At 75.7% G+C, this 56342-nt stretch carries 44 protein-coding genes, 1 pseudogene and 1 riboswitch; of the genes and pseudogenes, 31 read left to right on the top strand and 14 right to left on the bottom strand.

Annotated elements, in window-relative coordinates:
• Together D459_RS31785 and D459_RS0116020 are read right to left on the bottom strand one after the other, a co-directional pair.
• Positions 1–444, bottom strand: a pseudogene (locus tag D459_RS31785) (hypothetical protein); the annotation flags it as partial.
• 161 nt (positions 445–605) lie between these two features.
• Positions 606–1511, bottom strand: coding sequence for an Lrp/AsnC family transcriptional regulator (locus D459_RS0116020; protein ID WP_017594027.1), 906 nt, complete (start codon positions 1509–1511; stop codon positions 606–608).
• A gap of 630 nt (positions 1512–2141) precedes the next feature.
• Here D459_RS0116020 and D459_RS0116015 point away from each other — a divergent pair.
• The 3 genes from D459_RS0116015 to D459_RS0116005 all read left to right on the top strand — a co-directional run bounded on the left by D459_RS0116015 (position 2142) and on the right by D459_RS0116005 (position 4875).
• The gene (locus D459_RS0116015) at positions 2142–3125 is read left to right on the top strand and encodes a DMT family transporter (RefSeq protein WP_017594026.1); all 984 of its coding nucleotides are present in this window, start codon (positions 2142–2144) and stop codon (positions 3123–3125) included.
• A gap of 7 nt (positions 3126–3132) precedes the next feature.
• Entirely contained in the window at positions 3133–4383 is a 1251-nt protein-coding gene (locus tag D459_RS0116010; protein ID WP_017594025.1) for a glycosyltransferase, read from the top strand.
• A 162-nt stretch (positions 4384–4545) separates the two neighbouring features.
• Entirely contained in the window at positions 4546–4875 is a 330-nt protein-coding gene (locus tag D459_RS0116005) for a hypothetical protein (protein ID WP_152522995.1), read from the top strand.
• Between the two features lie 26 nt (positions 4876–4901).
• Here D459_RS0116005 and D459_RS0116000 read toward each other — a convergent pair whose 3' ends face one another.
• On the bottom strand, positions 4902–5849 hold the full coding sequence (locus D459_RS0116000; RefSeq protein ID WP_017594023.1) for a LysR family transcriptional regulator: 948 nt from the start codon (positions 5847–5849) through the stop codon (positions 4902–4904).
• Positions 5850–5980: 131 nt separating this feature from the next.
• On the opposite strand from D459_RS0116000, the gene D459_RS0115995 reads away from it, so the two are divergent.
• Both D459_RS0115995 and D459_RS0115990 read left to right on the top strand, forming a co-directional pair.
• The gene (locus tag D459_RS0115995; RefSeq protein WP_026120442.1) at positions 5981–7255 is read left to right on the top strand and encodes a pyridoxal phosphate-dependent aminotransferase; all 1275 of its coding nucleotides are present in this window, start codon (positions 5981–5983) and stop codon (positions 7253–7255) included.
• A gap of 308 nt (positions 7256–7563) precedes the next feature.
• Complete coding sequence (locus D459_RS0115990) at positions 7564–7812, top strand: DUF6457 domain-containing protein (RefSeq protein ID WP_017594021.1); 249 nt, start codon at positions 7564–7566, stop codon at positions 7810–7812.
• Between the two features lie 34 nt (positions 7813–7846).
• Here D459_RS0115990 and thiD read toward each other — a convergent pair whose 3' ends face one another.
• From thiD to D459_RS0115975, 3 genes are all read right to left on the bottom strand, one after another.
• A complete protein-coding gene (gene thiD, locus D459_RS0115985; RefSeq protein ID WP_017594020.1) occupies positions 7847–8650 on the bottom strand; it encodes a bifunctional hydroxymethylpyrimidine kinase/phosphomethylpyrimidine kinase in 804 nt (267 codons plus the stop codon).
• Positions 8640–8738, bottom strand: a riboswitch (TPP riboswitch). Its footprint overlaps the gene before it by 11 nt.
• 56 nt (positions 8739–8794) lie before the next feature.
• Entirely contained in the window at positions 8795–9754 is a 960-nt protein-coding gene (locus D459_RS0115980; RefSeq protein WP_017594019.1) for a DUF368 domain-containing protein, read from the bottom strand.
• Between the two features lie 332 nt (positions 9755–10086).
• Positions 10087–11793, bottom strand: a complete 1707-nt coding sequence (locus D459_RS0115975; RefSeq protein ID WP_017594018.1) for an AMP-binding protein — start codon at positions 11791–11793, stop codon at positions 10087–10089.
• A gap of 427 nt (positions 11794–12220) precedes the next feature.
• Here D459_RS0115975 and rocD point away from each other — a divergent pair, with 427 nt between their 5' ends.
• Positions 12221–13498 (top strand): ornithine--oxo-acid transaminase, encoded by a 1278-nt coding sequence (gene rocD, locus D459_RS0115970; RefSeq protein WP_026120441.1) that lies wholly within the window; start codon positions 12221–12223, stop codon positions 13496–13498.
• Positions 13499–13647: 149 nt separating this feature from the next.
• Here the strand turns inward: rocD and D459_RS0115965 are convergent, their stop codons facing one another.
• Positions 13648–14751, bottom strand: coding sequence for an SGNH/GDSL hydrolase family protein (locus D459_RS0115965; protein WP_017594016.1), 1104 nt, complete (start codon positions 14749–14751; stop codon positions 13648–13650).
• 310 nt (positions 14752–15061) lie between these two features.
• Between D459_RS0115965 and D459_RS0115960 the strand changes: the two genes are divergently transcribed.
• A complete protein-coding gene (locus tag D459_RS0115960; RefSeq protein ID WP_017594015.1) occupies positions 15062–15580 on the top strand; it encodes a Uma2 family endonuclease in 519 nt (172 codons plus the stop codon).
• A gap of 186 nt (positions 15581–15766) precedes the next feature.
• Here the strand turns inward: D459_RS0115960 and D459_RS0115955 are convergent, their stop codons facing one another.
• Complete coding sequence (locus tag D459_RS0115955; protein WP_017594014.1) at positions 15767–16969, bottom strand: aminotransferase class I/II-fold pyridoxal phosphate-dependent enzyme; 1203 nt, start codon at positions 16967–16969, stop codon at positions 15767–15769.
• Between the two features lie 535 nt (positions 16970–17504).
• On the opposite strand from D459_RS0115955, the gene D459_RS0115950 reads away from it, so the two are divergent.
• From D459_RS0115950 to D459_RS0115935, 4 genes are all read left to right on the top strand, one after another.
• A complete protein-coding gene (locus D459_RS0115950) occupies positions 17505–18914 on the top strand; it encodes an adenosylmethionine--8-amino-7-oxononanoate transaminase (protein WP_017594013.1) in 1410 nt (469 codons plus the stop codon).
• Positions 18911–19588 carry a dethiobiotin synthase gene (gene bioD / locus D459_RS0115945; protein WP_017594012.1) on the top strand — a complete coding sequence of 226 codons (678 nt, stop codon included), beginning with the start codon at positions 18911–18913 and terminating at the stop codon, positions 19586–19588. The genes D459_RS0115950 and bioD overlap by 4 nt, the downstream gene beginning before the upstream one ends.
• Before the next feature lie 1812 nt (positions 19589–21400).
• A complete protein-coding gene (locus D459_RS0115940) occupies positions 21401–23374 on the top strand; it encodes an acetoacetate--CoA ligase (RefSeq protein WP_017594011.1) in 1974 nt (657 codons plus the stop codon).
• A gap of 202 nt (positions 23375–23576) precedes the next feature.
• Positions 23577–24740 (top strand): heparan-alpha-glucosaminide N-acetyltransferase domain-containing protein, encoded by a 1164-nt coding sequence (locus D459_RS0115935; RefSeq protein WP_017594010.1) that lies wholly within the window; start codon positions 23577–23579, stop codon positions 24738–24740.
• A 547-nt stretch (positions 24741–25287) separates the two neighbouring features.
• Here D459_RS0115935 and D459_RS0115930 read toward each other — a convergent pair.
• The gene (locus tag D459_RS0115930; protein WP_017594009.1) at positions 25288–26058 is read right to left on the bottom strand and encodes an enoyl-CoA hydratase-related protein; all 771 of its coding nucleotides are present in this window, start codon (positions 26056–26058) and stop codon (positions 25288–25290) included.
• A gap of 216 nt (positions 26059–26274) precedes the next feature.
• Between D459_RS0115930 and D459_RS0115925 the strand changes: the two genes are divergently transcribed.
• Entirely contained in the window at positions 26275–27027 is a 753-nt protein-coding gene (locus tag D459_RS0115925; protein ID WP_051065446.1) for an ABC transporter ATP-binding protein, read from the top strand.
• A 4-nt stretch (positions 27028–27031) separates the two neighbouring features.
• On the top strand, positions 27032–29521 hold the full coding sequence (locus D459_RS0115920; protein WP_017594007.1) for an ABC transporter permease: 2490 nt from the start codon (positions 27032–27034) through the stop codon (positions 29519–29521).
• Positions 29522–29807: 286 nt separating this feature from the next.
• On the opposite strand, the gene D459_RS0115915 is transcribed toward D459_RS0115920, so the two are convergent.
• Complete coding sequence (locus tag D459_RS0115915; protein ID WP_017594006.1) at positions 29808–30506, bottom strand: TetR/AcrR family transcriptional regulator; 699 nt, start codon at positions 30504–30506, stop codon at positions 29808–29810.
• A 236-nt stretch (positions 30507–30742) separates the two neighbouring features.
• On the opposite strand from D459_RS0115915, the gene D459_RS0115910 reads away from it, so the two are divergent.
• Positions 30743–32344, top strand: coding sequence for an MFS transporter (locus D459_RS0115910; RefSeq protein ID WP_020380202.1), 1602 nt, complete (start codon positions 30743–30745; stop codon positions 32342–32344).
• A 354-nt stretch (positions 32345–32698) separates the two neighbouring features.
• On the opposite strand, the gene D459_RS0115905 is transcribed toward D459_RS0115910, so the two are convergent.
• The 3 genes from D459_RS0115905 to D459_RS0115890 form a co-directional block, all read right to left on the bottom strand.
• Positions 32699–33169: a PTS sugar transporter subunit IIA gene (locus D459_RS0115905; protein WP_017594004.1), complete on the bottom strand. Its 471-nt coding sequence runs from the start codon at positions 33167–33169 to the stop codon at positions 32699–32701.
• Positions 33170–33380: 211 nt separating this feature from the next.
• The gene (locus tag D459_RS0115895; RefSeq protein WP_017594003.1) at positions 33381–34064 is read right to left on the bottom strand and encodes a hypothetical protein; all 684 of its coding nucleotides are present in this window, start codon (positions 34062–34064) and stop codon (positions 33381–33383) included.
• 100 nt (positions 34065–34164) lie between these two features.
• Positions 34165–35556, bottom strand: a complete 1392-nt coding sequence (locus tag D459_RS0115890) for an APC family permease (protein ID WP_017594002.1) — start codon at positions 35554–35556, stop codon at positions 34165–34167.
• A 373-nt stretch (positions 35557–35929) separates the two neighbouring features.
• Here D459_RS0115890 and deoC point away from each other — a divergent pair, with 373 nt between their 5' ends.
• The 6 genes from deoC to D459_RS0115860 all read left to right on the top strand — a co-directional run bounded on the left by deoC (position 35930) and on the right by D459_RS0115860 (position 42907).
• A complete protein-coding gene (deoC, locus tag D459_RS0115885; protein ID WP_017594001.1) occupies positions 35930–36871 on the top strand; it encodes a deoxyribose-phosphate aldolase in 942 nt (313 codons plus the stop codon).
• A gap of 102 nt (positions 36872–36973) precedes the next feature.
• Entirely contained in the window at positions 36974–38398 is a 1425-nt protein-coding gene (locus D459_RS0115880; RefSeq protein WP_026120439.1) for an aldehyde dehydrogenase family protein, read from the top strand.
• On the top strand, positions 38391–39368 hold the full coding sequence (locus tag D459_RS0115875) for an aldehyde dehydrogenase family protein (protein WP_017593999.1): 978 nt from the start codon (positions 38391–38393) through the stop codon (positions 39366–39368). The genes D459_RS0115880 and D459_RS0115875 overlap by 8 nt, the downstream gene beginning before the upstream one ends.
• A 74-nt stretch (positions 39369–39442) precedes the next feature.
• Entirely contained in the window at positions 39443–40015 is a 573-nt protein-coding gene (locus tag D459_RS0115870; RefSeq protein ID WP_017593998.1) for a GNAT family N-acetyltransferase, read from the top strand.
• Positions 40016–40176: 161 nt separating this feature from the next.
• Positions 40177–40974 (top strand): purine-nucleoside phosphorylase, encoded by a 798-nt coding sequence (locus D459_RS0115865; RefSeq protein ID WP_017593997.1) that lies wholly within the window; start codon positions 40177–40179, stop codon positions 40972–40974.
• Between the two features lie 250 nt (positions 40975–41224).
• Positions 41225–42907: a phospho-sugar mutase gene (locus D459_RS0115860; RefSeq protein ID WP_017593996.1), complete on the top strand. Its 1683-nt coding sequence runs from the start codon at positions 41225–41227 to the stop codon at positions 42905–42907.
• 121 nt (positions 42908–43028) lie between these two features.
• Here the strand turns inward: D459_RS0115860 and D459_RS0115855 are convergent, their stop codons facing one another.
• Positions 43029–43562, bottom strand: a complete 534-nt coding sequence (locus D459_RS0115855; RefSeq protein ID WP_017593995.1) for an Lrp/AsnC family transcriptional regulator — start codon at positions 43560–43562, stop codon at positions 43029–43031.
• A gap of 265 nt (positions 43563–43827) precedes the next feature.
• On the opposite strand from D459_RS0115855, the gene D459_RS0115850 reads away from it, so the two are divergent.
• The 11 genes from D459_RS0115850 (at position 43828) to D459_RS0115800 (ending at position 55837) form a co-directional block, all read left to right on the top strand.
• Positions 43828–44184, top strand: coding sequence for a hypothetical protein (locus D459_RS0115850; RefSeq protein ID WP_026120437.1), 357 nt, complete (start codon positions 43828–43830; stop codon positions 44182–44184).
• A gap of 337 nt (positions 44185–44521) precedes the next feature.
• A complete protein-coding gene (locus D459_RS0115845) occupies positions 44522–45553 on the top strand; it encodes a thiamine pyrophosphate-dependent dehydrogenase E1 component subunit alpha (RefSeq protein ID WP_017593993.1) in 1032 nt (343 codons plus the stop codon).
• 65 nt (positions 45554–45618) lie between these two features.
• Positions 45619–46602 (top strand): alpha-ketoacid dehydrogenase subunit beta, encoded by a 984-nt coding sequence (locus D459_RS0115840; protein ID WP_051065447.1) that lies wholly within the window; start codon positions 45619–45621, stop codon positions 46600–46602.
• Positions 46599–46931, top strand: coding sequence for a biotin/lipoyl-containing protein (locus D459_RS0115835; protein ID WP_017593991.1), 333 nt, complete (start codon positions 46599–46601; stop codon positions 46929–46931). Before D459_RS0115840 ends, D459_RS0115835 begins: the two co-directional genes overlap by 4 nt.
• A 247-nt stretch (positions 46932–47178) precedes the next feature.
• The gene (locus D459_RS0115830) at positions 47179–47949 is read left to right on the top strand and encodes an alpha/beta fold hydrolase (RefSeq protein ID WP_017593990.1); all 771 of its coding nucleotides are present in this window, start codon (positions 47179–47181) and stop codon (positions 47947–47949) included.
• 313 nt (positions 47950–48262) lie between these two features.
• Complete coding sequence (locus D459_RS0115825) at positions 48263–49324, top strand: BMP family lipoprotein (RefSeq protein ID WP_017593989.1); 1062 nt, start codon at positions 48263–48265, stop codon at positions 49322–49324.
• Positions 49325–49436: 112 nt separating this feature from the next.
• Positions 49437–51236, top strand: a complete 1800-nt coding sequence (locus D459_RS0115820) for an ATP-binding cassette domain-containing protein (protein ID WP_017593988.1) — start codon at positions 49437–49439, stop codon at positions 51234–51236.
• The gene (locus D459_RS0115815) at positions 51233–52768 is read left to right on the top strand and encodes an ABC transporter permease (RefSeq protein ID WP_020380201.1); all 1536 of its coding nucleotides are present in this window, start codon (positions 51233–51235) and stop codon (positions 52766–52768) included. Before D459_RS0115820 ends, D459_RS0115815 begins: the two co-directional genes overlap by 4 nt.
• On the top strand, positions 52765–54024 hold the full coding sequence (locus D459_RS0115810; RefSeq protein WP_017593986.1) for an ABC transporter permease: 1260 nt from the start codon (positions 52765–52767) through the stop codon (positions 54022–54024). The genes D459_RS0115815 and D459_RS0115810 overlap by 4 nt, the downstream gene beginning before the upstream one ends.
• Entirely contained in the window at positions 54021–54425 is a 405-nt protein-coding gene (locus D459_RS0115805; RefSeq protein WP_017593985.1) for a cytidine deaminase, read from the top strand. The genes D459_RS0115810 and D459_RS0115805 overlap by 4 nt, the downstream gene beginning before the upstream one ends.
• A 110-nt stretch (positions 54426–54535) precedes the next feature.
• Positions 54536–55837, top strand: a complete 1302-nt coding sequence (locus tag D459_RS0115800) for a thymidine phosphorylase (protein WP_017593984.1) — start codon at positions 54536–54538, stop codon at positions 55835–55837.
• Positions 55838–56342: the final 505 nt, after the last annotated feature.

The raw sequence follows: 56342 nt of genomic DNA, 5'->3' as shown, positions 1-56342 counted from the left end.
TTTCCGGGTTTCCGGGTTTCCGGGTTTCCGGGTTTCCGGGTTTCCGGGTTTCCGGGTTTCCGGTCTCACTAGCTTATTATATCCGGCGCCATGGGAGACGGCGACCAGGGGGGCCTTTATCAGGTGCAGGTCGTCGCCGTAGCTGGCGGTCAGGGCGAGGTCGAAATCCTCTTCGATCGCCTGCTCCCACGGGGCCGTGGCGGCGCCCAGGTCGTTCAGGTATTCGGTGACGCCCTCGCGGAAATTCGAGGTGCGGGCGCGGGTGAAGACCAATTGCACGCGGAGGTCGGAATCGAACACCGGAAGAATGTCGGTCAATCGCGTCATCGCGGTGACCGTGTGCGCCACGACCAGGACGCGGCGGCAGTCCGGCCGGGTCGACCAGTTCTCCGCGGCGCGGCCGATCGGGACGTTCAGCCGTTCCTGCACCGACAATTCCGCCACCGCTCCTTCCGACGTCCGTCACCGCAACGCTATCCGACCCGGGGAGGCGGCCGCGGGGCGGGTTCCGGGCGGCGGGGGAAGGGCGTGGCCGGAAGAGGACGGCCCGGCGGACGTGCGCGGACGCAGCGGGTCCGGGACCGGCCATCCAAGGGCCGGGCGGGTCAGGGCAGGGCGGGGCGGAGCCTCGGCACCTCCACCCGGGACAGGTGGACCCAGGTCTCGGTCAGCCGCACCCCGGGCAGGCCGCGCAGCCGCTCGAAGAGGTCGCGCAGCTCCTCCAGGGAGGCGGCCGCGGCCGTTCCCACCAGGTCGTTCCCGCCCAGGCAGCGGGCGAGGAAGCGGACCTCCCGCCACTCGGCCGCGCGATGCAGGGCGGTCTCCGCCGGGCCCAGGAGGCGCAGCGCGAAGCCGCCGTGCCGGCGCAGGCCGGCCGCGGACGGGGCGAGCTCCGCGGTCACCCGGAGCGCACCGCTGTCCAGCAGCCGCAGCACCCGGGTGCGCACCGCCCCGGCGGACAGCCCTGCGTGCCCGGCCAGCTCGGCGAAGGGCAGCCGGCCGTCCCGCTCCAGCAGGTCCAGCAGGAGCAGGTCGGTGCCGTCGGGGACGATGTCCGGCGGGTCGGCCGCGGCCATCCGGGGGTCCTTCAGCACCTCGGTGCAGACCGCGGCGGCGGTCCGCACCACGCCGGGGAGGGCGCGCACCCGGGCCACGGCGGCCGACAGGCCGGCCAGGTCGCGGGCGCGCACCTGGGCGGCGAGCGGGAACCGGCCGGCGGTGAGGTGCACCGCCGCGGTCCCGGGCAGCTCGGCGATCCGGCCGGCGACCGCCGAGGTCGCGCCGTTCACGTCGACCGCGACCACGGCGAGCGCGTCCGCGCCGCGCACCGCCGGGTGCACCACGCCCACCACCTTGAGGCGGCCGGCCTCCTGCATCCGGCGCACTCGCAGCCGCGCGGCGGCCCGGGACAGGCCCACCCGGGCGGCCAGGGCCTCGAACGGCAGCCGGCCGTCGGCCCGGAGCTCGCGCACGATCGCGCCGTCCGTCTCGTCCAGTTCCACCGCGCCCACCGGCGCTCACCTACCTCGCTGGGGGAATTTCCCCCTAATTCTGCACAAGCGCGCGGAGGCGCGCCGGGAGACGGTCGAGGATCGGGTTGACAAGTCGGCGGATCCCTATCTCGGTCGCGGGGACCGGTCTCTTCCCCGGGCGCGGAGCTCTGTCTTCCGCTACGCGCGGGAGCTCTGCTTTCCGCTACGCGCGGGAGCTCTGCACCCCCGCAGTACGGGGATTTACCCGACTTCCGGATGAGGACGTTCGACCTGGGTCCGGGGGCCGGTACTCCGACTTTTGACCAATGGTTTCCGCCATATGTCCGTCTGTTGGGGGACGCGAAGAAGAGGGCTGTTATCTATGGTTCGGGTAGGAGTGCCAGAGAGGGCGTGCGGAGACGGAGGGAAGGGGAGGCCGGAGGCGGTTGGAAGGGGTTCCGCCGGGTGAGGGTGGTGCGGAGGCGCCCCCGGAGGTGGGGCGAACACCACCCGGACCGGGGTGGTGCCTTCATCGATTCCGGGAACGGCGCTCCGTAACGTTTTCAACGACGACAGCGCGGCGATGACGAGCCGCCGTACGGAGGGGGACAGCGTGGACGTTCCGGAGCCGGTCGGCCGGACCCCCGGTTCCCTCGGGGCGGAGGTGCCATGCTGATCTGGTCGGTCCTGATCGCGCTGGCCGGGGCGTTCTGCATGGCCCTCGGCTCGGCGCTGCAGGAGCGCGACGCGGTCCGCGCGCCGGGCAAGAGCGTCGCCCGGTTCAGCCTGCTGGTCTACCTGGCCCAGCGGCCGAGGTGGCTGATCGGCACCCTCGCCGCGGCGGCCGGCGTCTCCCTGCACCTGATCGCGCTGAGCGGGGCCCCGCTGACCATCATCCAGCCGATCGGCGTCACCGGTCTGCTGTTCGCGATCGTGCTGTCGATGGCCTTCACCCGGCGCCGGGTGCGCCCGGGCCAGATCGGCGCGGGCGTGGCGGTCATGGTCGGCCTGGTCGGCGTCATCATGCTCTTCCCGCACACCGCGGACACCCCGCGGATGACGGTCGGCACCGCCCTGGTGCTGGCCGGGTGCGTGCTCGGCGTCGGGGCGGTCGCCCTCGCGGTCGCCCGCAAGGTGCGGCCGGGGATCCGGGGCGTGATCCTTGCGACCGTCGGCGGCAGTGCGCTCGGCACGACCTCGGCGATCGCCCGGGTCGTGGCGTCCGGGACCGCCGCCGACCCGATGGCCGTGTTCAGCTGGCTGACCCCGATCGCGATCGGGGTGGCGCTGTTCGGCGGGCTGATGATGCAGAACGCCTACCGCACCGGGCACTTCTCGGCCGCCTACGCGATCCTCCTGGTCGCCGACCCGGTGGTCGGGGCGGGGCTGGGCGCGCTGCTGCTCGGCGAAGGACTGCCGTCGTCGCCGCCGGAGCAGGCGGCCGCCGCGGTGTTCGCGGTGGTGGCCGCGGCCGGCATCGCGGTGCTGGCCAAGTCGAAGAACCAGAACCCGGAGGCCGCCCGCGGCGTCCGGTCCCGCGGAGAGGGTTCCGCCGCGGATCCCGAACCAGGACAGGAGAAGCGAGATGTCCTCACCGATGGAGAGAGCCCCTCGGACCTCCGGACCGGAGAGCCGACGGACCACAGGGCGTGACCGGCGGTTGCGCGTCCTCATCGGCACCGACACCTATCCTCCGGACGTCAACGGGGCCGGCTACTTCACCCACCGGCTCGCCACCGGCCTCGCCGAGCGCGGCCACGACGTGCACGTCGTCTGCGCCTCGGAGGAGGGCGCGCCCGGCATCGCCTACGACGGGGAGGTGACGCTGCACCGGCTGCGCTCCGCCCCGGTGCTGGTCCACCCGACGATGCGCACCGCCGTCCCGCTCGGCATCGCGGGCCACGTCGCGCGGATCATGGACCGGCTGGCCCCGCACGTGGTGCACGCGCAGAGCCACTTCACGGTGAGCAGGGCGACCGTCCGCCAGGGCCGGATCTCCGGGACCCCGGTGGTGCTGACCAACCACTTCATGCCGGACAACCTGTTCGCGCACGCGCACATCCCGGAGCGGCTGCAGGGCCTCGCGGGCCGGCTGGCCTGGCGGGACATGGTGCGGGTGGCCAACGAGGCCGACTACGTCACCACGCCCACCCGGCGCGCCGCCGACCTGCTCGCCCAGAAGGGCTACGACCGCCCGGTCGAGGCGGTCTCCTGCGGCATCGACCTGGAGCGCTTCCACCCCCGCCCGGCCGAGCGGGCCGGCGCCCGCGCCGGGTTCGGCCTGCCGGACCGGGAGACGATGGCGTTCGTCGGCCGGCTCGACGAGGAGAAGCGGATCGACGAGCTGATCCGGGCGCTGCCGCTGGTGCACCGGGAGCGGGACCTGCAGCTGGTGCTGGCCGGCACCGGGCAGCGCGAAGCGGAGCTGCGCGAGCTGGCCGCCGGGCTGGGGGTCGCCGACCGGGTGCACTTCCTGGGGTTCGTCCCGGACGAGGAGCTGCCGCGGGTGTACGTGGCCGCCGATCTGTTCGCCATCGGGAGCGTCGCCGAGCTGCAGAGCATCGCCACCCTGGAGGCCATGTCGACCGGGCTGCCGGTGGTCGCGGCGGACGCCCTGGCCCTGCCGCACCTGGTGGACCGCGGCCGCAACGGCTACCTGTACCGGCCGGGCGACGTCGCCGGGCTGGCGGACCGGCTGCTCGCGGTGCTGGGCTCGGGACGGGAGGCGATGGGCGCGGCCTCCCGGGAGATCGCGCTCACCCACGACCACCGCCGCTCCCTGGCGCGCTTCGAGGAGATCTACACCGGGGTCCGGCCGACCAGGGGCGGTCCGCAGGGGCCGGTGCCCGGCCGCGGCGGGGCGGCCCCGGGGCGCCCGGCCCGGCCGCGGCGCCACCCGGTCCCGGCCTGAGCCCGGCACGGAAGCGGCCCGCCGGAGGGCTCCTCTCCCAGGGGGAGCGGCCCCCGGCGGGCCGTTTCCGCGCCCGCCGACCGGATGGTGACTTTCCGTGGTTTTTGCGTCACGATCTGGTGGGCTATCGCCTTTGCTGGAAACACACGAAGTGTGTGGTTCGTGGGGTCCAGCCGAACGGACGGGGCGGCGTACGCCGACAGCGTCGCCGCCCGTCTGAACATTGCCGAGTGCGAGGCCGAGGAGTACCAGAACCGGCTCGCCGAACTCGACCGCGCCCACCGCGACCTGGAGGAGCGGGTGATGCGGTTGGAGAACGAGCTCACCGCGGCCCGCCAGGACCGCCTGGAGGCCTTCACCCGGTGGTGGAACTGCCGGGAGGACCGGGACCGGGCCCGGCACATCGCCCGGAGGCTCCGCCGCCGCCTGGACCGGGCGGCCCGCCGCGAGCTCCGCACCCGCAGGGCGGGGGAGGAGCCGAGCACCGGCTGACCTTCCCCGGAGTAAGGGGGTGCGGGTCAGGCGCCGGGGATCCGGTCCAGCACCTCGGCGAGGTCGCGCTGGACGTCGGCCGCGGCTCGGCGCAGGGCGCGGAGCGTGACGCCGATGGCGGGGCGGCGGAGGCTGGCGGCGCGGACCGAGGCGTAGACGCCGCGGGCCGGGGCCTCCCCGGGAAGCCGTCGGAAGGCCAGTCCCGCGGTCCCCGCGGTCAGCGCCAGGGCGGGCACCGCGGCGATGCCGATCCCCCGGGAGACCAGCCCCAGGATGGTGGCCAGCCCTTCGAACTCCCAGGCCGCCGCGGGGGCGCCGCCGACGTCGGCGAGGACCGCGTCGGTCCCGTAGCGGGACGGCTCGCCCTGCGGGGCCGCGATCCACGACTCGCCGACCAGCCGGTCCAGCTCGACCGGGAGGGCCGGGTCGGCGAGCCGGTGGTCCTCGGGGACCGCCAGCACCATCGGGTCGCGCAGCAGCAGCTCGTGGCGGATCTTGCCGGCGCCGGTGTCCGGGGGGCGGCCGGTCCAGATATCGACCAGGGCGATGTCGGCCTCCCCGGCGCTGACCTGGCGCACCCCCGAGCCCTCCATGGTCTGCCGGAGCACCAGCTGCATCGAGGCGTGCCGGCGCAGCCGCTCGGCCAGGCGCGGCGCGAACGCGACGGCGCCGGTGGGGAAGGCGGTCACGGTGACCCTGCCGGTGACGACCCCGCGCTGCTCGGCCAGGACGGACTCGGCCGCCTCCACCATGGCCAGGATCTGCTCGGCCTGCTCGGCGAGGAGCCGGCCGGTCTCGGTGAGCTCGGCGCTGCGCGCGCTGCGGTCCAGCAGCTGTGCGCCGACCTCGCGCTCCAGCGCGGCGAGCTGCTGGGAGACGGCCGAGGGGGTGTAGCCCAGGGAGGCCGCGGCGGCCGCGATGGTGCCCTGCTCGGCGAACTCCCGGAGCAGTTGGAGCCTTCTCAGATCGAGCATAAGGACAGCTTACGCTCACCATCGAAAAGAGTCGCTTGTGGTAACGCGTCGGGCGGGGCAGGCTGAGAGTGAAGGCACCGGAAAGGCGGTCTCAAGACCGGCCACCTGGATCAGCTGGAGTTGATTCCTCCATGACAGTCGCCGTTTCAGCGACCCTCGCCGTCAACGAAGCCCTCGCCGAGAAGCGCCGCCAGGGCGTGCAGGTGCTCCCGCTCGGCTTCGGTGAGGCGGGGCTTCCCGTCCACCAGATGATGCGGGACGCCCTCTCGGCCGGGGGAGGGGACAACGCCTACGGTCCGGTGGCCGGCAGCGCCGTGCTGCGCGAGGCCGCAGCGGGCTACTGGGGCCGGCGGGGGCTGCCCACCGACCCGGACGCGGTCGTGGCCGGCCCGGGCAGCAAGCCGCTGCTGTACGCGCTGCTGCTGGCCATCGGCGGCGACGCCGCGATCGCCGCGCCGAGCTGGGTCAGCTACGCCGCGCAGAGCCGGCTGGCCGGCAACCGGCCGCTGTTCGTGCCGACCGAGCGCGGCCAGGGCGGCGTGCCCCAGCCGGACCTGCTGGCCGAGGCGGTGAGCACCGCCCGCGGGCAGGGACGGGACGTGCGCGCGGTGATCACCACGCTGCCGGACAACCCCACCGGGACGGTCGCCTCCGAGGACACCGTCCGCCGGCTCGCCGAGGTCGCCCGCGCCCTGGACCTGGTCGTCATCTCCGACGAGATCTACCGCGACCTGGTGCACGACCCGGCGGTGGAGGTCCGCAGCCCCGCCGAGTTCGCCCCGGAGCGCACCGTGATCACCACCGGGCTGAGCAAGAGCCTGGCCCTGGGCGGCTGGCGGCTCGGCGTCACCCGGCTGCCGGACTCCCCGCTGGGCCGCCGGATCCGGGCCGGGCTGCTCGGCGTGGCCAGCGAGATCTGGTCCAGCCCGACCGGGCCGGTGCAGCGGGCCGGGGCGCTGGCGTTCGCCGAGCCCGCCGAGCTGACCGCGCACATCGAGCGCAGCCGCCGGCTGCACGGGGCGGTGGCCCGGGCGGTGGCCGAGCGGTTCACCGCGGCCGGGGCGTCGGTGGCCGCGCCGCAGGCGGCGTTCTACCTCTACCCCGACTTCGAGGCGCACCGCGAGCGCCTCGCCGCCGACCACGGCGTGGGCACCGGCCCCGAGCTGTGCGGGCTGCTGCTGGAGCGGTACGGCATGGGCGTGCTGCCCGCGGTGGAGTTCGGCGAGAGCGCCGAGGCGCTGCGGATGCGGGTGGCCACCAGCCTGCTCTACGGGGAGACCGAGGCCGAGCGGTACGCGGCGCTCGCCGTGGACGACCCCACCCGGCTGCCGTGGATCCAGGCGCACCTGGACCGGCTGGAGGAGGTGCTGGCCGACGTCGCCGCCCCGGTGGCGGCCGCGGCCTGAGCGGCTCCCGGGCCCTCCGGGGGGGAGGCCCGGGGGCGGACACGGAGGAGCGGGACCGGTCATCGCGGAAGGGCCGGTCCCGCTCCTTGCCGCCGGGGCCAGGCTAGCGCCCCCGCGGGCCCCGCCGCACCCGGACCCTCCCTTCCCCGCGGCCGCCCCCGCGCCGCCCCAGGGCGATGATCTTGACGTTGCGGGGGCATCGGAGCGCTCTGATGCCCCCGCAACGTCAAGATCATCGTGCTGCCGCGTTCCCCGGCGGAGTCCTAGGATCGTCGGCGAGAGCAGAGCACCGATGCCGGGGAGCGACGATGACGCTGGTGGAATGGGCGCGGCTGGTCAGCGCGGAGCTGGAGCTGGCCGAGGAGATGGACAAGGCCGACGTGGACCGGATCCTCGACCTCGCCAGGGACGCCGCGCACTCGGTGGCCCGCCCGGCGGCCCCGCTGACCGCCTACCTGATGGGCATCGCGGTCGGCCGCGGCGCCGACCCGGCCGAGGCGGCCGCGGCGCTCAGCCGCCTCGCCCTCGCCCAGGCGGACGGGGACGGGCGGGGCTGAGTCCGCGCGCCGGGGCCGGCGGGGACGGGCGCCGTCACCACCAGGCGTGGAAGTGGTGCACCGGCCCCTTGCCGCGGCCGACCTCCAGCTCGTCGGCGCGGCGCAGCGCCTCGGTCAGGTAGGACTTGGCGTCCCGCACCGCCTCGGCGACCCCGGCGCGCTGCGGGAGCAGGGCCGCGATCGCCGACGACAGGGTGCAGCCGGTGCCGTGCGTGTTCCTGGTCGGGATCCGCTCCGCGGTGAACGGGACGGCCGGGGCGTCCGGCTCCACCAGCAGGTCGGTGCTGTCGCCGCCGGAGAGGTGGCCGCCCTTGAGCAGCACCCGGGCCGGGCCGAGCTTGAGCAGGCGGCGGGCCTGCTCCTCCATCTCCGCCAGGTCGGCCGCCTCGTCCTCGCCGAGCAGGTCGGCGGCCTCCGGGAGGTTCGGGGTGACCAGGTCGGCCCGGGGCAGCAGCACGGTGCGCAGCGCCTCGATCGCCTCGGCGGCCAGCAGCCGGTCGCCGCTCTTGGCCACCATCACCGGGTCGAGCACCACGTTGCGCAGCCGGTAGGCGTCGAGCGCCGCCGCGACCGCCTCGATGACGCCGGTGTCGGCCAGCATGCCGATCTTCACCGCGTCGATGCGCACGTCGTCCAGGAGCGTGGTCAGCTGCCGGGAGACGAACTCCGGGGGGACCGGGTGCACCGCGGCGACGCCGGTGGTGGTCTGCGCGACCAGGGCGGTCACCACGGTGGTGCCGTAGCCGCCGAGGGCGGAGAAGGCCTTCAGGTCGGCCTGGATCCCCGCGCCCCCGCTGGGGTCGGTGCCGGCGATGGACAGGATGTTGAAGGAGCCCATGTGGCGTCCCTTCGCTAGTGCGAGCTAGATCAGGTTCGACGGGTGTGTTCTCAGCCGGTGGCGTGCACCGGCACCCCGCGCCGTCGCTTCCGCCCCGAAAGGGCCGGAGCGGCCGGCCGCCTCGGCGGCCGGGTCTTCAGCCTGTCACAGCCGGGCGGACTCCCGGACGGCGGGCCGGGCGTGCCGGCCGCCGCCGGAGCCGCTCTTCCGGCCGCCCTTCTTGACCAGGTGCTCGATGAGCAGGACCGCGACCACGATCGCGAATCCGACCGCGACCATGACCAGGGTGAACGGGACGTCCCCGGAGGGGGCGTAGAGGGTGCGCTCCTCGTCCTGCCAGGGCCACAGGGCGCGCAGCGAGCCGGCCATCACACCGGTCAGCGCCACCAGGGTCACCATCCGGTGGTGCTCCAGCAGCCACTGCAGCAGCTTCACGAAGAGCGCGCCGCCGAGGAGCGCGCCGAGGAAGAAGGTGCCGAGGTAGCCGAAGTCGCGGTTGTTCACCGCGTCCATGGTGGGCGCGTACAGGCCCAGGGTGAGCAGGATGAACGAGCCGGACATCCCCGGCATGATCAGCGCGGAGACCGCGACGGCCGCGGCGACGATCACGATCGGGGCCGAGGGCTCCACGTGCGCGGGCGGCAGGCCGGTCAGCACGAAGGCGATCGCGGCCGCCGCGATGGCTAGCAGGTAGTGCCAGGCCTTCCAGCGCTGCCCGCCCGCGGTGTAGGGCACCCAGAGCGAGGCCAGCACCAGGCCGAAGAAGAGGGCGTAGGAGCGCTGCTGCTCGGACTCGACCAGCGGGGCGATGATCTTCGCGGCGAGCAGCGCGGCGGCCACCATGCCGATGAGCACGGCGCCGATGGCGGCCCAGTCGGCCTGGCGGAACTCCGCGGCGGCCCGCCCCGCCCCCCGGCCGCGCGGCAGGTCGGAGGCGGCCAACCGGAGCCCGGTGAGCACGTGGCCGGCCGAGGTGATGAGGGTCTCGTACACCCCCACGATCAGCGCGACCGTGCCGCCGCTGACGCCGGGAACGACCTCCGCGGTGCCGATGAGGCCTCCGCGGACGACGTTGGACAGATGGGTCCCGATGGTTTTCGCCATATCTCGTGTTTCGTCTTCGAGGGATCGAGGAGGGATGCCGCGAACGTGCCGGAGGCGGGAACGGCCGGGACTCCGAGCGGCGGCGCGAGCCTCACAGTCTAGGGATTCCGCGGGCTCCGCCGGGCCTGCTCGCCCGTCCCGGGCGGCACCCCGGCAACGTGCGGGCGGCGCGGGCGGGTTCCCGGAACCGGCGAGGCTTCCCGCATTCCTTCTTCCCGCGCCCCTCCGCTTCCCCCGGCGGCGCGGCCCCTTCCCGCGACCGTCCCGGCACCGCGGCCCCGTCGGCGCGCACCGGCGGGCCGCGGCGCCGAGACCACCGGCCGGGGGCGGGGTCAGCGGCCGGCGGGCGCCCCCTCGCGGGCGGCGGGGGCGGCGCCGCGCGCCACCGCAGCCGCCCACCGGTAGTCCTGCTTGCCGACGGCGGTCCGCCGCACCCGGTCGACCACGCGGAAGGCGCGCGGCACCTTGAACCCGGCGAGCCGGGTGCGGCAGTGCTCGCGGAGCCGCTCCGGGGACGGGGAGCGGCCGGGGACCGGTGCGATCACGGCGGTGACCCGCTGCCCGAGCAGCTCGTCGGGGGAGGGCACCACGATGGTGTCGGCGACGTCGGGGTGCGCCTTGAGCACCGACTCGACCTCTTCGGGGTAGACCTTCTCGCCGCCGGTGTTGATCACCGCCGAGCCGCGGCCCAGCAGCACGATCGACCCGTCCTCGGCCACCGTGCCGTAGTCGCCGGACATCACCCAGCGGCGGCCGTCCGGGTCCCGGGGGAAGGTCCGCTCGGTCCTGTCCGGGTCGTTGAGGTAGCCGAGCGGGATCCGGCCGGTGCGGGCGATCCGGCCGATCCGGCCGGCCGCCTCGGAACCGGGCGGCAGCGGGCGCATCCGCTCGTCCAGCACGGACACGCTGGCGCCCATGGCGAACCGGCGCTCGCCGGGGCCCTCGGCGGCCGCGCCGCACACCCCGGTCTCCGAGCCGCCGTAGCTGTCCCGCAGCGCGATCCCGGGCCGCCAGGTGCGCCACAGGGCGCGGACCGCCGGGGTGAGCGGGGTCCCGCCGGAGGCGACCGTGCGCAGGCCGGCGCAGGCGTACCCGCCGGCGAGCAGGGCCTGGGCCAGCGGCCGGGCCATCGCGTCCCCCACCAGCTGCACCGAGTGCGCGCCCTCCCGGTCGGCCAGCGCGGCGACCCGGTCGGCGTCGAACACCCGGTCGGTGTTGAGCAGCACGGTCTTGCCGGAGAACAGCATGCCGAGCGCGTTCCACTGGCCGGCGGCGTGCATCAGCGGGCCGAGCACCAGCATCCGGTGGGCCGAGCAGGCCAGGGCGCGCTCCCCGGCGTCGGCGGCGCTCCGGATGCGCGGGTCGCCGGGGCCGCGCCGCTCCAGGGCCGCGCGGAAGATGTCCTCCTGGCGCCACATGACGCCCTTGGGGAAGCCGGTGGTGCCGCCGGTGTAGAGCAGGTAGAGCGCGTCGCCGCGGGACTCGGCGGCGGGCTCGGGCAGCTCCGCCGCCCCGGCCAGCGCCTCCTCGTAGCCGGTGCCGGGCAGCGGCCCGGGCTCCGGGCACGGGGCGCCGTCGTCGAGCAGCAGCACGTGGCGCAGGCGCGGCAGGCGGTCGCGGACCCCGGCGACGGCGGGGGTCAGCGAGCGCTCCGCGATCAGCGCCACCGCCCCGGAGTCGTCCAGCACGTAGCGGAGCTCCTCGGCGATGTAGCGGTAGTTCACGTTCACCGGGACGGCGCCCGCGCGCAGCACCCCGAAGAACGACTCCAGCCATTCGGCGCGGTTGTAGGAGAGCAGCGCCACGTGCTCGCCGGGGCGGACGCCGGCGGCGGCCAGGTGCCGGGCGAGCAGCCCGGCGCGGCGCTCCAGGCCGGCGTAGCTCAGCCGGCGGCCGCCGGCGGCCACCGCGGTGCGCTCCGGGACGGCGGCGGCGACCGCGGAGAGCAGGCCGGGCAGGCCGAGGCCCCGGGGGTCCGGGGCGGGCGATGCGGGGGCCGGCCCGGACGGGGCGGCGGCCCGGTGTCCTGTTTCGGTCAACGCTGGTCCCTCCCTGAGGCCGGTCTACCCGGCCGCGTCCATGGCGACCGATCCTGTACCTGTGCGGGCGGTCACAGCCGGCCGGGGTGGTGCTTTCCGAGGTCAGCGCGGGACCGCCGAAAACGCAGGTCAGTACGGCGGATCCGGGGGAACCGGCCGGGGCCGGGGGTTTCGGGTGTGACCTCCGGGCGGAGGGCCTGTGACCGAAGTCGCCGCGCCGCGGGCGCCCGGCGGCCCGGGCCCGCCCGCGGCGCGGGGCGGGAGGGGGCCGGGCGGCGCAGGGGAAACCCGTCCCCTCCGGACCCTTGTGTCCCGATACGGGCATCTGTTCTGCTTCTGGAGGCCGCTCCGGGTGCGCTTCCCCACACCCGCCCCGGGGTATCCACAGAGCGAAAAACGATCAATGTCGATCGGAAGGGACACCTGGATGAGCGACACCCGCGTTCTGGGGAACAGGCAGTCCGGAGGAGACCCCTCTCGACCCCCTGTCTCGACCGCCGAGCACATCGCCCTCGCCGAAGCCCGTTCGGCGCACAACTACGCCCCCCTGCCCGTCGTGATCGCCGAGGGCGAGGGCGCGTGGGTCACCGACGTCGAGGGCCGGCGCCACCTCGACATGCTCGCCGGGTACTCGGCGATGAACTTCGGGCACCACAACCCGGACCTGCTCGCCGCCGCCCACCACCAGCTGGACCGGGTGACGCTCACCAGCCGGGCGTTCTACAACGACCAGTTCGCGCCGTTCGTCACCGCCCTCGCCGACCTGGTCGGCAAGGAGCGGGTGCTGCCGATGAACACCGGGGCCGAGGCGGTGGAGACCGCGATCAAGGTCTCCCGCAGATGGGCCTACGACGTCAAGGGCGTCCCGGACGGCCAGGCCACCATCGTCGTGGCGGGCGGCAACTTCCACGGCCGCACCACCACCATCATCTCCTTCTCCTCCGACCCCGACGCCTACGGCGGCTTCGGCCCCTACACCCCCGGGTTCCGCTCGGTGCCCTACGGCGACGCCGACGCGGTCGCCGAGGCGGTGGACGGCACCACCGCCGCGGTGCTGGTGGAGCCGGTCCAGGGCGAGGCCGGCGTGGTCGTCCCTCCCGCCGACTACCTGCCCCGGCTGCGCGAGCTGTGCGACCGGGAGAACGTGCTGCTCATCGCGGACGAGGTGCAGGCCGGGCTGGGCCGCACCGGCACCGTGCGGGCCTGCGAGCACAGCGGCGTGGTGCCGGACGCCTACCTGTTCGGCAAGGCGCTGGGCGGCGGCGTCGTCCCGGTGTCGGCGATGGTCGCCGACGAGTCGGTGCTCGGGGTGATCCACCCGGGCCAGCACGGCAGCACCTTCGGCGGCAACCCGCTGGCCGGCGCCATGGGCCGCACCGTGGTGCGGATGCTCAAGGAGGGCCCCTACCTGGAGAACGCCCGCCGGCTCGGCGAGGTGCTGAGCACCCGGCTCAAGGAGTTCACCGGCAACGGGGTGGTCGCGGCGCGCAGCATCGGGCTGTGGGCCGGCATCGACGTCGACCCGGCGCTGGCCACCGGGCGCGAGATGTGCGAGCGGCTGCTCCGGCGCGGCGTCCTGGTGAAGGACACCCACGGCTCCACCATCCGGTTCTCCCCGCCGCTGGTGATCAGCGAGGAGGACCTGAACTGGGGGCTGGACCAGCTCGGCGCGGTCCTCGCCGACCTGCGCGCGGAACGGGGCTGACCGGGGGCCGGGCCGGCCTGCGGGGCCGGCCCGGCCGCCGCCCGCCCGGGAGCGCCCGGAGGGACGCCCCCGGGCGATGATCTTGACGTTGCGGGGGTATCAGAACGTCCTGATACCCCCGCAACGTCAAGATCATCGGGGGTGGGACGCTACTCGGCCAGGTCGCGGGCGAGCACCTCGGGCTCCGCGCCGTCCACCCGCTCCCGCGCCGCGTACAGGTCGCGGCCGGGCCCCTCGGAGACGGCCTCCCGCACCCGCTCGCCGAAGGCGGCCTGCCCCGCCGCGGTGGGGTGGAAGCTGCTCCGGTCCACCGAGATGCCCTCGGTGAGGCTGCGCAGCACCACCCCGTTGAGCCAGGACTCCTCCGCGCTGACCTCGTGCCCGTCGAGGGTGTCGTAGACGTCGACGAACTCCACGCTGCCCGTCCCGCCGTCCTCGGCGATGCCCTCGTCCGCCTCCTCCGCGGCGCGGCGCAGCCGGTCGTTGAACCGCTCCACCGTGCCGTTCAGCCAGAGCTGGTCCTCCACGGTCAGCGTGTAGTACATGCCCGGCGGCTCGTCGGGGAAGAGCCGCGGGTAGCCGAGCAGCAGCACCCGCGCGTCGGGGGCCCGGTCGCGCACCTCGGCGAGGATCTCCTCCACCGAGGACCCGACCGCCCCCATCCGCCGGTCGATGCTCTCCTCCTGGCCGGTGCAGACCCCGCTGGACAGCAGCGGCACCCGCACCAGGCAGGTCCGCAGCACCGGGGTGAAGCCCAGGTCGTTGCCGCCGATCCCGACGCTGACCAGCGAGGTGAACTCGGTGACCCGGTCCAGCTGGGAGCCGTCGCCGGCCTCCTCCAGCATCCGGTCGGCCCGCTCCTTGCTGCACGCCTCGAAGCCGAACCCGCCGGCGAAGTCGAACGCCTCGGCGGTGCGCGAAGGATAGGAGTTGGCCGAGCGCCAGCAGCCGTCGCCGCCGGTGGTGCCGTTGAGGTAGTCGCCGGCGCCGTCCCCGGAGGAGTAGGAGTCGCCGAGCGCGATGTAGTGGCCCCAGGTGGCGGCCTCCACCGGGTCGAGCCGGACGCGCCAGTCCTCCTCGGGGTCCGGCCCGGGGCCGCCGCTCCCCGGCGGGCAGCCGGTCAGGGCGCACCAGGCGCCGGTCAGGCCGTCCCGGGCCGGCGGCACGGCCACGGCGGCCAGCAGGAGCAGGGCCGCGGCGACGGCGGCCGCCGCGACGATGCGGCCGCGCCGCCCGACGACCGGTCCGCGCACCGCCGCACCCCTTCCGCACACGCCCCGCGCCGCTCCGGCGGCGCGGGGAGGCCTCGCCCAAGGGGCAGGTTACCCGCGCCCGGCGCCCGTTCCCGGGCGCGCCGCCGACCGGGTCCGGCCCGCTCCGCGCTGACCGGCGCATACGCCCCCGAAACCGGACGGAACGCGGCGGGGCCGGAACCGGCCGCCGCCCCAGGGCGCGCACCGGTACCGGAAACCGCCCGCGCGGCCGGGGCGCCGCCGCTAGCATGTCCCCGTCGGAACGGGCGTGGGGGCGCCGTACGCGGCATTGGCGTGGGGGGCGCCGCACATGAAGACCACCGAACTACTGGACGCGCACGAGATCCGCTATGAGGTCCTGACCGGCGCGATCGTCATCGCACCGCCGGCGGACCAGCTGCACCAGGAGATCCAGCTGGACATCCTCATGCAGGCCAGGAGGGTCGGCTTTCCGGCGACGATGGACGCGTCGGTCTCCTTCCCCGGCGGCGAGGACGAGTTCCGGCCCGACGTCGCGGTCTACGACGAGCACACCGTCCTTCCGCGGGCCGGCAACCGGCCGGGGGAGCGGGTCCTGCTGGCGGTCGAGGTCGTCTCGCCCTCCTCCCGGCTCCACGACGAGGTGGCCAAGAGAGAGCTCTACGCCCGGCTCGGGGTCCCCGCCTACCTGATCGTCCAGCAGACCGGCGACCTGTGGACGCTGCACCACACCCCGGCCGGCGCCGGCTACACCCGGCTGATCGAGGGGCCGATGGGCGACTTCGTCCCGGTCCCCTCGCTGCCCTGGGCGGTGCGCACCTGGACCCTGGACCGGTACATGAACGGCTGACCGCCCGGGCCGCCGTCCGCAGGCCCTCCGGGGCGCGGCCGGCCGGCGGTGGCCGAGGGCCCGGGACCGGTGCAAGGCGCCGGCTGCGCCGGCCCGGCGGGCGGGCGATCCGCTCCGCGGCCGGAGCGGTAGAGGAGCAGGGCGGCCGGTCCCGGTCTCCGCGGCGGCCGCGGAGACCGGTCGGCGTCAGGGCCGGGTCGCCGCCACCACGTCCAGGGTGCGGGCCAGGTCGGCGTCGCCGAGGTCGGCGCGGAGCGTCAACCGGAGCCGGGACCGCCCGTCGGGGACGGACGGCGGCCGGAAGCAGCCGACCCGGATCCCCGCCGCGCCGCATCGCCGGGCCCACTCCACGCAGGCCTCGGGGGAGGGCGCGGCCACCGAGACGACGGCGGCGTCCGGGACGGACGCCTCCAGGCCGCACCCGGCCAGGCCCGCGGCCAGCTCCCGGGCCAGTCGGCGCAGCCGGGCGGGGCGCTCCGGCTCGGCGCGCAGCACGCGCAGCGCGGCCAGGGCCGCCGCCGCGGCCGGCGGCGCCAGCCCGGTGTCGAAGATGAAGGTGCGCGCGGTCTCCACCAGGTGCCGGACCACCGCCGCGGGCCCCATCACCACACCGCCCTGGGCGCCCAGCGACTTCGACAGGGTGGCCGACACCGCCGTCCCGGGGTCGCCGCGCAGCCCGGCGGCGGTCAGGCAGCCGGCGCCGCCCTCGCCCAGCACGCCCAGCCCGTGCGCGTCGTCCAGCAGCAGCGCCGCCCCGGCGCCCCGGCAGGCGCGGGCGAGCGCGGGCACGTCGGTCAGGTCGCCGTCGACGGAGAAGACCGTGTCGGAGAGGACCACCGGGCGCAGCCCCTCGGCGGGCGGGGCGGCCAGGGCGGCGGCCGCCGCGCCGGGGTCGCCGTGGTCGAACAGCGCCACCCGGGCCCCGGCCCCCTTGGCCAGCCGGGCGGCGTCGATCAGCGAGGCGTGGTTCCCCCGGTCGCACACCAGGTGCGCGCCGGCGCCGGCCAGCGCGGTGACCATGGCCAGGTTCGCCGCGTAACCGGAGGAGAAGACCAGTGCGGCCTCGGCGCCGTAGAAGCCGGCCAGCTCCTCCTCCAGCTCGCGGTGGAGCAGGGTGTCCCCGGTGACCAGCCGGGAGCCGGTGGCGCCCGCGCCCCAGCGCCGGGCCGCCCCGGCGGCGGCCCGCACCACCTCGGGGTGCCGGGTCAGCCCCAGGTAGTCGTTGGAGGCCAGGTCGAGCAGGTCCTCCTCGGCGCGGCGCGGGCGCAGCACCCGGCGGAGCCCGGACGCCTCCCGCTCCCGGGCCGCCGCCGCGAGCCAGCCGAACGGGCCGCCGGCCGTGCCGCGCCCGGACGCGGGCGGGGCCGCTTCCTCCCCGGTCACCGTCATAAGCTGCCACCTCTCCTCGTGCCCGGCCCGATCGGCCGCCTCTCCCTCCTGCGCGGGGGAACACCGAAGGCGGCGGAGGGCGCCGGGCTCCCGCCCCCTGCCGCGCGGCCGCGTCAGCGTACTGTCCGCGCCCCTGCGGGGCCAGGGGCCCGCATCGCCGCTCCGCGGTCCGCCCCGGCGCCGCGGGGCGCCGGGGCGGGGACGCGCTCCGCGCACCCGCCCGCTCGGGCGGGCGTCCGGTTCCGGACGGGCGGTGCGGCCCCGGGGCCCCTCCTCACCGGCGCCCGGGCCCGCACCGCTCCCCCCGTTCGCCGAGGTCGGCGGTGCGCCCGGACGACCTTCACACGGGCGCGGACGGGACGGCATGCGGGGAACCGACAAAGAAGCCCGGGCGAAGTCTGTGTACCGGGGCATCCCACCGCGAGCGAGAGTTGGGAAGGATGTGCCGGTATGGCATGAGCGCCGAGCGGACGAACGGAGGCCGGCAGTGATGAGGACGCCCAGAGGGCCGAGAGGGGCGGAGGGGCGCAGGAGCATGCGGGTCCCCGCCCGCGCCGCCGTCAGGGCGCGCACCGCCGCCGCGCCCCCTGCCGCGCCCGGTGCGCGGACGCCCGGAGCGGCCCCGGACGCCGACTGGATCCGCCGCGCCGACCGCGACCACCTGTGGCACCCCTACGCCTCGATCCGGACCGGGCCCGCCGACGGCGCCGACGCGCCCTACGTCGTCACCGGGGCGTCCGGCACCCGGCTCCGGCTGACCGGGCCGGACGGCGCCGAGCACGACGTCGTGGACGCGATGTCCTCCTGGTGGTCGGCGGTGCACGGGTACCGCCACCCGGTGCTCGACGCGGCCCTGCGCGACCAGCTCGACCGGTTCGGCCACGTCATGTTCGGCGGGCTGACCCACGGGCCCGCGGCGCGGCTGGCCGCGCTGCTCGCCGAGATCGCCCCCGACCCGCTGCGCCACGTCTTCCTCGCCGACTCCGGCTCGGTCTCGGTGGAGGTGGCGCTCAAGATGTGCCTGCAGTACCAGCGCTCCCTGGGCCGCCCGGAGCGGCGCCGGGTGCTGACCTGGCGCGGCGGCTACCACGGCGACACCTTCCACGCGATGTCGGTGTGCGACCCGGACGGCGGCATGCACGCGCTCTGGGGCGACGTGCTGCCCCGGCAGGTGTTCGCCGACGCCCCGCCCGAGGGGTTCGGCGCCGACCCCGACCCCCGCTACCTCGCCCACCTGGAGGAGCTGGTCGCCCGGCACGCCGGGGAGCTGGCCGCGGTCATCGTGGAGCCGGTGGTGCAGGGCGCCGGGGGGATGCGCTTCCACAGCCCCGCCTACCTGCGGGCGCTGCGGGAGATCACCCGGGAGCACGGCGTGCTGCTGGTGTTCGACGAGATCGCCACCGGCTTCGGCCGCACCGGCGAGCTGTTCGCGGCCGGCCACGCCGGCGTCACCCCGGACGTGATGTGCCTGGGCAAGGCGCTCACCGGCGGCTACCTGACGCTCGCCGCGGCGCTGTGCACCCCGGAGGTGGCCGAGGGCATCGCCGGCGGGGAGGTCCCGGTGCTCGCGCACGGCCCCACCTTCATGGGCAACCCGCTGGCGTGCGCGGTCGCCGAGGCCTCGGTCCGGCTGCTGCTCGACACCGACTGGCGCGGGGCCGTCGCCGGCGTCGAGCGGGGCCTGTCCGACGGGCTCGCCCCGGCGCGCGACCTGCCCGGCGTCCGGGACGTGCGGGTGCTGGGCGCGATCGGGGTGATCGAACTGGACCGGCCGGTGGACGTGCCGGCCGCGACCCGGGCGGGGCTGGCCGCAGGCTGCTGGCTGCGGCCGTTCCGGAACAACGTCTACGCGATGCCGCCGTACGTGTGCGGCGGCGCGGACATCGAGCGGATCAGCGGCGGCATGATCGCCGCCGCGCGGGCGTCTGTGGAGGCGACGGGGTGACGGTGCTGGTGGTGGCGGGAACCGGGACGGGCGTCGGCAAGACGGCGTGCACCGCGGCCTACGCGGCGACCGCCGCGGCGGCGGGGGAGCGGGTGGCGGCCCTCAAGCCGGCCCAGACCGGGGTGCGCCCGGGCGAGCCCGGCGACGCGGACGAGGTGGCCCGCCTGGTCCCGGAGGCCACGGTGCGCGAACTCGCCCGGTACCCCGAACCGCTCGCCCCGGCCACCGCGGCGCGCCGCTCCTGCCTGCCCCCGGTCACCGCCCGGCAGGCCGCCGGGGCCGCCGCCGACCTGGCCGCCGAGCACGACCTGGTACTGGTCGAGGGCGCGGGCGGGCTGCTGGTCCGGCTCAACGACCGCGGTGAGACCATCGCCGACGTCGCCGCGGAGCTCTCCGCCCAGGTGCTGCTGGTGGTCCGCCCCGGCCTGGGCACCCTGAACGAGACCGCCCTGACCGCCGAGGCCCTGGTCGCCCGCGGCCTGGCCTGTGCGGGCCTGGTCATCGGCCGCTGGCCCGCCTTCCCCGGCCTCGCCGAGCGCTGCAACCTCGACGACCTTCCCGCCGAGGGCCGCGCCCCTCTCCTCGGAGCCCTCCCCGAGGGCATCACGTCCCTGCCCCCGGAGGCCTTCGCCACGGCGGCGGTCGAGGCCCTGGGCATCCCGGAACACCGCTGACCGCCTCCCGGCGCCCAAGGGGCCCCTGAGTGAGAAAGGACGGGGGAGAGCCCCGGGCGAGCAGTGAGTCCCGCGGACGCGGGGACGGACCGGCGGGGTGTGTAGTTGTACGCCTCGGTCATTGATGGGAGAAGCCCCTCCTCCGAGCGTTCCCTGGCGCCGTCCCCTTCTTCTGTCCAGCTGTTCCACCCGGGCGCGGCGCCTCGCGGGGCGGGGATTCAAGCGGGCGGCGAAGGCGGGAGGGGGCCGGCCGGTCGGTCGGGCGCGGCGCCTCACGGGGTGAGGGTTCAAGCGGGCGGCGACGGCGGCGGTAGGGGCGGGGCGAAGGCGGTCGCCCGGGCGCGGCGCCTCGCGGGGCGGGGGTTCAAGCGGGCGGCGAAGGCGGGAGGGGGACCGGCCGGTCGGTCCGGCGCGGCGCCCCGCGGAGCGAGGGTTCAAGCGGGCGGCGACGGCGGCGGTAGGGGCGGGGCGAAGGCGGCCGCCCGAGCGCGGTGCCTCACGGAGCGAGGGTTCAAACCGGCAGCGACGGCGGCAGTAGGGGGACCGGCTGGTCGGTCGGGTGCGGCGCCCCGCAGAGCGAAGGTCGAGACGGGCAGCGAGGGTGGGAGTCGGGCGGGGCGGCGCCGGTGAAGGGGGCGGGCCGCTCGCCCGGGCCCACCAGGGGGCCTTATCCCTGTATGCCTGGTTTGCGGCGGGGATCGGGCGGGAGCGGGGGCGCCCTGCGCACCTCGGCGGCACCCCGATTACATCTACCAGCGAGTAGTAAGCCCCCAGGCCCCCACCGCCCCCTCACCGATCACCCAGAGTGGCCGAGGCGGGCCCTCCCTGCAGAGCAAAAGCGACATCTCGCCCCCACCCCCGCTCTTCCCGGGTTCCGGCCCCCTGCATCCCGGTCTTCCGGGCGCCTCGAACCCCTCACCACCAGGTCGATCAAGGCGATTCGGGCCTCCCGGGGGCCAATCCGGGCCGGGATGCGCGCCCGGGAATCACCGGGGTGCTCTCGCGGTGCGCAGGGCACCCCTCTCCGCCATCACCCTGCGTATTCATCCAGGTCGGGGAGGTGTAGCGGTTTCAGAGGCGGCCGGCCACGCCGCCCGGGCGACGCGGGAACGGCCAGCCCGCCGCCCGGACCGCCCTGCTGCACCCGACCGACCAGCCGGTGCCCCCTGCCCGCTTTCGCCGCCCGCTTGAACCCCGCCCCGTGGGGCGCCGCGCCCGGGCGAGGCGCCTGACCCCGCCCTTACCTGCGCCGTCGCCGCCCGTCTTGACCTGCACTCCGCGAGGTGCCGCACCGGACCGACCGGCCGGTGCCCACCGCCGCCCTCGCCGCCCGCCTTAACCCCCGCCCCGTGGGGCGCCGCGCTCGGGCGACCACCCCCGCCCCGCCCCTACCTGCGCCGTCGCCGCCCGTCTTGACCTGCACTCCGCGAGACGCCGCACCGGACCGACCGGCCGGTCCCCACCGCCGCCCTCGCCGCCTGCTTGAACCCCCGCCCTGTGGGGCGCCGCGCCCGGCTGAGGCGCCCGACCCTGCCCCTACCGCTGCCGTCGCCGCTGGCCTGAACCCCGGCCCCGTGGGGCGCCACGCCGGACCGGCCGACCGGTCCCCCGGCCTCTGGTGTGCGGTGCTGCACGCGGATCCGGTGGGTGAGCCCCGCAGGTGAGGGGACGGCTCCTGGGAGTCCTTCCGTCGCGCCTCGATGCCCCCGGTGATGCAGGGCACAGTGCCGGTGTTGTTAGATGGCCTCGATCACGGCGGCCGGCGGGCGTCCGCGGGGCCGTCTGCAGTGCGGTACGGAGGAGGCGCGGACGATGACGCAGGCACGGCCCCCGGTGCTCTGGACTCCGAGTGAGGAGCGGAAGGAGCGCGCCGAGATCACCGCGTTCGCGCGGTGGGTGCGGGAGAACCGGGGCGTGGACGCGCCGGAGGGGGACTACGAGGCGCTGTGGCGCTGGTCCACCACCGACCTGGACGGGTTCTGGTCCGCGATCTGGGACTACTACGGGGTGCGGTCGGACACGCCGCGCGGGCCGGTGCTGGCGGAGCGGGCGATGCCGGGCGCGGTGTGGTTCCCCGAGGCCCGGGTGAACTACGCGCGGCACCTCTTCGAGGGGCGCGACGACGACGCCGTGGCCGTCCGGCACGCCTCCGAGCTGCGGGTGCCGGGCGAGTGGACCTGGGGCGAGCTGCGCCGCCGCACCGCGGCGATCGCCGCCGGGCTGCGCCGGCTGGGCGTCGGCAAGGGCGACCGGGTCGTCGCCTACCTGCCCAACATCGCCGAGGCGGTCGCCGCGTTCTACGCCTGCGCCTCCATCGGCGCGGTCTGGTCGTCCTGCTCGCCCGACTTCGGGGTGCGCAGCGTCGTCGACCGGTTCGCGCAGATCGAGCCGAAGGTGCTGCTGGCCGTGGACGGCTACCGGTACGGCGGCAAGGACTTCGACCGCACCGGTGTCCTGGCGGAGCTGCGCGCGCAGCTGTCCACCCTGGAGCACACCGTGGTGCTGGACTACCTGGGCGGCGGCGCCGAGGTGGAGGGCGCGCTGGGCTGGGCGGAGCTGGAGCGGAGCGGCGAGGGCGCCGAGCTGGAGTTCGAGCCGGTGCCGTTCGACCACCCGCTGTGGGTGCTCTACTCCTCCGGCACCACCGGGCTGCCCAAGGCCATCGTGCAGGGGCACGGCGGGATCCTGCTGGAGCAGCTGAAGAACCTCAACCTGCACCTGGACGCCCAGGAGGACGACCGGGTCTTCTGGTTCACCACCACCGGCTGGATGATGTGGAACTTCCTGGTGAGCGTGCTGCTCACCAAGGCCTCCATCGTGCTGTACGACGGCAGCCCCGGGCATCCCGACATGGGCGCGCTGTGGGACCTGGCCGAGCGCACCGGGGTGACCGTCTTCGGCACCAGCGCGAGCTACCTCTCCACCTGCATGAAGCAGGACGTGCACCCCCGGCGGGGGCGGGACCTGTCCGCGCTGCACGCGATCGGCTCCACCGGGTCGCCGCTCAGCCCGGAGGGGTTCGACTGGTGCTACCGGGAGTTCGGCGACGACCTGTGGCTCTTCTCCACCAGCGGCGGCACCGACGTGTGCAGCTGCCTGGTCGGCGGGGTGCCGACGCTGCCGGTCTACGAGGGCGAGATCCAGGCGCGCTCCCTCGGCATGGCGGTGGCCTCCTGGGACCCCGACGGCAAGGAGCTGGTCGGCCGGGTCGGCGAGCTGGTGCTGACCGAGCCCGCGCCGTCCATGCCGCTGTACTTCTGGGGCGACGAGAGCGGCGAGCGGCTCCGGGACAGCTACTTCTCCATGTACCCGGGGGTGTGGCGGCACGGCGACTGGATCGAGATCACCGAGCGCGGCACCGCGGTCATCTACGGCCGCTCCGACTCCACCATCAACCGGGGCGGCATCCGGATGGGCACCAGCGAGATCTACCGCGCGGTGCTCTCCCTCGACGATGTGGTGGACGCCCTGGTCGTCGACGTCCCGCAGCCGGACGGCGGCTCCCGGATCGAGCTGTTCACCGTGCTGCGCGAGGGCGCCGAGCTGGACGACGCACTGGTCAAGGCGATCGCCCGCCGCATCCGCGAGGACTGCTCGCCGCGGCACGTCCCGGACGCGGTCCGCGCCATCTCCGAGGTGCCGCGCACGCTCTCCGGCAAGGTGCTGGAGGTCCCGGTCAAGCGCATCCTGATGGGCGAGCCGGCCGAGCGGGTGGCCAGCCGCGACTCGCTGGCCAACCCGGCGGCGCTGGACTACTTCTCCGCCCTGGCCGGCGAGGACGGCTGACCCCTGCGGTCCCGCCCCGCTCCCGCCGGCCGCCCGGCCGAGGGGAGCGGGGCGAAGAGAGCGGGGCGAAGAGGGGCGAAAGCGGATCAGCCCGGCAACCGTCTACTCTGGCGGCGTGACCCCTCAGCAACCGCAGCCGCAGGACCGCGGCCCCCTCGGTCCGGCCGCCGGGGACGCGCCGCGCCCCCGGCGGATCGAAGGGGTGGACGCGGCCCGCGCGCTCGCCGTGTTCGGCATGCTCACCGTCCACCTGGGCGTCGGCTCGCTGGGCCTGGCCGGCCTGGCCGGGGAGGGTGCCGCCGAGGCGTTCCACGGGCTCACCCGCGGCCGCTCCTCCGCCCTCTTCGCGTTCCTGGCCGGGCTCTCCCTGGCGCTGATGACCGGGCGCACGGTGCCGCTGCGCGGACGGGAGCTGCGCCGCCCGATCGCGCGGATCCTGGTCCGGGCGCTGGCGCTGGCGCTGCTCGGCGGGTTCCTCGACCTGCTCGGCGCGCCGGTGGCGGTCATCCTCACCTACTACGCCGGGTTCTTCCTGCTGGCGCTGCCGATGCTGCCGCTGGGCGCGCCGGCGCTGGCCGCGATCGCCGCCGCGGTCGCGCTGGCCGGCCCGCAGCTGTCCTACCTGATCCGCTCGGCCATGGGCGGCGACGGGGTCCGGGAGGACTCCATCAACGGCGTCGCCGACCTGCTGCTCACCGGCTACTACCCGGCCGCCACCTTCATGGCGTTCGTCGCCGCCGGGATGGCGGTCGGCCGGCTCGACCTGCACTCGGCGCGGGTGCGGCTGGGCCTGGCCGGAACCGGCGCGGGCCTGGCCGCCCTGGGCTACGGCGGGTCCCGGGTGCTGCTCCACCCGCTGGGCGGGCTGGACCGGATCGCGGCCGACCTGGCCGGGGGCTCCGACCCGGCCTTCACCGCGACCATGCGCGCCTGGGTCGAGGAGCAGCTGGGGCAGATGCACGGTCAGGTGCCGGTGGACTCCCCGTCCTGGCTGCTGATCGCCTCCCCGCACAGCGGCACCACCTTCGAGGCGGTCGGCGCCGTCGGGTCGTCGCTGCTGGTCCTGGCGGCCTGCCTGGTCGCCGCGGACCGCGCCGGGGCGCTGCTGTACCCCCTGGCCGCGGCCGGGTCGATGGCGCTCACCGTCTACGCCGGGCACATCCTGGTGATGGCGTCCGAGGGCATGTCGCACCTGGACACCGCCCCGTTCCGGTGGGAGGCGTTCGTCGGCACCGCCCTGGTGCTGTGCACCCTGTGGCGGCTGCTGCTCGGCCGCGGCCCGCTGGAGCGGGGGCTGGGCAGGCTGGCCGACGCGGGCGCCTCCTTGGTGCCGGACCAGGACCCGCCCGCCGCCCGGCGCCGCTGACCCGGGTTCCCCCGCCGGCCCCGCCCCTGCCCGCCGGGCCGTTCCCGCCCGGGGAGCCGGCCGGTCCCGCTGCGGCGGGCGGCGGGGGTGGGACCTGCCTCTCGCTTCCGGGCCCGTTCTTGACGCGGGGGAGGGGCCCCGCAACGATGGCCCGATGAGTGTCTCCTTCCTCCTACCGGTGCTCCTCCTCTTGTTCCTGCTGATCGTGGTGGGCGCCGTGGTGGGCTTGATCGTCTTCGCGTCGAAGCGGCGGAAGGCGCCGCCCGCGCAGAACCAGTGGCAGGGCCCGCCCGGGCCTCCTCCGGGCCCGCCCGGGCCTCCTCCGGGCCCGCCCGGGCCTCCTCCGGGCCCGCCCGGGCCCGTCCCGGGGCCGCCGCCCGGGCCGCAGGGGCCGTACGGGCCGCAGGGAGGGCCGCCTCCGCAGCGGTGACCCGGTGGCCGGACGGCCGCCTACCCGGGGGCGGGGACGGCGGTGGAGACCGCCGTCCCCGCCCCCGGCCGCCGTCCGGGGCGGGTGCGGCCGCCCCGCCCCGCGGACCGGCCCGGGTCACTCCGGCCACTTGGGCGGGCGCTTCTCCAGGAAGGCGGCGATGCCCTCGCGCGCCTCGGGGGTCTGGCTGGTGGCGGCCATGACCTCCACCGCGTAGGTGTAGGCGTCCGCCTCGGGGCGGTCGAACTGGGCGTAGAGGGCCTGCTTGCCGAGCGCCTTGCTGCGCGGCGCGCCCCGGGTGGCGCGGTCCAGCAGGTCGCGGGTGGCCGAGGCGAGGTCGGCCTCGGGGACGGCCCGGTTGACCAGCCCCCACTCGGCGGCGGTGCAGGCGTCGACGACGTCACCGGTCAGCGCCATCTCCATGGCGCGCTTGCGGCCGACGGCGCGGGAGATCGCCACCATCGGCGTGTGGCAGAACCAGCCGCCCTTGCCGCCGGGCGCGGCGAAGCCGGCGTCGTACCCGGCCACCGCCAGGTCGCAGGAGGCGACGAGCTGGCAGCCGGCCGCGGTGGCCAGCCCGTGCACCTGGGCGATCACCACCTGCGGGACGGACTGGACGGTGCGCATCAGCCGGGTGCAGGTGAGCAGCAGGTCGCGGGCGGAGTCCAGGTCCGCCCCGGCGACGTCGGCGAAGTCGTGGCCGGCGCAGAACACCGGCCCGGCCCCGGCCAGCACGACGCCGGTGGCGTCGGTCCCGGCGACCTCCTCGAAGGCGGCGATCAGGTCGAGCATGTGCGCCTTGGACAGGGCGTTGCGGCGGTCCGGGAGGTTCATGGTCACGGTGGCGCGGGCCCCGGAGCGCTCCACGAGGACGCGGTCGTTGCTCATGGCCCCGACGCTACGCCGCGGGGGCCCGCCCGTCACGCCTCCCGTTTCCCTTTCGGGGCGCCGCCGCGGCCGCGCGCCACCGTTCTGCGTATTTCGGCGGATGGAACCGCAGGTCCCGGCTTCGCCCGGGCGGGGAATGGGCCCGGCTGAAAGGCGGGGGAAGGGGTCGGCCGTTCGGCCGATTTCCCGGAAAGAGCGCATTCCTAGGCTCGCGCCATGAGAAACCCTGCGGAAACGACCGGAACACCCCCCGCCGTCGAAGTGGCGGGGCTGGTGAAGACGTACGGGGAAGGCGACGCCGCGGTGCACGCGCTGCGCGGGGTGGACGTCGGCTTCGAGCGCGGCGCCTTCACCGCGATCATGGGCCCCTCCGGGTCCGGGAAATCGACGCTCATGCACTGCATCGCGGGACTGGACACGGCGACCCGCGGGTCGGTGCGGCTGAACGGCGACGAGATCACCGGCATGGGCGAGCGGCGCCTCACCCGCCTCCGGCGGGACCGGATCGGCTTCGTGTTCCAGGCGTTCAACCTCCTTCCGATGCTCACCGCCGAGCAGAACATCCTGCTCCCGCTGGAGATCGCCGGGCGGAAGCCGGACCGGGCCCTGCTCGACGAGGTGGTGGAGATCGTCGGGCTGCGCGACCGGCTGGACCACCGCCCCTCGGAGCTCTCCGGCGGGCAGCAGCAGCGGGTCGCGGTGGCGCGCGCCTTCGTCTCCCGCCCCGAGGCGGTCTTCGCCGACGAGCCCACCGGAAACCTGGACTCCGCCTCCGGCACCGCGGTGCTGGAGCTGCTCCGCACCTCCGTGCGCCGCTTCGGGATGACGGCGGTCATGGTCACCCACGACGCCAAGGCCGCCTCCTACGCCGACCGCGCCGTGTTCCTGCGCGACGGCAGGGTCGAGGACGACATCGACGCCCCCACGGCCGACGCGGTGCTGGCCGCGATGATGAAGCTGGAGGGCTGACACCGTGTGGCAGACGATGCTCGCCGGAATGCGCGCCTACCGCGCCCGGCTGGCGATGGCCGCGCTGGCGACGGTGATCGGGGTGGCCTTCGTGGTCGGCACGCTCATCCTCGGCGACACCCTCAAGGCCGACACCGAGCGGGCGGTCACCGCCAACACCGCCGAGGTGGACGTGGCCGTGCTCGCCCCCGGCAGGCTGCGCCCGCTGCCCCGCTCGGCCCTGGAGGAGCTCGGAGCGCTGGACGGGGCCGCCGGGGCGCAGGGGGCGGTTGAGGGCACCGCCACCCTGCTCGGCCAGGACGGGCGGCCGTTGCGCACCAGGCCCGCGGCGGTCTCGGCCACCGTGCGCACCTCGATCGCCGAGGGCCGCGCGCCGGAGGCGGACGGCGAGGCGGCGCTGGCCGAGCAGACCGCGCGCAACGCCGGCTTCGCCGTCGGCGACCGGATCGGGGTGCTGGACGCCGAGGGCCGGGAGCGGAAGGTCACCGTGACCGGCCTGGTGGACACCCAGGGCGAGGGCGACCTCGCGCTGCAGGGCGCGATCGTCCTCACCGAGCGGACCGCGCGCGAGGTCACCGGCCGGGACGGGTACGCGGGGATCTACCTGGACGCCGCCCCCGGAACCGCGCCGGAGGAGCTGCGCGACCGGGCCGCCGCCGCGCTCGGGGACGGCGGGAACGAGGTGCTCACCGGCCGCCAGTGGGCCGAGATGAAGTCCCAGGGCAGCGGCATCGACCCGGCGCTGCTCGCCACCGGCCTGCTCATGCTCTCCCTGGTCGCCCTGCTCGTCGCGGGCCTGGTCATCCAGAACACCTTCGGCATCCTGATCGCCCAGCGGATGCGGGAGCTGGCGCTGCTGCGCTGCGTCGGCGCGTCCCGGGCGCAGGTGTTCGGCCGGGTGCTCGCGGAGTCCGCGGCGGTCGGCGCGGCCGCCTCCGCACTGGGGGCGGCGCTCGGCGCGGCCGCGGGCTACGGCGCGATCCCGCTCTTCCACGCGTTCGGCAACGACATCCCCTACTCGATGGTCACGGTGGCCCCGCTCTCCCTGGTGCTCGGGTTCGGCGCCGGCCTGCTGGTCACCGTGGCGGCCGCGGTGCTGCCCGCGCACGCCGCGACCAGGGTGCCGCCGATCGCGGCGCTGAACGGCACCGCGGAGCGGGCGTCGGGGCCGATCGGGCCGGTGCGGGTGGCCGCCGGCGCCGCGACCTGCGCGCTCGGTGCGGCGGTGGCCGCGGTGGGCGTGGTGGTGGTCGGGAACGGCCCGCCGGCGCTGGCCCTGGTGGTCGGCGGCGGGATGGTGTTCTTCCTCGGCGTGGTCGCGCTGGGCCCGGCGCTGATCGGCCCGGCGGTGCGGGCGGTGGGCTTCCTGCCGGGGCGGCTGTTCGGCACGCCCGGCCGGCTCGCGGTCGGCAACGCCCGGCGCAGCCCCAGGCGGGCCTCGGCCACCGCGGTCGCGCTGGCGGTCGGGGTCACCCTGATGACCGGGGTCTCCGTGGTGATCGACAGCTTCTCCGAGTCGGTCGCGGTGGGCGTGGAGAAGGCGGTGCCGGTCGACTTCATGATCACCGCGCCGGGCGGGGGCCGGGGGGAGCAGATCCCGGCCTCGGTGGTGGACCGGCTGCGCGCCGCCGACGGGGTCACCGAGGTGGCGGGCCAGCGCGAGGCGCTGGTGGAGCTCGACGGGCGGGACGCGTCCATCGCCCACCTGGCCGTCGGCGGCCCGGTCGGGGAGGTGGAGGTCCTCGACGGGGCGCCCCTGGACGAGCTGGGCACCGACGGGCTGGCGGTCGGCGCGGACCGCGCCGAGGAGTTCGGCCTCGGGGTGGGCGACACCGTGCGGGTGCGCACCGGCACCGACGCGTTCGAGCTGGAGGTGGCCTCGATCGTGCGCGGCGAGCCGTTCCCGCCGTTCTCGATGGGCGAGCAGGGCTACGTCTCCCGCTTCGGGGACCGGGGCTACGGGGCGGTGATGGTCGACGTCTCGCCCGACCTGGCCCCGGAGGAGGCACGGGCGGTCGTCGAGGCGGCGACGGAGGAGTTCCCCACCGCCTCCATCACCGGGACCGACGACGCCCGGGCCCAGCTGGAGGGGACGCTGTCGAACTTCGTCATGATCATCACCGGCCTTCTCGGACTGGCCGTGGTGGTGTCCCTGGTGGGGATCGCCAACATGATGAGCCTGTCGGTGATCGAGCGGACCCGGGAGTCGGCGCTGCTCCGGGCGCTGGGGCTGAGCCGGCGCGGGCTGGGCCGGACGCTCACCGTCGAGGCGCTGGTGCTGGGCGCGGTGGGCGCCTGCATCGGCGTGCTGCTGGGCGTCTCCTTCGGGCTGGCGGCGATCTCGGTGATCCGGGAGGACCTGGTGATGGTGGTGCCCTACGGGCGGATCGCGCTGATCGTCGCGGCGGCGGCCGCCGCGGCGATGGCGGCGGCGCTGCTCCCGGCCCGCCGGGCGGGGCGCGCCTCCATCACGGCCTCCCTCGCCGCGGAGTGACGGCGGGGCGGTGGGGCCGGCGCCCGCCGGCCCCACCGCCCGGGCCTCGGCAGGAGGCCAGGGCCCGGACGCCGCCGGTCACCGGCCGCCCTGCCGGTCCTCGGGCGCCGGAAAACCGGTGGCGGGCGCCGCGGAGGCCGTGGCAGGATGCTCCGCCGGGGCGCGGCCGGTGCACCGGGGCCGGCCCCGAAGCGCGGTGCGCTCCCGGGCGGGAGCACGGACGGCCGGTCATCGGACGCGGCCGGTCCGGTGGCCGCCCGCGGGCCCGCGCGTCCTCGGGCGGGGCTCAGCCGCTCCCCGGCGCGGGCGCCGCTCCGGGCTCCGCCGAGGGGGCCGGGGCGGGCGGGTGCCAGGGCCCGGTGAGCATCGGGACGAGGGCCTCCAGGTGCGCCTCCATGGAGGCGAAGAGGGTGTCGGCGTCCGGGCGGACGCGGCGGCGGCAGATCGCGGTGGAGGCGGTGTGCATGGCGGCGCCGAAGGTCCCGGCGAGCAGGGCGGGGCGGGGGTCGGCCACCGGGTCGGTGCCGCAGCGCTCGGCGATCAGGGCGGTGAGCCGCTCGACGTGGCGGTCCCCGGCGGCGAGCCGGGCGGCCAGCAGGCGGGGCGATTCCGCGTAGAGCGGGATGATCCGCAGCTGGCCCACGACCAGCTCCGGGTCGAGCTCCCGGTGGGCGTCGCGCACCGCGTTGACCAGCGCGGTGTAGGGGTGCTCGGAGAGCGGCCGGGCGCGGACCTTCTCCAGGAAGGTGCTCTCGATGTCGTTCTGGATGGACAGGACGATCTCGTCCTTGGACGCGAAGTAGCGGAACAGGGTCCGCTGCGAGACGCCGACGGCGGCGGCGATCTCCTCGGTGGTCGCGGCGTCGAAGCCGCGGGCGCAGAACAGGTCGAGCGCGGCGGAGACCAGGGCGGCGCGGGTGCGGGCCTTCTTGCGCTCGCGGAGCCCGGCGGCGGGGCGCTCCGGTGCGGAGGTGATCCCGGTCACCGCGGCCTCCGGGGCCGCGGGCCGGCGGGCCTCCTCGGGTCGTCCTCGGCCATGGTCGCCACCTCCGTGTTCGGGCCGTGCGTGCGCCGGTTCAGGGGCGCTTCCGACGAGGATACCGCCGAGGGCAAAACCTGTCAGCGATTGCCGATTGTCAGTCGCTGCCACTAATTTGGTCGGGGCGTCCGGCGGTCCGCCGGACGCCCCGACCAGCAGCGGTGATGAGAGGTGGGGGGACCATGACAGCGACCGTCGAGGCCGCGGCGCCGGAGAGAACCGGAGGAGGGCCCGGAGGCCTGCGCGGCAGCCCGTGGGCGACGCTGGTGGCGATCGCCTTCGGCGTGATGATGGTGGCGCTGGACGGCACCATCGTCGCGGTGGCCAACCCGGCGATCGGCGCCGACCTGAACGCCTCCCTGGCCCAGCTGCAGTGGGTCACCCACGGCTACCTGCTCGGCCTGGCGGTCTTCCTGATCACCGCGGGCAAGCTCGGCGACCGCTACGGCCACCGGCGGGTCTTCCTGGTCGGGGTGGTCGGCTTCACCCTCACCTCGGTGGCGATCGCGCTCTCCTCGGCCGTCGCCCCGCTGGTCGCCTTCCGGATCCTGCAGGGCGTCTTCGGCGCCACCATCGCGCCCGCCGCGATGGGCCTGCTCCGGGCGAGCTTCCCGCCGGACCGGCTGGGTCGCGCGTTCGGCGTGTTCGGCAGCCTGCTCGGCGGCGCCACCGCGGCCGGCCCGATCGTCGGCGGCATCCTGGTGTCCGCGTTCAGCTGGCACGCGGCCTTCCTGATCAACATCCCGGTCGGCCTGGCCGCGCTCGGCCTGGGGCTGTGGCTGCTCGGCCCGAACCGCTCCACCGACCCCGGCTCGCGGATGGACCCGCCCGGCATCGTCCTGCTCAGCGTCGCCATGTTCGCCCTGGTCTGGGCGCTGGTGGAGGCACCGGTGAAGGGCTGGTCGCACCCGGAGACGCTGGCCGTGCTCGGGGTGGCCGCGGTGTTCGCCGCCGCCTTCGTGCTCTGGGAGCGCCGCGCCTCCTCGCCGCTGCTGCCGCTGGGCATCTTCCGCTCCGCGCCGATCTCCATCGGCGTGGTGCTCATGGTGCTGATGGCGCTGGGCCTGATGGGCTCGCTCTTCTTCATCACCTTCTACCTGCAGGGCGTCCGCGGCCTGACCCCGCTGGAGACCGGGCTGCAGCTGCTGCCGCTGACCGCGATGATGGCGGTCTTCGCCACCCCCTCCGGCCGGCTGATCGACCGGGTGGGCACCCGGATCCCGACGGTGGCCGGCCTGGTCAGCGCGGCCGTCGCGCTGTTCATGCTGTCCCGGCTGGCCCCGGACACCGGGATCGCCTACACCTCGGTCGCCTTCGTGCTGCTGGGCGTGGGGCTGAGCATGGTGATGACCGGAGCCACCGCGGCCATCCTGACCAGCGCCCCGATGTCGCTGGCCGGGGTCGCCTCCGGCATGCAGCAGGCGGCGATGCAGCTCGGCGGGTCGCTGGGCACCGCGGTGCTGGGCGCCATCCTGTCCGCGCGGATCGTCGCCACGCTGCCCGGCCACTACACCGGCGCCGGGCTGGACGCCCCGAGCGCGGAGCAGACAGCGGCCATGCAGAGCACCGTCTCCCAGGGCGGCGCGGCGGTGCCGGACGGCGCCTCGCCGGACCTGGCGCAGGCCGTCACTCAGGCCAGCAACCTGGCCTTCCTGGACGGCATGCACACCGCGTTCGGTGTCGCGGCCGGGGTGATGGCGTTCGCCGCGGTGCTCGCGCTGTTCATGAAGCCCGCGCCCAAGGGGGACGGCGCGGGGTCGGCGGAGCCGGTCGTGCACCTGTGACACCGCTCCGCGGATGACGCGGGCGGCCGGGCGGGATCCCTCCGCCCGGCCGCCCGCCGCCGCAGAGGGGGCGGCCGGCGGTGCCGCCGCCCTTCTCCTGCGCCCCCTCCGCGGGCCTCCCACCGGTCCCGTCGGCCCGCCGCCGGGCCCCTTCTCCTCCGCCGGCGCGCCCTCGGCGGCCAGGGCGGCGGTGCGCCGGCGGGGGAGGGCCGGGGCCGCCTGCACGCGGCGGGCGCGGAGGGGCCGGCGGGAGGACGCCCCGGCGACGGCCCGGCGGATCTCCTCGGCGTCGACGAAGCCGCCGATCACCGTCACCCGGACCGGCAGGTCGCGCCCGGGGGCGGTGCGGGGCGGTCAGACCCCGCTCTCCTCGTAGTCGGAGATCATCGCGTGGATGGCGGCGGGGTCGGCGGTCTTCTTGAGCTCGCGCAGCCGGGCGGGCTCCCCGAGCATCCGGGCCAGCTGGGACAGGGCGCCGGAGTGCCCGTCGTGGTCGACCGCGGCCAGCCCGATGACCAGCTCCACCGGGTCGTTCTGCGGGTGGCCGAACTCCACCGGCGAGGCCAGGCCGGCCCAGGACATGCCGGTGCGCAGCACCGCCGAGGAGGGGCGGGCGTGCGCCAGGGCCAGGCCGGGCGCGATGACGATGTAGGGGCCGTACTCCTCGACCGCGGCGAGCATCTGGCCGATGTAGTCGGGGGTGGTGGCGCCGTCGGCGACCAGCAGCTCCCCGGACGCCCGTATCGCCGACCGCCAGTCCGGGGCCTCGATGCCGGTGACGATCGCCTCCACCGGCAGGAGCTGGGACAGCGACGTTTCGGCCATGGGCCCTCCCGGCACCGGTCACGCGTTCGGCGCGGCGCGGGCCGCCTGCGGGGCGCTCCCGGCGAAGCGGCGCGGCGCGGCGGCCCGGACGGCGGACCGCACAACAAAGGTAAATCCCGTTCGCCGGAATGCAACCGATCCCGAAGTGGGGTTTCGTGTCCTTTTTGCGGCTGCTTTGCGGGGCGGTGGCCGGCACCGCGCCGGGGCGGGGTCAGTCCCGGCGGTTCATCCGGGCCGCGGTGCGGTCCCGGTGCTCGATCCCGTCGCTGGTGGTGCGGGTGGTGGAGCGGATCAGCCGGCGGGCGTCGTCGGCGGCGGCGCGCACCGCCTCCGGGGCGGCGGCGCGGCGGCCGGGCCGCTCCTCCTCGGGCGGAAGGCCGATGTCGCCGGGCAGCCCGGCCCGGCTCACCACCCGCAGTTGCACCGACTCCTGGGAGACCGACGGGCGGATGTCGCCGGTCGGCGTCTTCCAGGCGCGCAGCCGGTGCGCCAGCCACTCGATCCCCTGGTAGCCCTCACCGAGCGGCCAGGGCACCCCGTCGGGGCGGTGGCTCAGCGCGTGCAGCAGGTCGGCGGTGGACCAGCCGGCGGAGAAGAACCGGGCGGCCTCGCCGCGCAACGCGGCGAAGTCCACGCCGCGCAGCGAGGCGTCGCGCCGGCGCACCACCTCGCAGGCGCGGTGCACGTCGCTGGGGGTGTGCAGGGGGCGGGTCAGCGGGTCGGGCTCGGAGGGCGGGGCGAGCAGCTCGTCGTCGACGGTGAGCACGACCTCGCGGTCGCGCCGGTTCTCCCAGATGCCGATCCGGTCCCGCGGCCAGCCCTGCGACTCGGCCAGCGCCCAGGCGAGCCGGCGCAGGTCCAGCCCGTCGGTGGAAGTGATCCGCAGCTCGGCCATGGCCGCCCCCTGCTCAGCGCCGTCCGGTGCCGTCTCCGTCCGGGCCGGCCGCCGCGGCCGGCCCGGACGTCCAGAGTACGGCGGATGCGGAGCGGGCGCCTCAGCCCCGGCCGGTGTCCCGGGCGGCCGGGGCGCCCTCCTCCTCTTCTTCGGCGGGCCGGTCCTCCTGCTCGGAGAAGTCCAGTACCGGCGGGCGGCGGCGGAACCCGCCGGTGATCCGGGCCAGCTGCACCGCGCCGAGCGCGATCCACACCCCGCCGACGGCGAAGGCGAGGCCGCTGAGGTTGGTCCACAGGTAGAGGGTGAAGGCCAGGCCGATGCCGGGCAGCAGCCCGTACCGGAGCAGGTCGGCCGGAGAGCGCAGCCGCTCGCGGACCAGGAAGTGCGCGATCACCGAGAGGTTCACCGCGGAGAAGGCGAACAGCGCGCCGAAGCTGATGAACGAGGCGACCGTCTCCATGTCCAGGAAGAGCGCGCCGAGCGCGACCAGGCCGGCCAGCAGGATGTTCAGGTCGGGGGTGCGGAACCGCGGGTGGAGCCGGCCGAAGACGCGCCGGGGCAGCGCGCCGTCCCTGCCCATCGCGTACAGCACCCGGGCCACGCTGGCCTGGGAGCTGAGCGCGGAGCCGCAGGCGCCGATGATCAGCGCGGTGGTGAGCAGTGCGGTGAGCAGCGGGCCGCCGAGCACGCCCATCAGGTCCAGCGAGGCGGCGTCGGGGTCGGCGAAACCGTGGCCGGGCAGGATCATGTGGCCGAACCAGGCGGCGGCGAGGAAGACCAGCCCGCCGAGCAGCGTCACCAGCATGATCGCCCGGGGGATGTCGCGGCGCGGGTCCCTGCTCTCCTCGGCCAGCGTGGTGACCGCGTCGAAGCCGAGGAAGGACTCGGTGAGGATGGCCGCCGCGGCGATCACCGGCAGCACCTCCAGGCCGGAGCCGGTGAACGGGGCGAGCGGGTGGACGTCGCCCTGCCCGAGCAGATGCCGCAGGCTGAGCGCGAAGAACAGCGCCATGAAGAGCGCCTGCGCCCCGACGATGAAGGTGTTGACGCTCGCGACCACCTTGATGCCGCGCACGTTGAGCAGGGTGATCACGGTGAGGAAGAGCGCCACCCAGGCCCAGGCGGGCACCGACGGGAACTGGGCGCTCAGGTAGATCCCGATGGTGACGTAGTTGATGAGCGGCAGGAACAGGTAGTCCAGCATCATCGTCCAGCCGACCATGAAGCCGCTGCGCGGGCCGATCGAGCGCTGGGCGTAGACGTAGGCCGAGCCGGTGGAGGTGTGCACCCGCGCCATCCGGCCGTAGGAGTAGGCGGTGAACAGCATGGCCGCCAGGGCGACCAGGACGGCGCTGGGCAGGCGGCCGCCGGAGATCGCGGTGGCGACGCCGTAGATGGTCAGGATCGTGGTCGGGACCAGGTAGGAGAGTCCGAAGAGGACCAGGTGCGGCAGTCCGAGGACGCGGTTGAGCTCGGTGCGGGATTCCGGCATGAGAGACGGGGGGTCTTCCTGGGTCGAGCGGGCAGGGGCTGGTAACACCGCCGTTTCGCGGATCGCGGAGGAGGACCCGTGCGGGCCGCGGAGGGGCCCGCACGGATCGTGGACGGAAATCCGTCGTCGAAACCGAAGTTGACAACGGAATCCTTGGTTTCTTCGGCTGAAGAATGTGAAATCTATATCACACCACCCCTGGGGCAACGGAAGGAGCGGAAGAGAGTCTTTACCTTCCCGGCCCGGGCCCCGGGGCCGCCCGGAGGCCGGGAACCCCGGCCCCGCGGCGCCGGGCGCGCGGCGCGTTAGGGTGGCCCCAGGCGAACCCCCGGGAACCCCCGGGCCGACCGACGACCAGCCGGTGAGGTGGACCGTGCAGCAGACCGCGATCGCCGAGGCGCCCGCCTCCAACCGAGCCCTCCGCGACTTCCTGCACGGGCTGCCCGGCGTCGACGAGGTGGGCGTCGCCAAGCGCGCCGCCGGGCTGGCCACCCGGTCGGTCAAGACCACCGCCAAGGCCGCCGCGATCGACCTGGCCGTCCGCATGGTCGACCTGACCACGCTGGAGGGCGCCGACACCCCCGGCAAGGTCCGGGCGCTGGCCGCCAAGGCCCGCCGCCCCGACCCCGCCGACCCGTCCGCGCCGCCGGTCGCCGCGGTCTGCGTCTACTCCGACCTGGTCGCGACCGCGGTGCAGGCGCTGCGCGGCAGCGGGGTGGCCGTCGCCTCGGTCGCCACCGCCTTCCCGGCCGGCAGGGCGCCGCTGGAGGCCAAGCTCGCCGACACCCGCCGCGCCGTCGCCGACGGCGCCGCCGAGATCGACATGGTCATCGACCGGGGCGCCTTCCTCGCCGGCGACTACCTCAAGGTCGACGAGGAGATCCGCGCGGTCAAGGAGGCCTGCGGCGCCGCCCACCTCAAGGTGATCCTGGAGACCGGCGAACTGGCCACCCTGGACAACGTCCGGCGCGCCTCCTGGCTGGCGATCCGGGCCGGCGCCGACTTCATCAAGACCTCCACCGGCAAGGTCAGCCCGGCCGCCACCCCGCAGACCGTGCTGGTCATGCTGCAGGCCGTCCGCGAGCACCGGGACCGCACCGGCGCCCTGGTCGGGGTGAAGCCGGCCGGCGGCATCCGCACCACCAAGGACGCCGTCCGCAACCTGGTCATGGTGAACGAGATCGCCGGCCCCGAGTGGCTGGACCCGGCCCTGTTCCGGATCGGCGCCTCCAGCCTCCTCAACGACCTGCTGATGCAGCGGACCCGGTTGGGCACCGGCACCTACCCGGGGCCGGACTACTTCACCATCGACTGACCGGCGCCCGGCGCCGCCGGGGGACGAGAGGAGAGGACCGCAGTGGACGGACGGCCGCCCGCAGGGGGCGCGGACGCCGGTGCGCCGCGCACCGGATCGCCCCTGGAGTACGCGCCCGCACCGGAGTCGCGCGCCCAGGTCGTACTGGAGCCCGGCTACGAGCCGTTCATCGACGGGGAGTTCGCCCCGGCCAAGACCGGCGAGTACCTCACCACGTGGAACCCGGCCACCGGGGAGCCGCTGGCCGAGGTCGCGGTCTGCGGGGAGGCCGACGTGGACCGCGCGGTGGCCGCCGCCCGCCGCGCCTACGAGACGGTCTGGCGGGACATGCCCGGCGCCGAGCGCGGCAAGTACCTGTTCCGGATCGCCCGCATCATCCAGGAGCGCTCCCGCGAGATCGCGGTGCTGGAGACCCTGGACAACGGCAAGCCGATCAAGGAGACCCGGGACGCCGACGTCCCGCTGGCCGCCGCGCACTTCTTCTACCACGCCGGATGGGCCGACAAGCTGGCCTACGCCGGGCTCGGCCGCGACCCCCGCCCGGTCGGGGTGTGCGCCCAGGTCGTGCCGTGGAACTTCCCGCTGCTGATGCTGGCCTGGAAGATCGCCCCGGCGCTGGCCGCGGGGAACACCGCGGTGCTCAAGCCCGCCGAGACCACCCCGCTGTCGGCGCTGCTGTTCGCCGAGATCTGCCGGGAGGCCGACCTCCCGCCGGGCGTGGTCAACATCGTCACCGGGGCCGGCGAGACCGGCCGGCTGCTGGTCGGCCACCCCGGCGCGGACAAGGTCGCCTTCACCGGCTCCACCGGGGTGGGGCGGGGCATCGCCCGCGCCGTGGCCGGCACCGGCAAGCGCCTCACCCTGGAGCTGGGCGGCAAGGGCGCCAACATCGTCTACGACGACGCCGCCGTCGACCAGGCCGTCGAGGGCGTCGTCACCGGGATCTTCTTCAACCAGGGCCACGTCTGCTGCGCCGGGTCCCGGCTGCTCCTCCAGGAGTCGATCGCCGAGGAGTTCCTGGACCGGCTGCGCGACCGCGTCTCCCTGCTCCGGCTGGGCGACCCGCTGGACAAGAACACCGACATCGGCGCGATCAACTCCGCGGCGCAGCTGGAGCGGATCCGCGAGCTGGCCGCCGCCGGCGAGGCCGAGGGCGCGGAGGCCTGGACCGCCCCCTGCGCGCTGCCGGAGCGCGGCAACTGGTTCCCGCCCACCGTGTTCACCGGCGTCACCCAGGCGCACCGGATCGCCCGCGAGGAGATCTTCGGCCCGGTGCTGAGCGTGCTGACCTTCCGCACCCCCGACGAGGCGGTGGCCAAGGCCAACAACACCCCCTACGGGCTGTCCGCCGGCGTGTGGACCGAGAAGGGGTCGCGGATGCTGTGGACCGCGCAGCGGCTGCGCGCCGGCGTGGTGTGGTCCAACACCTTCAACGAGTTCGACCCGGCCAGCCCGTTCGGCGGCTACAAGGAGTCCGGCTACGGCCGGGAGGGCGGGCGCCACGGTCTGGAGGCCTACCTTGGCTGAGAAGAAGGCGGAGAAGAAGCGGGCCGGGAAGGCGGCGGATCAGGGCGCGCCGACCGGGCCCGCCCCCGCTGCGGGCGCCCGCCGGGAGCGGCCCCGCCAGGGCGGCGCCCCCCGCGAGCGGGTCGCGGTCCGCAAGACGCACAAGCTCTACATCGGCGGGGCGTTCCCCCGCTCCGAATCGGGGAGGTCCTACTCCGTGGCCTCGGCGGACGGCGCGCACCTGGCCAACGCTGCGCTGGCCTCGCGCAAGGACGCCCGGGACGCCGTCGCGGCGGCGCGCAAGGCGTTCGGCGGCTGGTCCGGCCGGACCGCCTACAACCGGGGCCAGATCCTCTACCGGGTCGCGGAGATGATGGAGGGCCGCCGCGCCCAGTTCGCCGCCGAGACCGCCGCGGCCGGCGGCGCCCGCCGCCCGGAGGCCGAGGCGGAGGTCTCCGCCGCGATCGACCGGTGGGTCTACTACGCCGGCTGGACCGACAAGGTCGCCCAGGTCGTCGGCGGTGCGAACCCCGTCTCCGGGCCCTACCACAACCACTCCGTCCCCGAGCCGACCGGCGTCGTCGCGGTGCTCGCGCCCCAGGACGCGCCGCTGCTCGGCCTGGTCTCGGTGCTGGCCCCGGTGATCGCCACCGGCAACACGGCGGTGCTGGTCGCCGCGGAGCGGGCGCCGCTGCCCGCGGTGGCGCTGGCCGAGGCGCTGGCCACCTCCGACCTGCCCGGCGGGGTGGTCAACCTGCTCACCGGGCGCACCGCGGAGCTCGCCCCGCACCTGGCCGCGCACGCCGACGTCAACGCGCTCGACCTGGCCGGCGCCGGGGACCTCGCCGCGGAGCTGGAGGAGGCCGCGGCGGACACCCTCAAGCGGGTGCTGCGCCCGCAGCAGGCCCCGGACTGGTCCGCCGACCCCGGGCTCTCCCGGATCACCCCGTTCCTGGAGACCAAGACCGTCTGGCACCCGGTCGGACTGTAGAACCGAACCCGGCCGGGCCGCAGCGCCCGGCCCGGGCGCGCGGCGCGGGCCGGGAGGAGGAGGCTCGAACCCCCATGACCGTCCCCCGAACCGCCCCCGGCGGCGCCGCCCCGCACCGCGCCGGGATCGAGCTGCTCCGGCTGGACCGCCCCGGGCCCCGGGTCGAGCGGGCCCGCGCCCGGGTCGGCGGACTCCGCCCGGCCCCGGGGCAGCGCCGCTTCGTCGACCCGGTCGCCGCCACCCTGCCCAAGGCCGACGCGACCGCCGGCCAGGTCCCGTTCGCGGTGCTGTGCGGCGGGGAGGCGGTCGGCTTCGGCGTCCTCGACGCGTCGGTGCCCTCCGGGACCGGGGTGGTCCCCGGGAGCGCGATCACCGACGCCCCGGAGCGGGCGGTGCTGCTCCGCTCGTTCCTCATCGCGCTGGAGCGGCAGGGGCAGGGCATCGGCCGCGCCGCCTGCGCCCGGATCGACCCGCTGGCCCGCGAGGTGGCGCCGGCCGCCCGGGAGGTGCTGCTGACCGTGAACGCCGCCAACCCGGCCGCCCACCGCGCCTACCTGGCCGGCGGCTTCGCCGACACCGGCCGGCTCTACCTCGGCGGTGACGCCGGCCCCCAGCACGTCCTCGCCAAGCCGCTGCCGCCCGGGTAGCCCCTCCGGGCGCCGATCCCGGCGCCGCGGCGGCGGAGCGCTCCGGGACCTCCGCGGCGCCGCGATCGGCGAAGGAAGGGAAAGGGCGCGGACCGTTGCCATCGGGGCCGGTGTGGGGGAAGGATCACGGCAGGCACCGACGACCGCGAGGAGAGGCGACCTTGACCACCGATCCGACCGTCCTGGCCCGAAAAGCAGCGGACGAGCTGCGCAACCGCACCGGAAAGGACGCGTTCCGCGCCGTGATCGTGCTCGGCTCGGGGTGGGGACCGGCCGCCGAGGCTCTCGGCGAGGTCCAGGAGGAGTTCCCGGTCACCGAGCTGCCCGGGTTCCCCGCGCCCACCGTCGGCGGGCACGCCGGGACCGTCCGCTCGGTCCGCACCGGCGATGCCGACGTGCTGGTGATGCTCGGCCGCACCCACCTGTACGAGGGGCACGGGCCGGACGCGGTGGTGCACGGGGTGCGCACCGCGGTCACCGCCGGGGCCGGCACCGTGGTGCTCACCAACGCCGCCGGCGGCCTGCGCCCGGACGTGCCGGTCGGGTCGCCGGTGCTGATCAGCGACCACATCAACCTCACCATGCGCTCGCCGCTGCGCGGCGCGGAGTTCGTCGACCTCAGCGACGCCTACGACCCCCGGCTGCGGGCGCTGGCGAAGGAGATCGACCCGTCCCTGCCGGAGGGGGTCTACGCGGCGATGCCCGGACCGCACTTCGAGACCCCGGCGGAGATCCGGATGCTCCGCGCGCTCGGCGCCGACCTGGTCGGCATGTCCACCGTGCTGGAGGCGATCGCGGCCCGCGCCCTGGGCGCCCCGGTGCTCGGCCTCTCCCTGGTCACCAACGTCGCCGCCGGGCTGGCCGAGGGCCCGCTGGACCACACCGAGGTGCTGGAGGAGGGCCGCAGGGCCGCCGCCGGGGTCGGCGGGCTGCTCGCCGAGCTCGTCCGCAGGCTCTGACCGCCCCCCGGAGGCGCCCCCGCCCCCGCACCGCCCCGCCCGTCCGCCCCTCCGCGGCGGCCCCGCCGCCGTCGCCGTCCCGGCAGGCCCCGAGACGGCGGCGCCGCGGGCCGCCGCGGAGCGGCACGAGTCCGATGGGAATCCAGATGAGCGCTCGGTTCTCGCCAGGCAGCCCGCGGCACCCCCGAGGCCGGCCCCGCGCCGCGGCGGCTCCGCCCGGCCGGTCCGGCCCCCCGCCCCGGGGCGCCCGGTGACGGCCCGGGCGGGGGAGCCCGCCGGCCTCCGCGAACGGGCCCGCGACTGGCTCCGCCGCGATCCGGACCCGCAGACCCGCGCGGAGCTGGCGGCCCTGCTGGAGACCGGGGACGACGCCGCGCTCGCCGACCGGTTCGGCGCCCGGCTGGAGTTCGGCACCGCCGGGCTCCGCGGCGAGCTGGGGGCCGGGCCCAACCGGATGAACCGGGCCACCGTGGCGCGGGCCGCCGCCGGGGTGGCCGCCTGGGCCGGGCCCGGCGCGGGCGTGGTGATCGGGTACGACGCCCGGCACCGCTCCGCCGACTTCGCCCGGGACACCGCCGAGGTGCTGGCCGGGGCGGGCTGCCGGGCGCTGCTGCTGCCCGGGGCGCTGCCCACCCCGGTGCTGGCCTACGCGGTGCGGCGCACCGGCGCCGCGGCCGGGGTGATGGTGACGGCCAGCCACAACCCGGCCCGGGACAGCGGCTACAAGGTCTACCAGGGCACCGCCGGGGACGCCGGCCCGGGCGGGGCGGGGGCCCAGATCGTCCCGCCGGCCGATGCCCGGATCTCCGCGGCGATCGACGCCGCGCCGCCGGTGGACCTGATCCCGCGCGGCGGCGACTGGACGGTGCTGCCGGACGGCGTGGTGGAGGACTACATCGCCGCGCTCGGCGGGCTGCCGCTGGGCGAGGAGCGGGAGCTGCGCACCGCCTACACCCCGCTGCACGGGGTCGGCGGCGCGGTCCTCGGCCGGGCGTTCGCGGCGCACGGGTTCGCGCCGCCGCTGACCGTGCCCGAGCAGGCCGAGCCGGACCCGGACTTCCCGACCGCGCCGTTCCCCAACCCGGAGGAGGCCGGGGTGATGGACCCGGCGATGCGGTACGCCGAGCGGACCGGCGCCGACCTGGTCATCGCCAACGACCCGGACGCCGACCGGCTGGCGGTGGGCGTGCCCGGCCGGCGCATGCTCACCGGCGACGAGCTGGGCGGGCTGCTCGCCGAGTACGTGCTGCGCCGCACCTCGGGGCCGGACCGCTCGGTGGCGACCACCATCGTCTCGGCGGGGCTGCTGCCCAAGATCGCCGCCGCGCACGGGGTGCGCTGCGCCGAGGCGCTGACCGGGTTCAAGTGGCTGGTGCGGGCGGTGCGCCCGGGGGAGCGCCAGGTGTTCTGCTACGAGGAGGCGCTCGGCTACTGCCTGGGCGGGGACGGCGGGCGGCCGGTGCTGGACAAGGACGGCATCGGCGCGGCGCTGGTCGCGGCGGCGCTGGCGGCCGAGGCGAAGCGGGACGGCCGCACTCTGCTCGACCTCCTGGACGACCAGGCCCGCTCCTACGGGCTGCACGCCACCGCCCAGTCCTCGCTGCGCACCCGGGACGCCGGGCAGATCGCCGGGGTGATGCGGAGGCTGCGCGAGCACCCGCCGGGCTCCTTCGGCGGGATGGCGGTGGAGGGGGCCGAGGACTTCGCGCCGGGGCTGCGCGGCCTGCCGCCGACCGACGCGCTGCGCTACCGGCTGGCCGGCCCCGCCCGCGGGCGGCTCACCCTGCGGCCGTCGGGGACCGAGCCCAAGCTCAAGGCCTATCTGGAGGTGGTGCTGCCGGTGGCCGGCGAGGTCGGGGAGGCGCGGGCCCGGGCCGGGGAGCACCTGGAGGAGCTGAAGGGGGCGGTGGCCGAGCTGTTCCGGGGCGGGTAGGGCGCTCCGCGGGCGAAGGGGCCGGGCGGCGGAGGGGGAAGAGGGGGACCGGGACGGGCGGGCGCGCGCCGGGGGCAGGGGCGCGCCGGTGGCCGCCGGTGCGGGGGAGAAGGTCAGGGGGTCACTGGTCGGGGCGGACCACGGGGCGGTGCACGACCTCGTCGATCACGGTGAGGGTCTGGGTCGCGGTGACCCCGGGCAGGGACTGCAGCCGGGTCAGTATGAGGTCGCGGAGCCGGTCGGTGTCGGCGACCCGGACGAGCAGCACGATGTCGGCGGAGCCGACCACGTACCAGCAGTACTCGACCTCCGGGTAGGAGGAGAGCACCTCGCGGTTGGCCCGCCAGTCGGGCTGGCTGCCGGAGATGAGGACCAGCGCGGTGACGCCCAGGCCCATCCGGGCGTGGTCGGCGATGACCGAGTAGCCCTGGATGATGCCGTCGTCGGTGAGCCGCTTGATCCGGTTGTAGGCGGTGGCGCGGGAGACGTTGGCGAGGGCGGCGATCTCGGTGATGCCGGTCCTGGCGTCCTCGGCCAGCGCGGAGATGATCACCTCGTCGGTGGGGTCGGGCAGGCGGGCCGGGCGGCGCTGCCGCGGCCTCTCCTCGTCGGCGGGCGGTGCATTCGGACCGGATCGGGGTTCCCCGTGGGCCATGCGGCGTCTCCATGTTCTGCAGGTTCGATGTAACGGGTTACCAGTTATGAGACGGGGCAGTCCATTCCTATCTTGAATGCTGAGATGGAAGATTGGGGTATTTCGTCCGTATTTTTCGGTGGGATGCGAGCGGGCGGAGAAACCTTTCGGAATTCCGTTCGGGCCCCGGGCCCGGGCGCGCGGACCGGGTCCGGCCTAGCATGGGGGCACGGCCGCGCCCCGGGAGCCGGGGGCGATCCGCGGCCGCGGAAGGCGGGTGGAGCGGATGCCGGTCTCGGCCGAGGTGCGCCGGCGGGTGCGGGGATTCCTGCCCGCCGGGGAGGAGATCCGCTACATCTTCCCGGCCTCCTGGAACGAGACGGTCTATTTCGTCTTCGTGGTCACCGACTCGGCCGTCACCGTGCTGTCCAACCGGTTCTGGAGCCGCACCAGGCCCAAGCGGATCTGGCACGTCTTCCCGCGGGGCGTGCGCATCGGGCCGGTGGAGACCGACCTGATCCCCGTCTTCGACCTGGGCGGGCACACCTTCGAGGTGGAGGAGGAGTACGTCTCGGTGATCAACGCCTGCGACGCCGAGCTGGACGGCGGCGACCTGCCCAGGGACCCGTTCCCCGAGCTGTGAGGCGGGCCGGGCCCCGAAGGGCCGGCCGGCTGCCGGCGCTGCGATGCCCGCCCCCCTCGCTCCGGGCGGGACCTGTCCGGAGGGGGAGCCCGTCCGGCCGGGAAACCGCCGCCTGCACTTAGACGATTCCGCACAGCATAACCACAGCCGTGCCGTTTTGTATCGACTTTTCTCGGATATCTAGCGCAAACGTTCACTCCATGGTCAGAATCGGGCGCACCAGGCCGCGCCGCGGCCCCCCGGCGCCCCGTCCGGGCCTCCGGGGAGCCCGGCGCGGCGGCCCGGGGCGGCACCCACCGCCCCGGGGAGCCACGACGGTGACAGGGAGCCCACCCCCATGCCGACCACGGAGCCATCCGGCGCCGGTGCCCGACCGGCACTGGACCCCGAGCTCGCGCGGCGCTGCTACCTCGACATGCTGACCGCGCGGAGGATCGACGAGGAGGCCGTCGCCCTGCAGCGGCAGGGCGTCTTCCCCGCCTACGTCTCGCTGCGCGGCCAGGAGGCCGCCCAGGTCGCGGGCGCGCTGGCGATCGACGCCGAGCGCGACTTCGCCTTCCCCACCTACCGGGAGATGGGCGTCGCCCTCGCCCTGGGCGTGGACATGCCCGGCTACATGGCCAGCCACCGCGCGCTCTGGCACGGCGGCCTCTACGACCCGGCGGCCTCGCGCTTCGCCCCGATCAACGCCGTCGTCGGCGGCCCGGTGCCGCACGCCGTCGGCTGGGCGGTCGGCGAGCGGCTGCGCGGCGGCCCCGGCTGCGCCGTCGCCTACTTCGGCGACGGGGCCAGCTCCGAGGGCGACGTGCACGAGGCGATGAACTTCGCCGGGGTCTACCGGGCGCCGGTGGTCTTCTTCTGCCAGAACAACCGCTGGGCGCTGTCGGTGCCCAACGAGCGCCAGGTCGCCGGCGGGTCGGTGGCCGCGCGGGCCGCGGGCTACGGCATGCCCGGCACCGCGGTGGACGGCAACGACGCCGCCGAGGTGCACGCGGCGATGGCCGAGGCGCTGGAGCGGGCCCGCTCGGGGGGCGGCCCCAGCCTGATCGAGGCGCTCACCTACCGGGTCGAGCCGCACTCCACCTCCGACGACCCCACCCGCTACCGGGACCTGGCCGAGGAGCACGCCTGGCGGGAGCGCGACCCGATCCCGGCGCTGCGCGCCCGGATGGAGGCCGACGGCAGCGGCGACGGGGCGTTCTTCGCCGAGGCGGAGAAGCGGGCGGCGGAGCGCGCCGAGGCGGTCCGCGACGCCGTCGCCGCCGCGCCCGAGCCGGACGGCTCGGAGCTGTTCACCCACGTGTTCCGCGAGCCCACCGAGGAGCTCGCCCGGCAGCGGCGCGTCTGGCGCGAGGAGGTCGAGCTGTGACCGTGACCGAGGAGACCGGGGCCCGCGAGGAGGCGCCGGGCGGGGAGCCCGGCGCCCCCCGGGAGATGTCCATGCAGCAGGCGATCAACGCCGCGCTCCGCACCGTCCTCGCCGAGGACCCGCGCACCCTCGTCTTCGGCGAGGACGTCGGGCGGCTCGGCGGGGTGTTCCGGGTGACCGACGGGCTCCAGGCGGAGTTCGGCCCGGACCGGGTGTTCGACACCCCGCTGGCCGAGTCCGCGATCGCCGGCATGGCGGTCGGCCTGGCGATGAACGGCTGGCGGCCCATCCCCGAGCTGCAGTTCGACGGGTTCGCCTACCCCGCGATCGACCAGATCGTCAACCAGCTCGCCCGGATGAACTACCGCAGCCGGGGCGCACTGCCGATGCCGGTCACGCTCCGGCTGCCCAGCTTCGGCGGGATCCAGGCGCCCGAGCACCACGGGGAGAGCCTGGAGGCGCTCTTCGCGCACGTGCCCGGGCTCAAGGTCGCCGCCCCCTCCGACCCGGCCGAGGCCTACCGGCTGCTGGTGCAGTCGGTGCGCTGCGACGACCCGGTGGTCTACCTGGAGCCCAAGGCGCGTTACTGGGAGCGGCGCCCGGTCGACCCGCGCGCCGCGGCCGCCGACGACACGCCGGTCGGCCGGAGCCGCGTGGTCCGGCCCGGCCGGCACGCCACGCTGGTGGCGTGGGGGGCGATGGTCCACCGCTGCCTGCAGGCGGCCGAGCTGGCCGCCGAGGACGGCGTCGAGCTGGAGGTGCTGGACCTGCGCTGGCTGAAGCCGATCGACGCCGAGGGCCTGGCGGCCTCGGCGGCGCGCACCCGCCGGGTGGTGGTCGTGCACGAGGCCCCGCTCACCGCGGGGCTGGGCGCGGAGGTGTCGGCGCTGGTCACCGAGCGGGCCTTCGGCGAGCTGGCCGCCCCGGTGGAGCGGGTCGCCGGCTTCGACGTCCCCTACCCCGCCGGCCCGCTGGAGCCGCAGTACCTGCCCACCGCCGACCGCATCCTGTTCGCGGTCCAGAGGACCCTGGAGTACCGACGCCGATGACCGAGACCACCGAGCGCACCTTCACCCTCCCCGACCTGGGCGAGGGGCTGGTCGAGGCGACCGTGCTGGAGTGGCTGGCCGCCCCGGGCGACCGGATCGAGCGCAACGCCCCCCTGGTGGAGCTGGAGACCACCAAGTCCGCGGTGGAGGTTCCCTCCCCCTTCTCCGGCACCGTGCTGCGGCTGCACGCCGAGGTGGACGACGTGGTTCCGGTCGGCGCCGCGCTGGTCACCTTCGAGGTGGAGCAGGAGGCCGGGATCGTCGGGACGGTGCCCAAGGAGGAGAAGGCCGCCCGGCGCCGGGTCCGGCTCCGCCCGCCGGAGGACTGAGCGCCGGAGGACCGGCCCCGCAGGCCCCGCCTCGGGGCTCGGCGGCCGGAGGGGGCGGCCCCTCCGGCCGGAGCGGCCCCGGCGCCCCGCCCCTTCCGGTCGCACTGCGGGAGCGGGCGCCGGGGCCGCCGCCGGAATAGAGGCGGCGAAACGGGCGAACGGGCATGATCGATACGTACGGCGTTGCGAAGCGCCCTTTGTGCGGCAAAGGGCGATCCACGTCCAATGGAATATGAAACGGTGGGAAATGGAGCGGTTCATTCCGGGGGAGGTCCCCCTGCGCTGCACGGTGGAATACGGCGATCCGGAGAACGCCCTTCCACCCGTCCTCTTCATGCACGGATTCGGCTCCCACCACGAACTGAACTGGGTGCGCGCCGGATGGCCCGCGGCGCTGGAGGGGCGCACCCTGATCGGGCTCGACCTGCGCGGCCACGGCGGCAGCGGGCGGCCGCACCGGGACGGGGCCTACACGCCCGCCGAGATCGCCGCCGACGCGGTGCGGGCGCTGGACGCGCTGGAGGCGCCCCGGGCCGACCTGCTCGCCTACTCGATGGGCTCGCGCAACGCCTGGGAGCTGGCGCTGCGCCGGCCCGACCGGGTCCGGCGCGCGGTGCTCGCCGGGTTCGGCCCGCGCGACCCCTTCGCCGGCGCCGACCTGGACCGGCTCGACACCGACCCGTCGCCGTTCGGGCGGCTCTTCCAGAGCGTGCTGGAGGTGCCCGGCAACGACGCCGAGGCGCTCGCGGCCTGCGCGCGGGGCCAGGCCGCGCACCCGTTCACCGCCGAACCGGCCCCCGAGGCGCCGCTGCTGTTCGTCGCCGGGGAGCGGGACGCCATCGCCGAGGGCGTGGAGGAGCTGGCCGCCGGGTGCGGGGCGAAGGCGGTCCGGGTGCCCGGCCGCACGCACGCCAACGCCGTCTCCGCCCGGGCCTTCAAGGAGGCGGTCCGGGACTTCCTGGGCCGGGAGCCGAGTGGCGCCGCGCCGGAGCCGCAGGGCGGCGCGCCGCGGCCGTAGCCTCGCCCCCGAGCGGCCCCGGAGAGCGGGGAGCGGAGCGAAACTCCCGGGAAAGCGGGGATTAACGGAATTGCGGTGAGCGGGCGGTGACGGAACGGCGCGGAACGGTCCGCTTTCCGTCCGCCCCACCCCTTGTCAAGGAAAAGACGGAGGAAAGTCTCGCGTTTCCGACAACGGTCGTCTCTCGCCTTCATAACAACCCCTCCATGGCCATTGGTGGCAAATCCCCGCCGGGGTTATCGTCCGGCTGCATGACCCGGTCGCCGGCCCGCCGACCGCGTGCCGGACCGGTGCTCGAAGGGGAGATGCTCACGTGAGAAGCAGATTCGCGGCCAGGCTCGCCGCCGCCGCTTCCGCGGGCGCGGTCGCGCTCGCCCTGACCGCCTGCGACAACCCGCAGGAGGACGGCGGTTCCGCAGGGGGAGGGGGAGAGGGCGGCTCCGACATCCGGGTCGGCCTCGCCTACGACATCGGCGGCCGCGGCGACAAGTCGTTCAACGACTCCGCCTACCAGGGGCTCCAGCGGGTGGAGGAGGAACTCGGCATCGGCGAGGTCAAGGACCTGGAGCCCAACCCCGACGAGCCGGACAGCGCCAAGGTCGACCGGCTGCGCCTCATGGCCGACCAGGGGTTCGACGTGGTGATCGGCGTCGGCTACGCCTACGCCGAACCGCTGCGCGAGGTCGCCCCGGAGTTCCCGGACACCCGCTTCGCCATCGTCGACGAGGAGATCGACGACGTCGACAACGTCACCAGCCTGGTCTTCGCCGAGGAGCAGGCGTCCTTCCTCGCCGGGGTGGCCGCCGCGCTGAAGACCGAGGAGGACCACGTCGGGTTCGTCGGCGGGGTGGAGACCCCGCTGATCCACAAGTTCGAGGCGGGCTACGCGGCCGGCGTCGAGCACGTCGACCCCGACATCGAGATCGAGCGGCAGTACCTCACCCAGCCACCGGACATGCAGGGCTTCCAGGACCCCGGCGCGGGCAAGTCCGCCGCCAAGAGCCAGATCGACCGTGGCGCCGACGTCGTCTACCACGCCGCCGGAGCCTCCGGCACCGGCGTGCTGGAGGCCGTCGCCGAGGAGGAGGCGCTGTTCATCGGGGTCGACAGCGACCAGTACGAGAACGCCTCCGAGGAGCAGAAGCCCTACGTGGTCACCTCCGCGATGAAGCGGGTCGACAACGCCGTCTTCGAGTTCGTCTCCTCCGTCGTCGAGGGCGAGCCGCAGACCGGGGTGCAGCGCTTCGACCTGGCCAGCGGCGGCGTGGGCTACGCCGACTCCAACGAGGAGCAGATCGCCGACATCCGCGAGGAGCTGGACCAGGCCGAGCAGCGGATCATCGACGGCGAGATCGAGGTCCCGACGGAGCCGTAGCGCGCGGGGCGGACGCCTCCGCCCGCGCGCGGGCCGGCCGGGGCGCGGCGGCACCGGGGACCCCGGAGCCGCCGCGCCCCGCACCACTACCAGGACTTCGACGGGGAGCGCGATGAGCAAGGAGCAGGCGGCCGGCGAGGGAACCCCTCCCGCGGTCGAGCTGCGCGGGATCACCAAGAGGTTCCCGGGGGTCGTGGCCAACCACGACATCGACATCACGGTCGGCGCGGGCACCGTGCACGCCGTCGTCGGCGAGAACGGGGCGGGCAAGTCCACCCTGATGAAGACCCTCTACGGGCTGCACCGCCCGGACGAGGGCGAGATCCTCATCGGCGGCGAGCGCGCGGTGCTCGGCTCGCCCGCCGACGCGATCCGGTACGGCGTGGGAATGGTGCACCAGCACTTCATGCTCGCCGACAACCTGACCGTGCTGGAGAACACCGTGCTCGGCGCCGAGGCCCGGCACGGCATCGGCTCCGGCGCCCGGGCGCGGGTGCGCGCCCTGTCCGACCAGTACGGCCTCAACGTCCGCCCGGACGTGCTGGTGGAGGAGCTGGGCGTCGGCGACCGCCAGCGGGTGGAGATCCTCAAGGTCCTCTACCGCGGCGCGCGCATCGTCATCCTGGACGAGCCCACCGCGGTGCTGGTCCCCCAGGAGGTCGACGAGCTCTTCGCCAACCTGCGCGAGCTCAAGCGGGAGGGCCTCACCGTCATCTTCATCTCGCACAAGCTGGACGAGGTGCTGCGGGTCGCCGACACCATCACGGTGATCCGGCGCGGCACCACCGTCGGCACGGTCGACCCGGCCGCCACCACCGCCCGTGAGCTGGCCTCGCTGATGGTCGGCGGCGCGCTGCCAGTGCCCGAGCTGCGCGAGTCCACCGTCACCGACGAGACCGTGCTGGAACTGGACGGCCTGCGGGTGGAGGCCGCCGACGGCCGCCCGGTGGTGGACGGGGTGTCGCTGCGCATCCGGCGCGGCGAGATCGTCGGCATCGCCGGGGTCGAGGGCAACGGCCAGGCCGAGCTGATCGAGGCGGTGATGGGCATCCGCCCGGCCGCCGCGGGCCGGGTGCTGCTCCGCGGCACCGACGTCACCGGCCGCTCCACCCGGGAGATCCGCGAGGCCGGGGTCGGATTCATCCCCGAGGACCGGCACCGCCAGGGGCTGCTGCTGGAAGCGCCGCTGTGGGAGAACCGGATCCTCGGCCACCAGCGGGAGCGGCCCAACGCCAAAGGGGTGCGGATCGACGCGGCCGGCGCCCGCGCCGACACCCGGCGCATCGTCGGCGCCTACGACGTGCGCACCCCCGGCATCGACGTGCTCGCCGACGCGCTGAGCGGCGGCAACCAGCAGAAGCTCATCGTCGGCCGGGAGATGAGCGGAGACCCGGCAGTGCTGCTGGCCGCCCACCCCACCCGGGGCGTGGACGTCGGCGCGCAGGCCGCCATCTGGGACCACCTGCGCGAGGCGCGCGCCGCGGGCCTGGCGGTGCTGCTGGTCTCCGCCGACCTGGACGAGCTGATCGGCATGTCCGACACGCTCAAGGTGATCCTCCGCGGCCGCCTCGTCGCCGACGCCGACCCGGCGACGGTCACCCCCGAGCAGCTCGGCTCCGCCATGACCGGTGCCTCCGGCCCGAACGGCGAGAACGGCACGGCCGGTACGGACGCCGGTGAGGGGCCTGAGGGCCCGGAGGGGGCGGCCGACCGGTCCGACGCGGACGGTACGGACGCCTCGGCGGGGACGGCCGACCGGTCCGGCCCGGACGACGCGGATGCCCCGGACGACAAGGACGACCGCGCGGGTTCCGATGGCGCGGCCGGCACCGCCGATCCGGACGGCCCGGCCGGCGGCGCCGACTCCGGCAGCGGGCAGGGGTCCGAGCCCGGGAACGGAGGCGCGCGATGACCGGCACCCCTGCCGCTTCGGGCACCCCCGGCACCCCGGAGGCGTCCGGGACGCCCGGAGCCTCCGGCGCTCCCTCGACTCCAGGCGCCCCCGGCGCCCCCCGGCGGTCCGTGCTCGCCCTGGCCGCCGCGGCCAGTGCGGCCGCCGCCGCGGTCGCCGCCGTGCTGCTGGACCTGTTCCTGCTCGCCCCGGCCGCTCTGGCCGTCGGCGTCCTCGCCGGCCACCTGCTCGGGCACCTGCCGCTGGCCGGCGGCCGGGCGCTGGCCGCGCGCGGCGCCGAACCGCCGCTGATCCGCGGCGCGGCCGCGGTGCTGGCGCCGCTGCTCGCCGCGGCGGCCGGCCTGGTCACCGCCGCCGTCGCCGACCTCTGGCTGATCGAACCGGTCGCCTACGGCATCGGCGCCGCCGCCGGCGGCGCGGCGGCCCCGCTGATCCACCGCGCCCTGGGCCGGATGCTGGCGCTGGCGATGTCCGCGGTGGCCGTCGCGGTGCTGCTCGCCCTGCTGGTCACCTCGGTGGTGCTGGTGGCCACCGGGGTCGACCCGCTGTTCGCGTTCGCCGCGATGCTGGACCACGGCACCAAGCCGGACAGCATCGTCACCATCGCCAACAACGGCTCCACGCTCTACCTGTCCGCGGTGGCGGTGGCCATCGGCTTCAAGATGAAGCTGTTCAACATCGGGGTGGACGGCCAGTACCGGCTGGCCGCGCTGCTCGCCGCCGCGGTCGGCGGCGCGGTGTCGCTGCCCCCGGTGCTGCACCAGGCGGTGATCATCATCGTCGCCGTCGCGGTCGGCGGCATGTGGGCCGGACTGGCCGGCTACCTCAAGGTCGCGCGCGGCGTCTCAGAGGTGATCTCCACGATCATGCTCAACTCCATCGCCACCGGGATCACCGCCTACCTGCTCACCACCGACCGGCTCGCGGTGGAGATCGGCACCAACAACATCGGCACCCCGCAGATCGCCGAGTCCGGCTGGGTGCCGGGCGTCCCGATGGGCTTCATGGGCGCCCGGGTGGACCTGTTCGGGCTGGTGCTGCTGGCGGCCGCGGTCGGCGCGGGCTACTGGTGGATGCTGAACCGCAGCCGGTTCGGCTTCGACCTGCGCGCCACCGGCCAGGCGCCGGAGGCGGCCAGGGCCAGCGGGGTGGACGTGAAACGGATGGTGCTGCTCACCATGGTCATCTCCGGCATGGTGGCCGGACTGGTCGGCATGCCGCAGCTGCTCGGCGACTCGCACTACTACGCGCTGGACTTCCCGGTGGGGCTCGGGTTCACCGGGATCGCCATCGCCCTGCTCGGCCGGAACCACCCGGTGGGCATCGCGCTGGCCGCGCTGTTCTGGAGCTTCCTGGACCAGTCCGCGCAGATCCTCGACTTCGAGGGGATCCCCAAGGAGATGGCGGTGGTCACCCAGGCGACCGTGGTGCTCACCGTGGTCGTGGTCTACGAGGTCGTGCACAGGTGGGGCCGACGCTACGAGCAGCAGCAGGTCGGCAGGGAACTCGGCCGGGCGGAGGTGGCCCCGTGAGCCAGGAGATGACCGTCGCCGTCCCGGACGCGGCGCCGCCCCGGCCCCGGGCGCACCGCCGCTGGCGGCTGCTGAGCCTGGCGCTGGCCGCGTTCGCCGCGCTCTCCGCGGTCCGGCTGTTCAGCGGCCAGGACGCGCTCACCGCGGCGGGCACCGTACAGACCATGCTGGCCTACGCGGTGCCGATCGGGCTGGCCGCGCTGGGCGGCCTGTGGGCCGAGCGGGCCGGCATCATCAACATCGGCCTCGAAGGCATGATGGTGTTCGGCACCTGGTTCGGCGCGTTCGCCGCGTGGAGCACCGGGAACCCCTGGGCCGGCCTGGCCGCGGGCATCCTCGGCGGCATGGCGGGCGGCCTGATCCACGCCGTCGCCACGGTCACCTTCGGGGTGGACCACATCGTCTCCGGCGTGGCGATCAACATCCTGTCGGTCGGCGCGATGCGCTACCTGTCGGTGCTGTACTTCATGGACGCCCCCGGCGGCGGCGCCGGCCAGTCGCCGCCGCTGCCCGACTTCCCCCGGGTCGGGCTGCCGCTGGTGGAGACCGTGCTGGGGCCGGTGTACCGGACCGGCTGGTTCCTCGTCTCCGACCTCGCCGGGGTGCTGATCGGGCTGACCACCGGGATGTCCGCGATCACCCTGATCGCGCTGCTGCTCCTGCCGGCCAGCTACTGGATCCTGTGGCGCACCCGGTTCGGGCTGCGGCTCCGCTCCTGCGGGGAGAACCCCGACGCCGCCGAGTCCCTGGGCGTCGGCGTCTACCGGCACAAGTACGCGGCGCTGCTGGTCTCCGGCGGCCTGGCCGGCATGGGCGGGGTGTTCCTCGCCATGGTGGCCTCCTCGGTCTACCAGGAGGGCCAGACCGGCGGGCGCGGCTACATCGGGCTGGCCGCGATGATCTTCGGCAACTGGCGGCCGGGCGGCCTGGCGATGGGCGCCGGCCTGTTCGGTTTCACCGACGCCCTCCAGGTGCGCGGCCAGGGCCCGGCGGTGCACGCGCTGCTGCTGCTCATGGCGGTGGCGCTGGCGGCGGTCGCGGTCTGGCAGTGGCGGCGCCGGCGGATCGGCGCGGCCGTCGCCTCGCTGGTGGTGGCGGTGCTGCTGGGCGCCTGGTACGCGCTGACCGACACGGTCCCCGGCCAGGTGGTCATCGCCAGCCCCTACATCGCCACCCTGCTGGTGCTGGCGCTGGCCTCGCAGCGGCTGCGGCCCCCGGCCGCGATCGGACGGCAGTGGCGGAGGAAGAGCGGATGACCGGGCAGGGAACGGGACCGGACTGGGCCGCGCTGCGCGCCGCGGCGCACGCCGCCGCGCAGCGCGCCTACGCCCCCTACTCGGGGTTCAGGGTCGGCGCGGCGGCGCTCACCGCGGACGGGAGCACGGTGGTCGGCTGCAACGTGGAGAACGCCTCCTACGGGCTGACCCTGTGCGCGGAGTGCGGGCTGGTCTCGGCGCTGCACGCGCGGGGCGGCGGCCGGCTGACCGCGCTGAGCTGCACCGACGGCGACGGCGCGCCGCTCATGCCGTGCGGCCGCTGCCGCCAGCTCCTCTACGAGCACGGCGGGCCCGACCTGGAGGTGGACACCCCCGAGGGGATGCTGCCGCTCTCCCGGCTGCTGCCGCAGCCGTTCGGCCCGCAGGACCTGCAGGACTGACCGGCCCTTCGCGTTGATCTTGGACTTATCGACCTGTCAGCCCCGTCTGCGGATACTCGTTCGCTGTCGGGACAGGTCGATAAGTCCAAGATCAACGCAATGGAGGCAGAGTGGACGTCATCGACATCATCACCGCCAAGCGCGACGGGGCCGAGCTCACCCCCGAGCAGATCGACTGGCTGATCGCGCGCTACGCCGAAGGGCCGTCCGGCGGGATCGCCGACGAGCAGATGGCCGCGCTCTGCATGGCCGTGGTGTGGCGCGGGATGACCCGCGCCGAGGTCGCCCGGTGGACCGGGGCGATGCTCCGCTCCGGCGAGCGCCTCGACCTGACCGGGCTGGACCGTCCCACCACGGACAAGCACTCCACCGGCGGCGTCGGCGACAAGACCACCCTGCCGCTCACCCCGGCGGTGGTGGCCTGCGGGGCGGCCGTCCCGCAGCTGTCCGGGCGGGGGCTCGGCCACACCGGCGGCACCCTGGACAAACTGGAGTCGATCCCCGGCTGGCGCGCCGAGCTGGCCCCCGGCGAGCTCCTCCGCCGGCTGCGCGAGGTGGGCGGAGCGATCTGCGCCGCCGGGCCCGGCCTGGCCCCGGCCGACCGGCGGCTGTACGCGCTGCGCGACGTCACCGGGACCGTCGAGTCGGTCCCGCTCATCGCCGCCTCGATCATGTCCAAGAAGCTCGCCGAGGGGACCGGCGCGCTGGTGCTGGACGTGAAGGCCGGGTCGGGCGCGTTCATGAAGGACACCGGGAGCGCGCGCCGGCTGGCCCGCACCATGGTCGACATCGGCGCCGACCACGGGGTGCGTACCCGGGCCCTGATCACCGGGATGGACGCCCCGCTGGGGCGGGCGGTGGGCAACGCCCTGGAGGTCGCCGAGGCGCTGGAGGTGCTGGCCGGCGGCGGCCCGGAGGACCTGGTCCGGCTGGTGGTGGAGCTGGGCCGGGAGATGCTGGCGGCCGCGGGCATGCCCGGCGCCAAGGACCCGGCGGACGCGCTGCGCGACGGCACCGCGATGGACGCCTGGCGGGCGATGATCGCCGCGCAGGGCGGCGACCCGGACGCCCCGCTGCCGCAGGCCGCCGAGCGGCGCGAGGTGCCCGCCCCGGCGACGGGCCTGCTGACCGGCCTGGACGCCTACGCGGTCGGCGTCGCCGCCCGCCGCCTCGGCGCAGGACGGGTCCGCAAGGAGGACCCGGTCTCGGCGGGCGCGGGCGTCGTGCTGCACGCGAAGCCCGGCGACCGGGTCCGCGCCGGCCGCCCGCTGCTCACCCTGTACGCCGACGACCCGGCCCGCTTCGACCCCGCAGCCGAGGCGCTCGCCGGCGCCGCCCGGATCACCCCCGAAGACACCCCGCCCGCCCCGGGCACCGAACCGCTCCCCCTGATCATCGACCGCCTCGGCTGACCCACCGGACTGAAGAAGAGCGGGCCGCCTCTCCAGGAGCCAGAGGCAGGGGCAGGGGCAGGGGGGCAGAGCCGGGGCCGGGGGTGAGGAGGCCGGCCGGGCGTCGGGCCCCACGGGGCGGGGGTTCAAGCGGGCGGCGACGGCGGGAGGGGGACCGGCTGGTCGGTTCGGCGCGGCGCCCCACGGAGCGGGGGTTCAAGCAGGCGGCGACGGCGAAGGTAGGAACGGGGCGGAGGCGGTCGCCCGGGCGCGGCGTCTCGCGGGGCGGGGGTTCAAGCGGGCGGCGACGGCGGGAGGGGGACCGGCTGGTCGGTTCGGCGCGGCGCCCCACGGAGCGGGGGTTCAAGCAGGCGGCGAAGGCGGGAGGGGCCGGGCGCCGCGTTCACCGGCCCGGCCCGCGCCCACCAGGGGGCCTTATCCCTGTATGCCTGGTTTGCGGCGGGGATCGGGCAGGGGCGGGGGTGCCCTGCGCACCTCCGCAGCACCCCGATTACATCTACCAGCG

It is taken from the genome of Nocardiopsis potens DSM 45234 (assembly GCF_000341105.1).
In the GTDB taxonomy this organism is placed as follows: Bacteria; Actinomycetota; Actinomycetes; order Streptosporangiales; family Streptosporangiaceae; genus Nocardiopsis_A; species Nocardiopsis_A potens.
This window is presented reverse-complemented; position numbering and strand designations above follow the sequence as displayed.

Excerpts from the sequence above, each read along its gene's own strand:
- D459_RS0115870 (WP_017593998.1), top strand. The coding sequence starts at position 39,443 with ATGACCGTCCCCCGAACCGCCCCCGGCGGCGCCGCCCCGCACCGCGCC.
- D459_RS0115995 (WP_026120442.1), top strand. The coding sequence starts at position 5,981 with ATGACAGTCGCCGTTTCAGCGACCCTCGCCGTCAACGAAGCCCTCGCC.
- D459_RS0115960 (WP_017594015.1), top strand. The coding sequence starts at position 15,062 with ATGAAGACCACCGAACTACTGGACGCGCACGAGATCCGCTATGAGGTC.
- D459_RS0116015 (WP_017594026.1), top strand. The coding sequence starts at position 2,142 with ATGCTGATCTGGTCGGTCCTGATCGCGCTGGCCGGGGCGTTCTGCATG.
- D459_RS0115840 (WP_051065447.1), top strand. The coding sequence starts at position 45,619 with ATGTCCATGCAGCAGGCGATCAACGCCGCGCTCCGCACCGTCCTCGCC.
- D459_RS0115940 (WP_017594011.1), top strand. The coding sequence starts at position 21,401 with ATGACGCAGGCACGGCCCCCGGTGCTCTGGACTCCGAGTGAGGAGCGG.
- rocD (WP_026120441.1), top strand. The coding sequence starts at position 12,221 with ATGAGCGACACCCGCGTTCTGGGGAACAGGCAGTCCGGAGGAGACCCC.
- thiD (WP_017594020.1), bottom strand. The coding sequence starts at position 8,650 with ATGGGCTCCTTCAACATCCTGTCCATCGCCGGCACCGACCCCAGCGGG.
- D459_RS0115815 (WP_020380201.1), top strand. The coding sequence starts at position 51,233 with ATGACCGGCACCCCTGCCGCTTCGGGCACCCCCGGCACCCCGGAGGCG.
- D459_RS0115850 (WP_026120437.1), top strand. The coding sequence starts at position 43,828 with ATGCCGGTCTCGGCCGAGGTGCGCCGGCGGGTGCGGGGATTCCTGCCC.
- D459_RS0115890 (WP_017594002.1), bottom strand. The coding sequence starts at position 35,556 with ATGCCGGAATCCCGCACCGAGCTCAACCGCGTCCTCGGACTGCCGCAC.
- D459_RS0115835 (WP_017593991.1), top strand. The coding sequence starts at position 46,599 with ATGACCGAGACCACCGAGCGCACCTTCACCCTCCCCGACCTGGGCGAG.
- D459_RS0115855 (WP_017593995.1), bottom strand. The coding sequence starts at position 43,562 with ATGGCCCACGGGGAACCCCGATCCGGTCCGAATGCACCGCCCGCCGAC.
- D459_RS0115910 (WP_020380202.1), top strand. The coding sequence starts at position 30,743 with ATGACAGCGACCGTCGAGGCCGCGGCGCCGGAGAGAACCGGAGGAGGG.
- D459_RS0115950 (WP_017594013.1), top strand. The coding sequence starts at position 17,505 with ATGCGGGTCCCCGCCCGCGCCGCCGTCAGGGCGCGCACCGCCGCCGCG.
- D459_RS0115980 (WP_017594019.1), bottom strand. The coding sequence starts at position 9,754 with ATGGCGAAAACCATCGGGACCCATCTGTCCAACGTCGTCCGCGGAGGC.
- D459_RS0115820 (WP_017593988.1), top strand. The coding sequence starts at position 49,437 with ATGAGCAAGGAGCAGGCGGCCGGCGAGGGAACCCCTCCCGCGGTCGAG.
- D459_RS0116000 (WP_017594023.1), bottom strand. The coding sequence starts at position 5,849 with ATGCTCGATCTGAGAAGGCTCCAACTGCTCCGGGAGTTCGCCGAGCAG.
- D459_RS0115845 (WP_017593993.1), top strand. The coding sequence starts at position 44,522 with ATGCCGACCACGGAGCCATCCGGCGCCGGTGCCCGACCGGCACTGGAC.
- D459_RS0115805 (WP_017593985.1), top strand. The coding sequence starts at position 54,021 with ATGACCGGGCAGGGAACGGGACCGGACTGGGCCGCGCTGCGCGCCGCG.
- D459_RS0115830 (WP_017593990.1), top strand. The coding sequence starts at position 47,179 with ATGGAGCGGTTCATTCCGGGGGAGGTCCCCCTGCGCTGCACGGTGGAA.
- D459_RS0115925 (WP_051065446.1), top strand. The coding sequence starts at position 26,275 with ATGAGAAACCCTGCGGAAACGACCGGAACACCCCCCGCCGTCGAAGTG.
- D459_RS0115990 (WP_017594021.1), top strand. The coding sequence starts at position 7,564 with ATGACGCTGGTGGAATGGGCGCGGCTGGTCAGCGCGGAGCTGGAGCTG.
- D459_RS0115905 (WP_017594004.1), bottom strand. The coding sequence starts at position 33,169 with ATGGCCGAAACGTCGCTGTCCCAGCTCCTGCCGGTGGAGGCGATCGTC.
- D459_RS0115955 (WP_017594014.1), bottom strand. The coding sequence starts at position 16,969 with ATGACGGTGACCGGGGAGGAAGCGGCCCCGCCCGCGTCCGGGCGCGGC.
- D459_RS0115930 (WP_017594009.1), bottom strand. The coding sequence starts at position 26,058 with ATGAGCAACGACCGCGTCCTCGTGGAGCGCTCCGGGGCCCGCGCCACC.
- D459_RS0115895 (WP_017594003.1), bottom strand. The coding sequence starts at position 34,064 with ATGGCCGAGCTGCGGATCACTTCCACCGACGGGCTGGACCTGCGCCGG.